Source organism: Priestia sp. Y58 (assembly GCF_029522095.1).
GTDB lineage: Bacteria > Bacillota > Bacilli > Bacillales > Bacillaceae_H > Priestia > Priestia megaterium_E.
In genome coordinates this window covers 1-56,890 of record NZ_JAKWFL010000009.1, presented here as the reverse complement: position 1 = coordinate 56,890, position 56,890 = coordinate 1, and the positions used below count along the sequence as shown (strand labels likewise).

The 56,890-nt window shown below is 38.0% G+C and carries 61 protein-coding genes, 1 rRNA gene and 2 riboswitches (1 of these 64 cut by a window edge); of the genes, 41 read left to right on the top strand and 21 right to left on the bottom strand.

Annotated features, from left to right (window positions below; translation table 11 throughout):
* On the top strand, positions 1-593 hold the 3' portion of the coding sequence (locus MMB68_RS22470; protein ID WP_277549341.1) for an amidase. It extends 304 nt beyond the left edge of the window; the window shows 593 of its 897 coding nt (coding positions 305-897); its start codon lies beyond the left edge, outside the window; its stop codon occupies positions 591-593.
* 194 nt (positions 594-787) lie between these two features.
* On the opposite strand, the gene MMB68_RS22465 is transcribed toward MMB68_RS22470, so the two are convergent.
* On the bottom strand, positions 788-2,344 hold the full coding sequence (locus tag MMB68_RS22465) for an ABC-F family ATP-binding cassette domain-containing protein (RefSeq protein ID WP_221785753.1): 1,557 nt from the start codon (positions 2,342-2,344) through the stop codon (positions 788-790).
* Positions 2,345-2,605: 261 nt separating this feature from the next.
* Here MMB68_RS22465 and MMB68_RS22460 point away from each other — a divergent pair, with 261 nt between their 5' ends.
* Together MMB68_RS22460 and MMB68_RS22455 are read left to right on the top strand one after the other, a co-directional pair.
* Positions 2,606-3,538 carry a D-2-hydroxyacid dehydrogenase gene (locus MMB68_RS22460; protein ID WP_277549340.1) on the top strand — a complete coding sequence of 311 codons (933 nt, stop codon included), beginning with the start codon at positions 2,606-2,608 and terminating at the stop codon, positions 3,536-3,538.
* 99 nt (positions 3,539-3,637) lie between these two features.
* Positions 3,638-4,723: a nitric oxide synthase oxygenase gene (locus MMB68_RS22455; protein ID WP_277549339.1), complete on the top strand. Its 1,086-nt coding sequence runs from the start codon at positions 3,638-3,640 to the stop codon at positions 4,721-4,723.
* A 48-nt stretch (positions 4,724-4,771) separates the two neighbouring features.
* On the opposite strand, the gene MMB68_RS22450 is transcribed toward MMB68_RS22455, so the two are convergent.
* Both MMB68_RS22450 and MMB68_RS22445 read right to left on the bottom strand, forming a co-directional pair.
* Positions 4,772-4,903 carry a YflJ family protein gene (locus MMB68_RS22450; protein WP_016762840.1) on the bottom strand — a complete coding sequence of 44 codons (132 nt, stop codon included), beginning with the start codon at positions 4,901-4,903 and terminating at the stop codon, positions 4,772-4,774.
* Between the two features lie 173 nt (positions 4,904-5,076).
* A complete protein-coding gene (locus MMB68_RS22445; protein ID WP_075422061.1) occupies positions 5,077-5,526 on the bottom strand; it encodes an RrF2 family transcriptional regulator in 450 nt (149 codons plus the stop codon).
* Positions 5,527-5,742: 216 nt separating this feature from the next.
* On the opposite strand from MMB68_RS22445, the gene hmpA reads away from it, so the two are divergent.
* The 4 genes from hmpA to MMB68_RS22425 all read left to right on the top strand — a co-directional run bounded on the left by hmpA (position 5,743) and on the right by MMB68_RS22425 (position 10,049).
* Positions 5,743-6,924: an NO-inducible flavohemoprotein gene (gene hmpA, locus MMB68_RS22440; RefSeq protein WP_277549337.1), complete on the top strand. Its 1,182-nt coding sequence runs from the start codon at positions 5,743-5,745 to the stop codon at positions 6,922-6,924.
* Between the two features lie 72 nt (positions 6,925-6,996).
* The gene (locus MMB68_RS22435) at positions 6,997-8,286 is read left to right on the top strand and encodes a lysine N(6)-hydroxylase/L-ornithine N(5)-oxygenase family protein (RefSeq protein WP_221785757.1); all 1,290 of its coding nucleotides are present in this window, start codon (positions 6,997-6,999) and stop codon (positions 8,284-8,286) included.
* 144 nt (positions 8,287-8,430) lie between these two features.
* Positions 8,431-8,943, top strand: a complete 513-nt coding sequence (locus MMB68_RS22430) for a type 1 glutamine amidotransferase domain-containing protein (RefSeq protein WP_264408806.1) — start codon at positions 8,431-8,433, stop codon at positions 8,941-8,943.
* A gap of 359 nt (positions 8,944-9,302) precedes the next feature.
* On the top strand, positions 9,303-10,049 hold the full coding sequence (locus MMB68_RS22425) for a CAP domain-containing protein (RefSeq protein ID WP_277549336.1): 747 nt from the start codon (positions 9,303-9,305) through the stop codon (positions 10,047-10,049).
* A 238-nt stretch (positions 10,050-10,287) separates the two neighbouring features.
* Here MMB68_RS22425 and ade read toward each other — a convergent pair whose 3' ends face one another.
* Both ade and MMB68_RS22415 read right to left on the bottom strand, forming a co-directional pair.
* Entirely contained in the window at positions 10,288-12,024 is a 1,737-nt protein-coding gene (gene ade, locus MMB68_RS22420; RefSeq protein ID WP_221781205.1) for an adenine deaminase, read from the bottom strand.
* Between the two features lie 83 nt (positions 12,025-12,107).
* A riboswitch (purine riboswitch) is annotated at positions 12,108-12,209 on the bottom strand.
* 182 nt (positions 12,210-12,391) lie between these two features.
* Positions 12,392-12,619 carry a DUF1128 domain-containing protein gene (locus MMB68_RS22415; RefSeq protein ID WP_013055127.1) on the bottom strand — a complete coding sequence of 76 codons (228 nt, stop codon included), beginning with the start codon at positions 12,617-12,619 and terminating at the stop codon, positions 12,392-12,394.
* Between the two features lie 176 nt (positions 12,620-12,795).
* On the opposite strand from MMB68_RS22415, the gene MMB68_RS22410 reads away from it, so the two are divergent.
* Genes MMB68_RS22410 through MMB68_RS22400 form a run of 3 tightly spaced genes read left to right on the top strand, consistent with a single transcriptional unit; the run spans position 12,796 to position 14,501 of the window.
* A complete protein-coding gene (locus MMB68_RS22410) occupies positions 12,796-13,269 on the top strand; it encodes a low molecular weight protein-tyrosine-phosphatase (RefSeq protein WP_013055128.1) in 474 nt (157 codons plus the stop codon).
* Positions 13,270-13,308: 39 nt separating this feature from the next.
* The gene (locus MMB68_RS22405) at positions 13,309-13,647 is read left to right on the top strand and encodes a YtxH domain-containing protein (RefSeq protein ID WP_221785760.1); all 339 of its coding nucleotides are present in this window, start codon (positions 13,309-13,311) and stop codon (positions 13,645-13,647) included.
* 14 nt (positions 13,648-13,661) lie between these two features.
* The gene (locus MMB68_RS22400) at positions 13,662-14,501 is read left to right on the top strand and encodes a YihY/virulence factor BrkB family protein (protein ID WP_013055130.1); all 840 of its coding nucleotides are present in this window, start codon (positions 13,662-13,664) and stop codon (positions 14,499-14,501) included.
* Positions 14,502-14,730: 229 nt separating this feature from the next.
* Here the strand turns inward: MMB68_RS22400 and MMB68_RS22395 are convergent, their stop codons facing one another.
* The gene (locus MMB68_RS22395; protein ID WP_221785761.1) at positions 14,731-16,650 is read right to left on the bottom strand and encodes a heavy metal translocating P-type ATPase; all 1,920 of its coding nucleotides are present in this window, start codon (positions 16,648-16,650) and stop codon (positions 14,731-14,733) included.
* Between the two features lie 224 nt (positions 16,651-16,874).
* Positions 16,875-17,024 carry a BH0509 family protein gene (locus tag MMB68_RS22390; RefSeq protein WP_013055132.1) on the bottom strand — a complete coding sequence of 50 codons (150 nt, stop codon included), beginning with the start codon at positions 17,022-17,024 and terminating at the stop codon, positions 16,875-16,877.
* Positions 17,025-17,232: 208 nt separating this feature from the next.
* Here MMB68_RS22390 and MMB68_RS22385 point away from each other — a divergent pair, with 208 nt between their 5' ends.
* Entirely contained in the window at positions 17,233-17,550 is a 318-nt protein-coding gene (locus MMB68_RS22385) for an ArsR/SmtB family transcription factor (RefSeq protein WP_221785762.1), read from the top strand.
* A gap of 15 nt (positions 17,551-17,565) precedes the next feature.
* Positions 17,566-18,492 (top strand): cation diffusion facilitator family transporter, encoded by a 927-nt coding sequence (locus tag MMB68_RS22380; protein WP_221785763.1) that lies wholly within the window; start codon positions 17,566-17,568, stop codon positions 18,490-18,492.
* A 15-nt stretch (positions 18,493-18,507) separates the two neighbouring features.
* On the opposite strand, the gene MMB68_RS22375 is transcribed toward MMB68_RS22380, so the two are convergent.
* Complete coding sequence (locus MMB68_RS22375) at positions 18,508-19,692, bottom strand: MFS transporter (RefSeq protein WP_221785764.1); 1,185 nt, start codon at positions 19,690-19,692, stop codon at positions 18,508-18,510.
* 181 nt (positions 19,693-19,873) lie between these two features.
* Between MMB68_RS22375 and MMB68_RS22370 the strand changes: the two genes are divergently transcribed.
* From MMB68_RS22370 to MMB68_RS22360, 3 genes are all read left to right on the top strand, one after another.
* A complete protein-coding gene (locus MMB68_RS22370; protein ID WP_277549335.1) occupies positions 19,874-20,329 on the top strand; it encodes a DUF3237 domain-containing protein in 456 nt (151 codons plus the stop codon).
* Positions 20,330-20,349: 20 nt separating this feature from the next.
* On the top strand, positions 20,350-20,838 hold the full coding sequence (locus MMB68_RS22365; protein WP_264408811.1) for a phenolic acid decarboxylase: 489 nt from the start codon (positions 20,350-20,352) through the stop codon (positions 20,836-20,838).
* 189 nt (positions 20,839-21,027) lie between these two features.
* Positions 21,028-21,411 carry an OsmC family protein gene (locus MMB68_RS22360; RefSeq protein WP_028410135.1) on the top strand — a complete coding sequence of 128 codons (384 nt, stop codon included), beginning with the start codon at positions 21,028-21,030 and terminating at the stop codon, positions 21,409-21,411.
* A gap of 19 nt (positions 21,412-21,430) precedes the next feature.
* Here the strand turns inward: MMB68_RS22360 and MMB68_RS22355 are convergent, their stop codons facing one another.
* Complete coding sequence (locus MMB68_RS22355; RefSeq protein WP_013055138.1) at positions 21,431-21,847, bottom strand: pyridoxamine 5'-phosphate oxidase family protein; 417 nt, start codon at positions 21,845-21,847, stop codon at positions 21,431-21,433.
* Positions 21,848-22,047: 200 nt separating this feature from the next.
* On the opposite strand from MMB68_RS22355, the gene cax reads away from it, so the two are divergent.
* Positions 22,048-23,103, top strand: a complete 1,056-nt coding sequence (gene cax, locus MMB68_RS22350; RefSeq protein ID WP_034263745.1) for a calcium/proton exchanger — start codon at positions 22,048-22,050, stop codon at positions 23,101-23,103.
* Between the two features lie 140 nt (positions 23,104-23,243).
* Positions 23,244-24,044: a YfkD famly protein gene (locus MMB68_RS22345; RefSeq protein WP_221785767.1), complete on the top strand. Its 801-nt coding sequence runs from the start codon at positions 23,244-23,246 to the stop codon at positions 24,042-24,044.
* 35 nt (positions 24,045-24,079) lie between these two features.
* On the opposite strand, the gene yfkAB is transcribed toward MMB68_RS22345, so the two are convergent.
* Complete coding sequence (gene yfkAB, locus MMB68_RS22340; RefSeq protein WP_277448530.1) at positions 24,080-25,198, bottom strand: radical SAM/CxCxxxxC motif protein YfkAB; 1,119 nt, start codon at positions 25,196-25,198, stop codon at positions 24,080-24,082.
* A 203-nt stretch (positions 25,199-25,401) separates the two neighbouring features.
* On the opposite strand from yfkAB, the gene MMB68_RS22335 reads away from it, so the two are divergent.
* From MMB68_RS22335 to MMB68_RS22310, 6 genes are all read left to right on the top strand, one after another.
* Positions 25,402-25,587, top strand: a complete 186-nt coding sequence (locus tag MMB68_RS22335) for an SE1561 family protein (protein WP_013081532.1) — start codon at positions 25,402-25,404, stop codon at positions 25,585-25,587.
* 163 nt (positions 25,588-25,750) lie between these two features.
* Positions 25,751-27,292: a fumarate hydratase gene (locus MMB68_RS22330; protein ID WP_260507850.1), complete on the top strand. Its 1,542-nt coding sequence runs from the start codon at positions 25,751-25,753 to the stop codon at positions 27,290-27,292.
* A 94-nt stretch (positions 27,293-27,386) separates the two neighbouring features.
* A complete protein-coding gene (pdaA, locus tag MMB68_RS22325) occupies positions 27,387-28,196 on the top strand; it encodes a delta-lactam-biosynthetic de-N-acetylase (protein WP_221813514.1) in 810 nt (269 codons plus the stop codon).
* A 162-nt stretch (positions 28,197-28,358) separates the two neighbouring features.
* Positions 28,359-29,744, top strand: a complete 1,386-nt coding sequence (gene rlmD / locus MMB68_RS22320; RefSeq protein WP_277549334.1) for a 23S rRNA (uracil(1939)-C(5))-methyltransferase RlmD — start codon at positions 28,359-28,361, stop codon at positions 29,742-29,744.
* 259 nt (positions 29,745-30,003) lie between these two features.
* A riboswitch (glycine riboswitch) is annotated at positions 30,004-30,084 on the top strand.
* A gap of 159 nt (positions 30,085-30,243) precedes the next feature.
* Positions 30,244-31,587, top strand: coding sequence for an amino acid permease (locus MMB68_RS22315; RefSeq protein ID WP_221813414.1), 1,344 nt, complete (start codon positions 30,244-30,246; stop codon positions 31,585-31,587).
* Positions 31,588-31,868: 281 nt separating this feature from the next.
* Positions 31,869-34,010 (top strand): PAS domain-containing sensor histidine kinase, encoded by a 2,142-nt coding sequence (locus MMB68_RS22310; protein ID WP_221813412.1) that lies wholly within the window; start codon positions 31,869-31,871, stop codon positions 34,008-34,010.
* A 424-nt stretch (positions 34,011-34,434) separates the two neighbouring features.
* Here MMB68_RS22310 and MMB68_RS22305 read toward each other — a convergent pair whose 3' ends face one another.
* The 4 genes from MMB68_RS22305 to MMB68_RS22290 form a co-directional block, all read right to left on the bottom strand.
* Positions 34,435-34,551 (bottom strand): YfhE family protein, encoded by a 117-nt coding sequence (locus tag MMB68_RS22305; RefSeq protein WP_013055148.1) that lies wholly within the window; start codon positions 34,549-34,551, stop codon positions 34,435-34,437.
* A 102-nt stretch (positions 34,552-34,653) separates the two neighbouring features.
* Positions 34,654-35,214, bottom strand: a complete 561-nt coding sequence (locus tag MMB68_RS22300) for a GNAT family N-acetyltransferase (protein ID WP_013055149.1) — start codon at positions 35,212-35,214, stop codon at positions 34,654-34,656.
* A 255-nt stretch (positions 35,215-35,469) separates the two neighbouring features.
* Complete coding sequence (locus MMB68_RS22295; RefSeq protein ID WP_221785773.1) at positions 35,470-36,597, bottom strand: amidohydrolase; 1,128 nt, start codon at positions 36,595-36,597, stop codon at positions 35,470-35,472.
* 61 nt (positions 36,598-36,658) lie between these two features.
* Complete coding sequence (locus MMB68_RS22290; protein WP_221785774.1) at positions 36,659-37,561, bottom strand: TIGR01777 family oxidoreductase; 903 nt, start codon at positions 37,559-37,561, stop codon at positions 36,659-36,661.
* A 97-nt stretch (positions 37,562-37,658) separates the two neighbouring features.
* On the opposite strand from MMB68_RS22290, the gene recX reads away from it, so the two are divergent.
* Complete coding sequence (recX, locus tag MMB68_RS22285) at positions 37,659-38,468, top strand: recombination regulator RecX (RefSeq protein WP_221785775.1); 810 nt, start codon at positions 37,659-37,661, stop codon at positions 38,466-38,468.
* A gap of 134 nt (positions 38,469-38,602) precedes the next feature.
* Positions 38,603-38,737 carry a hypothetical protein gene (locus tag MMB68_RS22280; RefSeq protein ID WP_258873763.1) on the top strand — a complete coding sequence of 45 codons (135 nt, stop codon included), beginning with the start codon at positions 38,603-38,605 and terminating at the stop codon, positions 38,735-38,737.
* A gap of 71 nt (positions 38,738-38,808) precedes the next feature.
* Here MMB68_RS22280 and MMB68_RS22275 read toward each other — a convergent pair whose 3' ends face one another.
* Positions 38,809-39,462: an SDR family NAD(P)-dependent oxidoreductase gene (locus MMB68_RS22275; protein WP_221784398.1), complete on the bottom strand. Its 654-nt coding sequence runs from the start codon at positions 39,460-39,462 to the stop codon at positions 38,809-38,811.
* 82 nt (positions 39,463-39,544) lie between these two features.
* On the opposite strand from MMB68_RS22275, the gene MMB68_RS22270 reads away from it, so the two are divergent.
* Positions 39,545-39,859: a YfhH family protein gene (locus MMB68_RS22270; RefSeq protein WP_013055154.1), complete on the top strand. Its 315-nt coding sequence runs from the start codon at positions 39,545-39,547 to the stop codon at positions 39,857-39,859.
* Positions 39,860-39,937: 78 nt separating this feature from the next.
* On the opposite strand, the gene MMB68_RS22265 is transcribed toward MMB68_RS22270, so the two are convergent.
* Positions 39,938-40,093, bottom strand: a complete 156-nt coding sequence (locus MMB68_RS22265; RefSeq protein WP_016762865.1) for a small, acid-soluble spore protein K — start codon at positions 40,091-40,093, stop codon at positions 39,938-39,940.
* Between the two features lie 135 nt (positions 40,094-40,228).
* Between MMB68_RS22265 and MMB68_RS22260 the strand changes: the two genes are divergently transcribed.
* Complete coding sequence (locus tag MMB68_RS22260; RefSeq protein ID WP_013055156.1) at positions 40,229-40,498, top strand: YfhJ family protein; 270 nt, start codon at positions 40,229-40,231, stop codon at positions 40,496-40,498.
* A gap of 63 nt (positions 40,499-40,561) precedes the next feature.
* Here the strand turns inward: MMB68_RS22260 and MMB68_RS22255 are convergent, their stop codons facing one another.
* A complete protein-coding gene (locus MMB68_RS22255; protein WP_028410120.1) occupies positions 40,562-41,542 on the bottom strand; it encodes a metal-dependent hydrolase in 981 nt (326 codons plus the stop codon).
* 232 nt (positions 41,543-41,774) lie between these two features.
* Between MMB68_RS22255 and mutY the strand changes: the two genes are divergently transcribed.
* A complete protein-coding gene (gene mutY / locus MMB68_RS22250; protein ID WP_221784399.1) occupies positions 41,775-42,869 on the top strand; it encodes an A/G-specific adenine glycosylase in 1,095 nt (364 codons plus the stop codon).
* Positions 42,870-42,903: 34 nt separating this feature from the next.
* Here mutY and MMB68_RS22245 read toward each other — a convergent pair whose 3' ends face one another.
* On the bottom strand, positions 42,904-43,128 hold the full coding sequence (locus tag MMB68_RS22245) for a hypothetical protein (protein ID WP_014461827.1): 225 nt from the start codon (positions 43,126-43,128) through the stop codon (positions 42,904-42,906).
* A gap of 116 nt (positions 43,129-43,244) precedes the next feature.
* On the opposite strand from MMB68_RS22245, the gene fabL reads away from it, so the two are divergent.
* The 5 genes from fabL to MMB68_RS22220 all read left to right on the top strand — a co-directional run bounded on the left by fabL (position 43,245) and on the right by MMB68_RS22220 (position 47,488).
* Positions 43,245-43,994: an enoyl-[acyl-carrier-protein] reductase FabL gene (gene fabL, locus MMB68_RS22240; RefSeq protein ID WP_013055160.1), complete on the top strand. Its 750-nt coding sequence runs from the start codon at positions 43,245-43,247 to the stop codon at positions 43,992-43,994.
* Between the two features lie 97 nt (positions 43,995-44,091).
* Positions 44,092-44,385: a gamma-type small acid-soluble spore protein gene (locus tag MMB68_RS22235; RefSeq protein WP_050688503.1), complete on the top strand. Its 294-nt coding sequence runs from the start codon at positions 44,092-44,094 to the stop codon at positions 44,383-44,385.
* Positions 44,386-44,574: 189 nt separating this feature from the next.
* The gene (locus MMB68_RS22230) at positions 44,575-44,835 is read left to right on the top strand and encodes a YgaB family protein (RefSeq protein WP_014461824.1); all 261 of its coding nucleotides are present in this window, start codon (positions 44,575-44,577) and stop codon (positions 44,833-44,835) included.
* 195 nt (positions 44,836-45,030) lie between these two features.
* Positions 45,031-45,567, top strand: a complete 537-nt coding sequence (gene ntdP, locus MMB68_RS22225; RefSeq protein ID WP_221784401.1) for a nucleoside tri-diphosphate phosphatase — start codon at positions 45,031-45,033, stop codon at positions 45,565-45,567.
* Between the two features lie 169 nt (positions 45,568-45,736).
* Positions 45,737-47,488 carry an ABC transporter ATP-binding protein gene (locus tag MMB68_RS22220; protein WP_016762869.1) on the top strand — a complete coding sequence of 584 codons (1,752 nt, stop codon included), beginning with the start codon at positions 45,737-45,739 and terminating at the stop codon, positions 47,486-47,488.
* Positions 47,489-47,523: 35 nt separating this feature from the next.
* On the opposite strand, the gene MMB68_RS22215 is transcribed toward MMB68_RS22220, so the two are convergent.
* Both MMB68_RS22215 and MMB68_RS22210 read right to left on the bottom strand, forming a co-directional pair.
* The gene (locus tag MMB68_RS22215; protein WP_045291961.1) at positions 47,524-48,612 is read right to left on the bottom strand and encodes an FUSC family protein; all 1,089 of its coding nucleotides are present in this window, start codon (positions 48,610-48,612) and stop codon (positions 47,524-47,526) included.
* A gap of 548 nt (positions 48,613-49,160) precedes the next feature.
* Complete coding sequence (locus tag MMB68_RS22210) at positions 49,161-50,459, bottom strand: glutamate-1-semialdehyde 2,1-aminomutase (protein WP_221784402.1); 1,299 nt, start codon at positions 50,457-50,459, stop codon at positions 49,161-49,163.
* Positions 50,460-50,661: 202 nt separating this feature from the next.
* On the opposite strand from MMB68_RS22210, the gene MMB68_RS22205 reads away from it, so the two are divergent.
* The 6 genes from MMB68_RS22205 to perR all read left to right on the top strand — a co-directional run bounded on the left by MMB68_RS22205 (position 50,662) and on the right by perR (position 54,968).
* Positions 50,662-51,675 carry an ABC transporter ATP-binding protein gene (locus tag MMB68_RS22205; RefSeq protein ID WP_221784403.1) on the top strand — a complete coding sequence of 338 codons (1,014 nt, stop codon included), beginning with the start codon at positions 50,662-50,664 and terminating at the stop codon, positions 51,673-51,675.
* Complete coding sequence (locus tag MMB68_RS22200; protein WP_221784404.1) at positions 51,668-52,459, top strand: ABC transporter permease; 792 nt, start codon at positions 51,668-51,670, stop codon at positions 52,457-52,459. The genes MMB68_RS22205 and MMB68_RS22200 overlap by 8 nt, the downstream gene beginning before the upstream one ends.
* Positions 52,460-52,468: 9 nt before the next feature.
* Positions 52,469-53,254: an ABC transporter permease gene (locus MMB68_RS22195; RefSeq protein ID WP_221784406.1), complete on the top strand. Its 786-nt coding sequence runs from the start codon at positions 52,469-52,471 to the stop codon at positions 53,252-53,254.
* A gap of 89 nt (positions 53,255-53,343) precedes the next feature.
* A complete protein-coding gene (locus MMB68_RS22190; protein ID WP_223260285.1) occupies positions 53,344-53,739 on the top strand; it encodes an ion channel in 396 nt (131 codons plus the stop codon).
* A gap of 69 nt (positions 53,740-53,808) precedes the next feature.
* Positions 53,809-54,279: a thioredoxin-dependent thiol peroxidase gene (gene bcp / locus MMB68_RS22185; RefSeq protein ID WP_013055171.1), complete on the top strand. Its 471-nt coding sequence runs from the start codon at positions 53,809-53,811 to the stop codon at positions 54,277-54,279.
* A 254-nt stretch (positions 54,280-54,533) separates the two neighbouring features.
* The gene (gene perR, locus MMB68_RS22180; protein WP_013055172.1) at positions 54,534-54,968 is read left to right on the top strand and encodes a peroxide-responsive transcriptional repressor PerR; all 435 of its coding nucleotides are present in this window, start codon (positions 54,534-54,536) and stop codon (positions 54,966-54,968) included.
* A 22-nt stretch (positions 54,969-54,990) separates the two neighbouring features.
* On the opposite strand, the gene MMB68_RS22175 is transcribed toward perR, so the two are convergent.
* A complete protein-coding gene (locus MMB68_RS22175) occupies positions 54,991-55,350 on the bottom strand; it encodes a YgzB family protein (protein WP_014461817.1) in 360 nt (119 codons plus the stop codon).
* Between the two features lie 222 nt (positions 55,351-55,572).
* Between MMB68_RS22175 and MMB68_RS22170 the strand changes: the two genes are divergently transcribed.
* Together MMB68_RS22170 and MMB68_RS22165 are read left to right on the top strand one after the other, a co-directional pair.
* Entirely contained in the window at positions 55,573-56,439 is an 867-nt protein-coding gene (locus MMB68_RS22170) for a nucleotidyltransferase-like protein (RefSeq protein WP_221784405.1), read from the top strand.
* Between the two features lie 341 nt (positions 56,440-56,780).
* A 16S ribosomal RNA gene (locus tag MMB68_RS22165) occupies positions 56,781-56,890 on the top strand; the annotation flags it as partial.

Below are 56,890 nucleotides of genomic sequence, written 5' to 3'. Positions count from 1 at the left end.
TAGGGCCTTCTGGTATAGAAGAGCAGGAAGCATTTTTTAATTGGATAACAGCTTACCAAGCAGAAGCAGACGAGCAACACCAATTTTCAGGGATTCATTTGGATGTAGAGCCTTATTTGTATAAAAGTTGGAAAAGTAATCGCGCGAAAAGTATTCTGCAATATCAATATGTTATTTCTCAAGCCGCTGTACAGTCTCATGAGTTACACTTGCCCCTTGCTGTAGATATACCGTTTTGGTTTGACGAAGTTCCATTCAAAAATAGCAACGGTTCCGGTTCACTGGGGCAGTGGGTTATTCAGTACGCTGATAAAGTTACAATTATGGCGTACCGAAACCACGCAGATAAAGAAAAGGGTATTGCTGACATAACAGAAAATGAACGCAAGTGGGGACGTGTACTATCCACTCCGATTGAAATAGGGGTAGAAACGATGGCTTCAGATGAAGGAGAATACATTTCTTTTTCTGCTAAAGGAGAAGAAAAGATGATGCAAGAGCTGGGTATGTTGCTTATGGAGTGTCAAGCTGAAAATCCTCCAAGCAGTATAGCTGTTCATTATTTTGATAGCTGGCTACAGATGAAGCCATGACAATGAAAAGACCGCTGCATCGCTGCAGCGGTCTTTTTGGGTTTAGGGAGTATAGATACAATATAGCCATTTTCTTAAAAGACTATACATAAAAAAAGTAACCATTTAAAAAATGGCTACTCACACAAAGGGGGGGAACTTAATCTTATCATTCCCACTTTTTCTAAAAGATATGCTTCTTTTAACCCATTTTTTTAAAATAATTTAGTCGTCCAAGATTCGCAGTTCCACACGTCTGTGACAACATCTTGATAAAATTCAGGTTCGTGGCAAATAATTAAGATACTTCCTTTGTATTCTTTTAAGGCTCGTTTTAATTCATCTTTCGCATCTACATCTAAGTGATTTGTAGGCTCATCCAGTACAAGAATGTTGGTTTCGTTGTTAATCAGCTTACATAGACGAACTTTTGCTTTTTCTCCACCGCTTAGAACTTCTACTTTACTTTCAATATGTTTTGTTGTTAAGCCGCATTTAGCTAGAGCTGCACGAATCTCGTATTGGGTAAAGTGAGGAAACTCATTCCATACTTCTTCAATACACGTATTGTAATTAGCCGTTTTGATTTCTTGTTCAAAATAGCCAATATGCTGGTAATCTCCTTTTTCTACAGAGCCTGAAATCGGTTTAATTTCTCCTAAAATACTTTTTAAAAGAGTTGTTTTCCCGATTCCATTTGCTCCTACAAGGGCAATCTTTTGACCTCGCTCCATTTTTAAATTCAGTGGCTTAGAAAGCGGCTCTTCGTATCCAATGACTAAATCAGATGTTTCAAAAATTAATTTGCTTGAAGTACGAGCACCCTTAAAGTTAAACTCTGGTTTTGGACGCTCCTGAGCTAGTTCAATTACTTCCATTTTATCGAGCTTTTTTTGACGGGACATGGCCATATTTCGTGTCGACACACGGGCTTTGTTTCTCGCTACGAAATCTTTTAAATCTGCCATTTCTTGCTGTTGTTTTTTATAAGCTGCTTCAAGCTGCTGTTTTTTCATCTCATATACTTTCATAAAATCGTCGTAGTCTCCTACATAGCGATTTAACTCTTGGTTTTCCATATGATAAATTAAATTGATCACGCTATTTAAAAATGGAAGATCGTGAGAAATTAAAATAAAGGCATTTTCATATTCTTGCAAATAGCGTCGCAGCCACTCAATATGCTGTTCATCCAAATAGTTTGTAGGCTCATCAAGTAAAAGAATTTCTGGTTTTTCAAGCAGCAGTTTGGCTAATAATACTTTCGTACGCTGTCCGCCGCTTAAATCCTGTACATCGCGATCTAAGCCGATATCTTCTAACCCTAATCCGCGTGCAATTTCTTCGACTTTTGCATCGATAACGTAAAAGTCATTGTTTGTTAAGAGGTCTTGAAGCGTCCCGACTTCTTCTAATAGTTTTTCTAGTTCTTCTGGTGATACATCTGCCATTTTCTCATAGAGGCCATTCATTTGAGCTTCTAAATCAAATAGATATTGAAAAGCACTTTTTAGTACATCACGAATAGAAAGGCCGCGCTCTAATACTGTGTGCTGATCTAAATAGCCAACGCGCACTTTTTTAGACCATTCTACTTTTCCAGCATCCGGTTCTAGCTTGCCTGTAATGATGTTCATAAATGTTGATTTACCTTCGCCGTTTGCTCCAATTAAGCCGACGTGTTCACCTTTTAACAATCGAAATGATACATCGTTAAAAATCGCACGGTCACCAAAACCATGGCTTAGATTTTTTACGTTTAATACACTCATGCTGACACACCTTTTCTTTTAAAATATCTATCGTACGTTTCGTTATAAACAAATTGATTCATAACGATTATAGCGAACTTATATACATAAATCCATATGAGTTTTCCAGCCTTGAAAGTCATATAAAATTCACTCGCGTCTTCCTTTCACTTCATTCATACTATATATATCAATGTAGAAAATCCTTCATGACGAAGGGACGGTTATGTCGAATCATTCAAATAGAGTATATAAAAGAATAAAAAGGCAGGGGGAAAAGAAATGAACATTTATACGATACTAGTGGCAGGAAGAATGCATAAAGAGCTGGAGGAGATAATCAAACAAAAGCAGCTGTCTCAGACGTTTCGATTTATGGAAGAACAAGACGTTACAGTTGAAGATTTAAACTGGGCTGACGCGCTTTTATCCTTCGGTCCAACGAATTGCTTTGAAGATCATAGCTTTAAATGGATTCATTCTCTCGGCGCAGGAGTCGATCGGTTCTTGGAAAGTGGGAATTGGAAAAAGAATGTGATGTTAACGCGTACGGTTTGTTCATTCGGTCAGCGAATCAGTGAATATTGTCTTAGCTATATGCTAGCTGAACTTCAGCACCACGGACAGTTTCAGCATCAGCAAAAACAAAAGCAGTGGAAAGTGGTAGAGCCTAAGCAGCTTTCTACTCAAACGGTCATAATTTACGGAACAGGTGAAATCGGCGGGCGTCTTGCAGCCGTTTTAAAATCTTTTGGTGTACGAGTAATAGGTGTATCTAAAAGTGGAAATGAAAAGCCGTCATTTGATCAAGCGGTCTCGATTTCGAAGGAAAAAGAATTGCTAAAAGAAGCCGATTGGATTATTAGTACAATGCCGCTAACACATGAAACAAAAAGCTACTTTGATCCAAAATGGATGAATGTAGTTGAAGATGCATACTTTATAAATGTTGGACGAGGAGCAACTGTAGATGAAAATGCGTTAGTAGAGGCTATTGAGCAAAAACGTATTCGAAAAGCATACATAGACGTGTTTGAGCATGAGCCGTTAACGCAAGAATCTTCTTGGTGGGATCATTCAAACATCATCATAACACCTCATATTTCAGCGGTGACTACGCCTGAAGAAGCCGTCGAGTGCTTTGTTGAAACGCTGCAAAAAGTTGAGCAAGGCGAATTGCCTTCTAACTTGGTTAATATTGAAAGAGGCTATTAAAGCATTATGATGCGCGTTTCCGCTACGAGAATGGTATACTGAAACTTGCTTTTCTTGAACGAAAAGAATGAAATCTGTTCTTCTAGGGGGGAACAAACGTTGAAGCAAGAAGAATTATTTGAACAAGCACGTGTATTTATAGAGACGTGTTACGCTGAACTTGAAAAAAGCGAAGCGGATAAAAACAAGCGGTTAAAAGAAATCCATCAGCAAATTATGTCACTCGGACATTATGATCATACATTTGAAGAGTTAGAGCACGGAGCTCGTATGGCTTGGAGAAACAGCAATAAATGTATCGGACGACTATTTTGGCAATCGCTCAATGTATTTGATAAGCGAGATGCGAACAAAGTTGAAGAGGTAAGAGACGCCCTTTTTCACCATATTGAATATGCAACAAATGACGGGAAAATCCGCCCTACTATTACGGTGTTTAAACCGAAAATGAAAGCAAAAGAGCCGGTTAGAATATGGAATCATCAGCTAATCCGCTATGCTGGGTATGAGACGGAATACGGTACGGTAGGAGATCCTGATTCTGTTGCGTTCACGGAGGTTTGCCGAAATTTGGGGTGGGAAGGTGAGAAAACGCATTTTGATATCCTTCCTCTGGTACTGCAAGTGAATGAAGAGTCGCCTCGATATTTTGAGATTCCAAAACATTTAGTGAAAGAAGTAGCGATTACGCATCCAGAACTTCCTGAATTTGAAGACTTACAGTTAAAATGGTACGCTGTCCCGATGATTTCAGATATGAAGCTAGAAATTGGAGGGATTGATTACGTCGCGGCACCGTTTAATGGATGGTACATGGGGACTGAGATTGGGGCGCGAAATTTAGCGGATACGTATCGCTATAATCAGCTTCCAAAAATAGCCTCTATGATGGGATTGAACATGGATTACAACGCGACGCTTTGGAAGGACAAAGCTCTTGTTGAATTAAACGTTGCAGTGCTTTCTTCTTTTAAACGAGAAGGCGTTAGCATTGTAGACCATCACACTGCTGCTCAGCAATTTCACTTGTTTGAAGAAAGAGAGCAAAAAAATGGCCGCGAAGTGACTGGGAACTGGACGTGGTTGATTCCACCGGTTTCGCCAGCTACCACGCATGTTTTTCATAAGCCTTATAAAAATAAAGTATTATCACCAAATTATTTTTATCAAGACGCTGCTTATTAAATGAACAAAAAAGAGAGTACACATGTGTACTCTCTTATTACACGTTAATTAATTTTTGTGTTTATCAAGCAAGTTAGCAAGTACATATGTTTTGTACTTTTCTACTTTGCGGCCTTCGTGGTTGCGAACTCCTCGTTTTTTAAGTTCCTCAACATACCAACCTTTGCTTCCTACGTGCATACTCAAACACCCTTTCGTCATTTTTTTAGGATGAACAGAATGAGGTTCATTGTCTGCTCGAATGGAGACATCTTGTCTTTCCAATACGTGCCTCATTGTAACATCTTTTATTTTATGATGAAAGGGAAAAAGGTTAAAAAAACGAGAATGATTTCAAGTGAATTCTAGTTTACTCATTCCTCGTTTTTTTGAGATAGAAGGAGGAGGTTTAATTCATCTTTATTTTGAATTAGATCTTCTAGCGTATATTGATCTAACACCTTAATGAAGGCTTGCATGGCTTCATGTAAAACACTTTTTAACTTACAGACGGGGCTAATAACGCAGAAGTTTCCTTCACGATCAAAACATTCAACGATATGAAAATCTTCTTCTGTTTGACGTACCACTTTTCCAATATTAATGTCTTTTGGAAGCTGAGCTAAACGAATACCGCCGTTTCGTCCTCGGATCGTTTCAATTAAGCCAAGTTTTCCAAGCTCGTGAATGATTTTCATAAGATGGTTTTTTGAAATATTATACGCTTCAGCAATTTCTTTTATATTGCTTAGTTTATTGTTATCGCGAACGCCTAAATATAATAAAACTCGCAGTGAGTAATCTGTATATTGTGTGAGCCTCATCTTTTTACCTCTTCTCTTATCAGCAGCTGATATATCTATAATAGCATGTCTATATCTAAGAAATACAGAAAGAATGCTCACATTTTTGACGAGGTGAATTTGTGAACATTTCTTTAAATGTGTATATAAAATATATCTTTTTAAGTAGGATATGAGTATTATAAAGATGTATTAAAAATATATCTTTTAAAAATGAATCTTTCGGAGGCGAAAGTTATGAAACAAACAACTATTTCTATTGTAAAAAGTACAGTTCCGGTTTTAGAACAGCATGGTCAAGCAATTACAACTCGTTTTTATGAGATGCTTTTTGAACAGTATCCTTCTTTAAAAAATGTATTCAACCAAACAAATCAAAAAACAGGCCGTCAGCAAATGGCGTTAGCTAATACAGTTTATGCCGCTGCGCAGTACATCGATCGGCTTGAAACGCTGCTTCCAGTTGTAAAGCAAATCGCTCATAAACACCGCAGTATCGGCGTAAAAGCAGAGCACTATCCAATTGTCGGAGAGTTCTTATTAAAAGCAATTAAGGATGTTTTAAAAGAAGCTGCGACCGATGAGATTATGGAAGCTTGGAAAGAAGCATACGGTGCCATTGCGGACGTATTCATAAGTGTGGAGCAAGAGTTATATGAAGAAGCCGAAGAAAAAGGATGGAAAGATTATAAAAAATTAATGGTTCATAAAAAAGTAAAAGAAGCAGAAGACGTGTACTCGTTTTATTTAGTATCACCTGATCAAAAAGCATTGCCTGCTTTTCTGCCAGGTCAATATGTGAGTGTACGAATTCCTGGTCAAGAATATTTATCCATTCGCCAATACAGCTTATCTGGCTATCCAAACCAACCATACTACAAAATTACGGTAAAAAAAGAAAAGCAAATGGAAGACGGGGTCGTGTCAACTTATTTACATGATCAATTGAAAGAAGGAGACTTGCTTGAAGTCAGCGTTCCAGCAGGAGATTTTGTCTTAAAAGAAAATAATAAATCAGTGTTTATTAGCGGAGGTGTAGGAATTACTCCAATGATGTCAATGCTTCATCAAGCTCTGGAAAACAATCAAGAAGTAACATTTATTCACAGTGCTAAAAATGAGCAGTTTCATGCAATGAAACGAGAGCTTCAATCGTTGTCAGAGACATATACGTTTGAACAACACGTTTTCTATAGTCAAGCGCAAACAGCTCAGCATGATGAACATATAACGTATGGTCGCTTAACTAAAAAAGAGCTAGCTAAATATGCCGGCGATAAATATGCATATTATTATGTTTGTGGATCTTCTTCATTTACGCAAATGGTGTTAGAAGGCCTAGCTGAAATGGGTATTTCCCAAGAAAATATCATGTATGAATCGTTTGGCCCGAAAATGAGTATGACTCCTTCCGCATAAATGTATGGAAAAAGGGTAAAAAGCTAACAGTAGACAATACTGTTAGCTTTTTTTATGAAAGGGAGTTTAAAGATGACAAATAAGCAGTATGACATGGTGGGAATAGGAATAGGACCTTTTAATTTAGGCTTAGCGGCTCTTGCTGAGCCTCTTGATGAAATTGATGCCGTCTTCTTTGATAAAGAAGAGAAATTTGAATGGCATCCGGGCATGTTAATTGACGGCACGGACTTGCAGATTCCGTTTCTGGCAGACTTAGTTACATTTGCGGATCCAACAAGCCCCTATTCTTTTCTAAATTATATTCACAAGCAAAAACGCTTGTATCCGTTCTTTTTCTTTAATCGTTTTGATATTCCGCGTCAAGAATACAACGAGTACGCAAAATGGGTAGCGGAGCAGCTATCTTCCTGCCACTTTTCTTCAAAAGTTGTGGACGTGATACCGAAAAATGAAGAAGAGTATTATGAAGTAAAGGTAGAAACACCTGAGGGAATTCAAACGGTAAATGCTAAACACGTTGTAATGGGAACAGGAAGCATTCCACTTGTGCCTCCGGCTTTTGAAGAAAAGCTGAATGAGCATATTTTACACAGCAGCGGCTATTTACATAAAAAAGAAGAGGTTCAAAAAGGAAAACATGTAACGATAGTTGGTTCAGGGCAAAGTGCTGCCGAGATTTTTCTGGATTTACTAGAAGAACAGACTGAACATCATTACCACCTTACATGGTTTACAAGATCCTCTAATTTTTTTCAGCTTGATCAATCCAAGCTTGCTCAAGAGTTATTTTCGCCAGACTATGTAGATTACTTTCATTCGCTGCCTTTTGAGGAACGTACAAGTACGGTAGAAGATTTAAATCCTTTACGTCACGGAATTGAATCTTCTACCTTAACGAAAATCTATGATTTACTTTATCATCGTTCACTTAAAGGAAAAGTACCCGTTACGATTCAATCTTCGACTGAAGTAAGTGATATTCATAAAAAAGGAAATGGATATGAGCTCGAGTGCAAACAATTAAAGGCTGAACGCTCTTTTCAATACGAAGCGGATCGTTTAATATTGTCCACGGGCTATAAGCCGAAGATTTCACCGTTCATCGAACGAATAAAAGAAGATATCGAATGGGAAGATGACAAGCGTTTCAAAGTCACAAAAGATTACCGGCTTGTCTTTAAACAACCCCGTAGCCACCACTTCTTTACGTTAACCAATATCGAACATTCACATGGATCTGGCGCAACAAATCTTGGTTTATCCGTTCAGCGCAATCAGCGTATTCTGAACGTGATTGCAGGAAGAGATGTGTACCCAGTTCCAGAAGAGACGACGTTTCAGACATTTAATTTGTTTTGAATTTCTGCTTTATAAAAATCTTCAATGTGGTTTTTTGGTTATTGTAGAAAAGCTTTTTACTCATAAACTATGTTTAAAAGAATAGTGTACGGGTATTTTATTTATAGAACATTAGTACACAAATCAATTAAGGAGTTGCTTAGAATGAGTAAGAAAATTGCAGTATTAGTAACAGATTTATTTGAAGATGTGGAATATACAGATCCAGCCAAAGCCTTTGAAGAAGCAGGCCATACGCTAACAAAAATCGACGTTAAAACAGGTGAAGTAACAGGTAAACAAGGCGAAACAACATTAACAATTGATAAAGCAATTGCGGATGTAAAACCAGAAGATTTTGACGCATTGTTTTTACCGGGAGGTTTCTCACCAGATATCTTGCGTGCGGACGATCAAGTCGTAGCTTTCACAAAATCATTTATGGATGAAGGCAAACCGGTTATGGCTATTTGTCACGGACCACAGCTGCTAATCAATGCTGAAACATTAAAAGGACGTGACGTAACTGGTTTCAAATCAATTGCTATTGATTTGAAAAATGCAGGTGCAAACTTCCATGACAAAGAAGTGGTGGTATGCGGTAATCAACTAGTTACAAGCCGTACACCAGACGATATGGAAGCATTCGTACGTGAATCAGTAAATGTCTTAAAATAAGTAAATAATATTAGTAAAACTTTCTGTAAAAGGCGATAACAGGGTGGTTTACCACTCTGCTGTCGCCTTTTTTATATGTAACGATTTTGACGAGGAATTTACAGTTATATTACTGCATTGGATCAAGCGGTTTCTAAAAGAATATGAAAACCCTTTACTATCAATAGATAGAAGCCACGTAACAAAATCGAAATATTTTTTACATAAATGAAAGTATAATTTTGGTAGCTTAAAAGACGTTGCGAGTTTCATAGTTTTCATGCAACAATGAGGGTGCATCACGAGATTGGCTTGCTACAAGCTTAGATGCGTTGCGGTTTTACAAAAAAACTTTATTATCACATAGGAGGATTTCAAACATGAAGAAAAGGTTTCGTATTGCCACTGTCGCAGGTGCCGTATCATTAGGATTACTAACAGCAGGACAAGCAAATGCAGCAGCTCCTGATTGCAACACTCCAAAACAAATTACTATTAAAGATGCTCAAGCAGCACAAAATATAAATGTAGACGAGCTATTAAAGAAATTTAACGCTCAAGGACAATCTGCTCAAGCAGCAGCTCCACAACAAGAAACACAAGCACCAGATCAAGCTGAAGCAGCTCCACAGGAACAAGCACAAGCACCAGAGCAAAGTGAAGAAGCAAAAGCTCCGGAGCAAACACAGCAAAACACAAAAGCTCAACAATCAGAAAATACTGATAAAGCAGAACAAACAAAAGATGCTAGTCAATTCGAACAAAAGGTCGTAGATTTAGTGAACCAAGAGCGTGAAAAACAAGGTCTGAAACCTCTAACACTTAACAAAGAATTAAGTGACGTTGCACGCACTAAATCAAAAGATATGATGGATAAAGGTTACTTTGACCACAATTCACCAACGTATGGTTCACCATTTGATATGATGAAACAATTTGGCATTGAATATACAACTGCAGGTGAAAATATTGCAAAAGGTCAGCAATCTCCTGAGGATGTAATGAATGCTTGGATGAATAGTGACGGTCACCGCAAAAACATTCTAAACCCTGATTTTACTGAAATTGGTGTTGGATACGTAAAAGGTGATACTACGTACTGGACTCAACAATTTATCGGTAAGTAATACAAAAAGAGCAGGATATACCTGCTCTTTTTTGCGTTTTTAGCTGTCCAATTTGGGTATAGTAAAGTAAGAACACGTAAAGGAGTGCCTTAAATTGGGACGTATAGTAAAAAAAATTCTAGTCGCTGTTTTTCCTATCCTGTTAAAAGAAGGATATCGTCATTATAAAAATCGTAAAACTCGAACTACCCCGTCTAAAGGATATAAATAAAAAGGACTCGAAAGAGTCCTTTTTATTTTATGCTTGAACAGGGATATGCTTAAATTCTTTTACGTTAAATAATCCTTTGTCGGTTAATTTTAGACATGGAATAACAGGTAAGCTCAAGAAAGATAAAGTCAGCAACGGATTGAATTTCTGTGAGATATCGAGATCATGAAGAGCTCCGTGAAGCTGCTTAAGTAAGCTGTTCACTTCATTGTAAGGATGAGGTGACATTAATCCTCCGATGGAAAGAGGGAGGGAGCCAATCACTTCATTGCCTTTTACAATAACAATACCTCCGCCGATTTCTTCAATTGCCGCAATTGCTTTTGCTAAATCCTCGTCATTTGTTCCTACCGCTACGATGTTATGTGAATCGTGAGCAATCGTAGTAGCAATCGCTCCGTCCTTTAACTGAAATCCTTTTACAATTCCAAGACCAATATTTCCTGTCAGATGATGACGCTCAACAACCGCCATTTTCAGCTGATCGTTTTCTATAGAAGGCTGAAATTCATTTTGTTTCACCTGAACTTCTTCTACAATATGATTTGTAAGCAAGCTGTTTGGATTAATTTCAATAATATTAGCGCGATTGTGCTGAAGTGGTATCGTAAGTTTGTTGATAGAAAACTCTTTCAAATGAACAGAATTCATTAGTTCTGTTGGAAGATCAATTTGTTCTTCATGAACAGAAAGCATCTCTCCATTTTCAGCAATGATCTCTCCGTTTTGATAGACGTGTCCTGCAGATATATCGGTTAAGTCGTCGAATAGAATAAAATCAGCTTTGTAACCAGGAGCAACGGCACCTCTATCTTTTAACCCGTAGCATTCGGCGGCATTTAATGAAGCCATTTGAATAGCAATTAATGGATCCAGCCCGAGTTCAATAGCAAAACGAACATTATAATCAATAGAACCTTCCGTTAATAAATCATCTAGGTGTTTGTCATCTGTACAGAATAAAAATCTGCGTGCGTTGCGTTCATTTACAGCGGGTAATAATTGCTTCAAATCTTTAGCGACAGAACCTTGGCGGATCAGAACATACATCCCGCGCTGAATACGTTCAATTGCTTCTTCTGCTGTTACGCATTCATGATCTGTTGAAATGTTAGCGGTACGATAAATATTAACGCCCGTAGCATCTAACCCTGAGCCGTGCCCATCAATTACGCCATTTGCATCGTTAGCTGCTTGTAATTTATCGAGCATATCGTTATCTCCATCTCGCACAGCAGGGAAATCCATCACTTCTGCTAATCCAAGCACGCGAGGGTGAGAGAAAAATGGCGCTAAGTCAGCTGCTTTTAAGACGGCTCCAGAGCTTTCAAAAGGAGTTGCTGGAACGCTTGAAGGTAAGTTCACAAATACGTCTAAAGGAATGGAATCCGAGTTTTGAAGCATAAATTCAATGCCAGATTTCCCTGAAACATTCGCAATTTCATGAGGGTCCGTTACGACAGTTGTGACGCCTCTAGGTACAAGAAGTTTTGAGAACTCTTTAGGTGTAACCATTGATGATTCAATGTGAACGTGTCCATCAATGAATGTAGGAGAAATGTATTTTCCTTTTGCATCCACGACGTTATTCCCATCGTATTGACCTATTCCAACAATCACTCCATCTGCAATCGCAATATCGGCTTCAATGATGGAAAGCGTAAAGACATCGATAATTTTCCCGTTTTTCACTACAAGATCTGCAGGTATTTTTTTATTAGCAACAGCAAGCTGTTTTTTTAAGGTTGTTTTTGTATTTGACATGAATGTGACTCCTCTCATTGTATAACTGAATAACAATGAAGGACTATGTAAGGGAGAACATAAAGAAGAATAAAAATGCAGTATGAATGATGTTCAACCCTCGTAGTCCAACTATTTACGGTAGTTCGGTAGAAACTCTTGGACCCTATTTCCAAGACTATACGAGCTTTAGGTATTTCGATACATTCTATAGACAAATAATAAAAACGTCAATTCCTAATAAAAAAGAAAGATTTTTGGGAATATTTCATCTATGTGTATGTAAACGATTTAACTCTTATTTGCTCGCTAAAAGGTGCAGCATTCATGTATAGAAAAAAATGTAGAAAAAACCGTCAATGGCTATTAGTCATTGACGGAGTTGTCATTAAGCTTGTTTACGCAGTGTACCTAATTCTTCCGCGATCGCTTGCATTTCACTTGGGCTAAAAGAATCTTTTCTCATTACCATATCGTATAAGTACTTTAAGTCTTCATACATTTCTTCGTCAAAAGCTTCAGCTTTAATTGCTCCGATATTTAGCATGCGCAATTTTTCACTAATGCTATCGACCATATGTTTAATATTCTCTGGAGATTTTACTGATAAATCCACTTTGTTCATCCTTCCAGTTGCGTTTTTTTTATTGTAACATGTTTTTATCGTGTGAACACTTTTATGTCAGGTTCTTATCCACAGAAGAGTGGAAACGATATAAATAAAAGAAAACTATTTTTTAGTTTAAAAATGATTGTATATAATGTTTGTAATAAGGGAAAGGAGTCGAGACTATGATTAACGTATTATTCGTTTGTTTGGGAAATATTTGTCGTTCACCGATGGCAGAAGCGGTTTTTAAAGATATGGTGAAGAAAAAAGGGCTAGAAGGACAAATTCACGTAGATTCTGCAGGCACAGGAGGCTGGCACAAAGGCAATCCTCCTCATGAAGGGACGCAGTCTATTTTAACGAAAAACAACATTGATTTTAAAGGGCAAACAGCAAGACAAGTGATTCAAGAGGATGTAGCTAAATTCCATTATATTATTGGAATGGATGTCGAAAATGTAGGAAATCTGAGAAGGATGGCTGGACATACTAAAACAGGTTATATTGCAAGGCTTTTGGATTTTGTGCCCGATTTACATATTGAAGATGTGCCTGATCCTTATTTCACGGGAAATTTTGACGAAGTATATGACTTAGTTCAAGAAGGATGCAAGGCTCTTTTAGACGAAATTATAGAGAAGCATTTCTCGGAATAAGCGATACTTAAAAAATAAAAAACGGAGGAGAAACGACAAATGGGTAAACGAAATAAGCTAGTAGAAGGTATTGTCATTGGAGCAATTATAGGAGGAGCTGTTTCTTTATTTGATAAAGAAACAAGAAGCTCCGTCATTCAAGGAAGTAAAAAACTGAAAGACAAAACAACAAATCTTATTCAGCACCCTGAACTTGTAACGGATACTGTCAAAGAGAAATATGAAACCATCCGTACGACCATCGAGCAAGTTTCTGAAGATGTATCATTTGTAGCAGGAAAAGTAGAAAAGTTAAAAGAAACAACGCCTCAGGTGATGGAAATTGTAAACGATACAAAAGAAGCATTTGTGGAGAAGTATGGTGATGAACAAAAATAAATAAGGAGGCACATATGGCTGGAATGTACATGAATAACATCGTAAGGTTTGGCAAAGAACTGATGGGCCGCATTCATCGAGATGAGCTCCCCAGTTTATCAGCTGAATTGGCTTATTATCTGCTGCTCTCGCTATTTCCTTTTTTAATTTTCTTAATTACGCTGATTGGATTTTTGCCATTGGAATCAACAGACCTGCTTGACTTGGTCGAAAATGTAGCGCCACAGCAAACGCTGCACATGATTGAAAGCAACGTTTCCCATATCATTGGTTCTCATAATGAAAAGCTATTGTCCTTTGGTATCATTGCGACGATGTGGTCTGCTTCAAATGGAATTAATGCGATTGTAAGAGCATTTAACCGAGCGTATCACGTACAAGAAAATCGGCCTTTTTTAGTGGCGAGAGGTATGGCAGTTCTCCTTACTTTTGCGATGATATTTGTTATTATTGTAGCGCTTTTACTTCCGGTTTTCGGTCATATGATTGGTCTTTATTTATCGTCTACGTTTGGGTTTTCAGAAACTTTTCTCGCTTTATGGTCTGCTTCCCGCTGGATTATCAGCGGTCTCATTTTGTTTACTGTTTTTACGGGGTTATATTACTTTGCTCCTAATAAAAAGCTGCTGATTCGAAATGTGGTAAAAGGAGCGGCTTTTGCTACGGTCGGATGGACAGTGGTATCGATGCTGTTTGCGTATTACGTAAATCATTTCAATAACTATACAGCTACATATGGAAGCTTGGGCGGAATTATTATCTTGCTTATTTGGCTGTACCTATCGGGGATGATTATCGTTATTGGAGGAGAAATTAACGCTATTTTCTACGACCGTCGAGTTAAATCTTCATAGTCACAAATTGGGATGAAATCATTCGCAAGATATGAGCATACTAACAAAGTGAAAGGGAGGTTTTACATCATGACAAAGCATACAAAAAAAGACGGAAGCAATACAAAGCAAAATAAAAAGAGCCAGCCAAAGCATAAAACAAGCAACAGCCAAAACGGACAAAACGGTTACCATTAAGGCATTGATTTCCATAATAAAAAGCCTAACAAATACGTTAGGCTTTTTTGCGTTAAGATTTTAGCAAGCGAAGGCCGTTTAATATAACTAAAATGGTGCTGCCTTCGTGACCTATAACACCAAATGGCATATCAAGCACTTGGAAAAAATTCGAACAAATTAATAAAAAGATGACGGCAATAGAAAAAATAACGTTTTGCTTCACAATTGAGTTCATTCGTCTGGAAAGAGCTACTGCATCCGAAATTTTTGATAAATCATTTTTCATTAAAACGATATCGGCTGTTTCAAGTGCCACATCCGTTCCTTCTCCCATGGCTACTCCCACGTTAGCAGTAGCCAGAGCAGGTGCATCGTTAATGCCATCTCCCACCATTGAAACGGTAGGGAATTTTTCTTTTAACGCTTTAATTTTATCTACTTTCGCTTCAGGCAAACATTCTGCAATGTATTCATCGACTGCACATTCTTTTGAAATGGCTTCGGCTGTTTTTTCGCTGTCTCCTGTAATCATGACGGTATGAATACCCTGTTCTTTAAGAGATTTAACAGCGTCTACAGCTTCTGTTCGTACAACGTCTTTTAGCGCAAGCAATCCTACGATACCATGCTGGTCTTTTGCGTACACAATCGTTTTTCCTTCACTGGCAAGCGTAGATGAAATCCCATTTTCAAATTCAGCTGCATCTTTTTTACCTACAAAATCTGCTTTTCCTATCTTCCACGTATCTCCTTGAAGAGACCCAATGACACCATATCCGGGAACGTCTTCAAGCGAATCTGGCTGAACGAGCGTCAATTCCTGCTTATTTTTCACAAAGTCAACAATGGATTGAGCAAGCGGATGATTGGACTGACGTTCAATTGATGCGATTTTAACAAGAAATTCCCGTTCGTTCATATCAGAACGGACAATAACATTTGTTACTTCTGGCTTTCCTTTTGTTAACGTTCCTGTTTTGTCAAAAGCGATTGCGCTTAAATGGCTTAACCTTTCCAAATGCACGCCCCCTTTAAACAAAATTCCTTTTTTTGCTCCGTTTGAAATAGCAGACAGAGAAGCAGGAGTGATAGATGCAACCAAGGCGCAAGGAGACGCTACAACTAAGAGAATCATTGCACGGTAAAATGTCTCGGTCCAGCTCCATCCAAGCACATAGTGTGGGAGAAATAGCATAACTGCTACAACCGATAGAACAATTTTTACGTATGTGCCTTCAAATCGTTCAATAAACAATTGAGAAGGCGACTTTTCACTTTGAGCCGTTTGAACAAGTTGAATGATCTTTTGAAACAGCGTCTCAGCGCTTGGCTTTGTCATTTTAATGGTAATGGCGCCCTTCACATTCACCGTGCCCGCGAATACTTCATCATCGAGCTGTTTTAGTACAGGAACAGATTCCCCTGTAATAGCAGCCTGATCAATCGTTGTTTGACCTGAGACAACAATACCATCGGATGGCACTCGTTCACCCGGCTTAACTAGCAGCAAGTCACCGATTTGTAAATCCGAAATCGATACAATTTCTTCTTGATCTCCAATCAGACGCGTTGCTTCTTGCGGCTGTAAATTCATCAAGGCACTAATTTCTCGGTTGCTTTTATTCATGGTGTACGTTTCTAATGCACCGCTTAATGCAAAAATGAAAATAAGCATAGCACCTTCTGTCCAGTAGCCAATTACAGCCGCTCCAATGGCTGCAATAATCATTAACATTTCGACATTCAATTCTTTATTTTCAATCGTTTCTTCAATGCCTTCTTTTGCTTTAGCAAATCCGCCTATCACGTAAGCTAATACAAAGAGCGTAATAGATACAGCAGTATCCTGCTGTTTTGACAGCAGCCAGCCGGCTAAAATCAGCACGCCGCTTAACAGTGCAGCAATGAGTTCACCATGTGTTTTTAATACGTTGACAGCAGAAGACGTTTGAGGCGTTTGTTCTTGTTTTTTAGGTAACGCATTTTCCATACAAATCCTCCTTGAACGATAATTGAGAAGAATAATCACAATCATTACCCCTAAAAAAACACGAAAGCTGCCATCTCAGCGATAGCAGCACATTTTTTCAGTTCTTCTCTTTTAAATTGGGATATTTAGTATAGTATAGCACGGAACAAGCAAGGAGGTAACAGCTAACGCTTAAAAAATAAAAACAGAATGCAGCTGGACGTCTGCATTCTGTAAAAAACGTACTACATATCTAAATGTTCTTCATAATATTTATAAGCGGAAGTGTAAATGTGCTCGATATCAGCATCCGTCATGTACATTAAGGTTTCACGGTCAATCCCCTTCATTGTTTCAATAAATGTAATCATGTTTTTGCGTTCTTGTCTGCTCATTTATTATTCTCCTCTCCGTCTGTTTTAATACAGTTTATTATATTTAATTGTATTATATAACAGAAAAAGTATTTTGTGTGGATTTTTTTAAAAAATAGGCAAAAAAATTTTGAAAGACGTAAATAATTGACTATATAGAAAAAGGTGTTTTATAATTTATATATGAACATATGCTCATATACTTGCATATAATGAACGGAGAGATGTTATGAAAAAAGATGAACATTCGTTTTTATCACCTCAAACAGTAGAAGAAGCATCAAGAATACTAAAAGCTATTTCAGATCCTACGAGAATGAAAATTCTTTATTTGCTATTTCAAGAAGAGTGTTCAGTCGGTCATATGGTTGAAGTGCTTGGTGTTTCACAATCAGCTATTTCACATCAGTTAACTCACTTGCGTCATTTACGTTTAGTAAAATATCGCCGTGAAGGGAATACGTATTTCTATACGTATGATGATGAACACGTGGTTGGAATACTTCATCAAGTAATTCAGCACGTAGAATGCGCACATAAGGAATAAAAGGAGGGGCTTTGCATGAGTCATGATCATCACCACCATCATCATGGTCACCATCACCATTTTGATACACAGCGTGAAGGCAACAAAAAAGGTCTGTTAATTGCACTAATTATCACAGCGGGTATTATGGTTCTTGAGTTTGTTGGAGGGCTTTTTACAAATAGTCTAGCGTTGTTATCCGATAGCGGACACATGCTGTCTGATACAAGCTCACTTGCTCTTAGCCTTGTAGCGATATGGTTTGCTAACCGAGCCGCATCGGCTAAAAAAACGTACGGTTATTATCGGTTTGAAATATTAGCGGCTCTTTTTAACGGAGTGGCACTGTTTGTAATAGCAGGATTTATCATATATGAAGCCTATCAGCGCGTATTAGAGCCGCAGTCTGTAGCAAGCGGCAGCATGATGCTGATTGCTACTGTTGGTTTAATTGCTAATTTAATCAGCGCCTGGTCACTTATGAGACAAGGGGATGTAAAAGGAAACGTAAATTTACGCAGCGCTTACTTACACGTATTGGGAGATGCTTTAGGATCTATTGGAGCTATTGTAGCGGGGCTTCTTATGATGCTCTTTGGATGGTATGTTGCTGACCCTATTATTTCTGTAGTTGTGTCTGTATTAATTTTAAAAAGCGCATGGGGCGTGCTTGCTCATAGTGTTCATATTTTGATGGAAGGCTCTCCTGAAGGAGTGGATCACAGTGAAATAAAAAACCTTCTTGAAAACATTGAAGGAGTCAAAGATGTGCATGATTTACACATTTGGACGATTACTTCAGGACTGGACTCATTGAGCTGTCATATGCGCGTAGAAGATGAAAAAGATTGTCAGCAAATTTTGCAAAAAGCCATCGATTTAGTACATGATCACTGCAGCATTGAGCATGCGACGATTCAAATTGAAAAATCAGCTCTTCAGCATCGAACCCTAAAAGTTTAAAAAACAAGCGAGAACCTATAGGTTCTCGCTTGTTTTTTGCTGCATAGGCATTTTTTGTCCGAATACAAAAAGAATAATAAAAATAAAGCCAAGCATCCCGCTAATAATATTAAAAAAGCTGATATGGTGAAAGAACTGAATAAACGTGCCCCCTATGTAAGGGCCGGCAAGGCTTCCGATACTAAAAGCAATGCCGCATAGTAAATTACCTGTAGGGAGTAGACGAGCAGGAATCAAATCCGTCATATAGCTGATTCCTAAACTAAACGTAGAGCCTACAACCATGCCCGCTATAAATAAACACGCTATTAATGGAATAGCGGTGTCTTCCAATAGACTTGCTGTAAAAAACGTCACGGCTCCAAGTGATAAAATCCATCCTAATACCGGCTTTCGTCCCAATTTATCGCTCAGTATGCCAAGAGGAAGCTGAAATACAATAGCTCCAACTGCAAAGGAAGTCAAGAGGAGTGAAATAAACTCTACTTGCAACCCGATTCGTAAGCCATATACAGGAAAGCTTCCGTTCAGTGATGATTCTAAAAATCCGTATCCAAAAGGCGGCAAAAAAGCAATCCAAGCATACTTAGCCGCCTTAGAAAATCGCTTAGCCGTTTCTTTTAATGAATTAACCTCCACTTCCTGTAGAGGAAATTCATTTTTTATCAAAAATAAAAACACCCACGTTAGAAGACATAGAGCGGATGAAATCATAAAAGGCAGCGCTTGATTAATCTCAATTAACGGCGTCATTAAAGGGCCAACCGCAAAACCAATACCGAAAAAAAGCCCGTACAATGAAATGTTTCGACCTCGTTTATCAGCAGGAGAAGATGATGTAATCCAGGTTTGAGTACCAAAGTGCAGCGCGTGATCTCCTATTCCAATAAATAAACGGAGCACAAACCAAAAAACAACAGATTTCCACAAAGGAAACAAAGCTAAAGATACAATAACTAAAAGTCCTCCTGCTGCAATAATTGGTTTATATCCGTATTTACGAAGCGGCGCTTCCATGAACGGAGAAATAAACAAGATGCCTAGGTACAATCCAGTTGCGTTTAATCCGTTTATAGTAGAGGAAAGGCCGTCTTTCTCAAAAATAATAGCAATTAAAGGCAGCAGCATACCTTGGCTGAATCCAGAAATGGCGACAAGGCTGACTAAAATCCAGAAACGTTGTTTATGAGTACCACTCATAGCATTCAACCTCTTTTTATCTATATTTTGTCAATCTAACTGTTTAATCGTACAAGGAAAACGCTTTATTGACAAGGATGTAGACGTGCTGTGCCGTTAATTTGACATCTTTGTATAAGAAGAATAGAATAAAACATGTAAATAGTTACATGTTTTTGTTTACATTAAAGAGGTGATCGCTATGATAGAACCAGTACTTAAGAAAATAGCGACATTCATAATTAATGTCGGCACACCAATTGTCATCGGTCATACAGGATTGGGAAAAAAACAGTTTATTCCCATTAAATCAGGTACTGCAGATGGAGAGATAAAAGGTTCCATTCTTCCAAGCGGAGCGGATTCTCAAATTATTCGTTGGGATGGACGCGTGGATTTATCTGCACGATATGTAATTCAAACAGAAGATGATGAGCTTATTTATATTAAAAACAACGGAATCCGTCAGGTTAGCGAAGAATTTAGAGAACAAGCTGCTGAAGGTAAAATTGTATCTCCAGAGCATTTATATTTCCGCACGCTTCCTGTCTTTGAAACAGGAAGCGCAAAGTATAAGTGGTTACAGAACAGCCTGTTTATAGGCGCTGCTGCGAGAAATCCAGACAGCGTTGTGCTAGATATATACGAAGTTTTATAAACCAAAGGAGAGGTATAGACATGGAAAAATTTATTGGAAATCATATGATTTACACATACGAAAACGGATGGGAATATGAAATTTATATCAAAAACGAAAATACAATCGATTATCGTATTCATAGCGGAATGGTGGCAGGACGATGGGTTCGCGACCAAAAAGTAGATATTGTGAAATTAACAGAAGGTGTATATAAAGTATCGTGGACTGAGCCGACTGGAACAGATGTATCTTTGAACTTTATGCCTGATGAAAAACGGATGCACGGCATTATTTTCTTCCCAAAATGGGTACATGAACATCCTGAAATTACCGTGTGCTATCAAAATGATCATCTTGATTTAATGCATGAGTCTCGTGAGAAATATGAAACATATCCAAAATACGTGGTTCCGGAATTTGCTGACATTACATTTATCAAAAATGTTGGAGTGAACAATGAGGAAGTTATCGCTCAAGCGCCTTACGAAGGAATGACAAATGATATTCGCGCCGGAAAATTAATTTAACATAGAGTCATAAAAAAGGCTGAGACAAAAGTAGTTTAGTTGAAGGAAGATCCGAACGATGAATCGAGATTCTTGATGGAGAATCAAATTCGTTCGGATTTTTTTATGGTGACGGTGTAACAAGTATCCATATTAAGAGTAGTTGGTTATATAAAAAGCGGTTTATAATGAAGTAAAGGAGTGAAGAAAATGGAATTTAACATGAAAAAAGAGGCGGGGTTTACAACAAATCTTCCTTATGGAGAGCTACATATCGCCGGAGATGAAGAGTATGGCTTTCGTCCCTATCAGCTAATGGTATCGTCCATTGCTGTTTGCAGCGGAGGCGTGTTGAGAAAGATTCTAGAGAAAAAAAGAATTGCTTTTTCCGATTTACGCATCCAAGCTGATGTGACGCGAAATGATGAAAAAGCGGGGCGAATCGAAAAAATTCATTTGCACTATATCATCACAGGAGAAGACCTGCCATTAGACAAAATTGAAAAATCGATTGAGCTAGCCCGAAAAAATTGCTCAATGCTACAGTCGGTTATTGACAGTATAGAAGTGACAGAAACCTTCGAAATAAAATAAAAGTGGACAATGTCCACTTTTATATTTCTTTTGGTTTGCTTCCGGCTTTATCAAAATAGCGCATGCGTTCAGGGGTCAGCTGAAGAAGCAAATAATTTGGGTCGTCTGGACTTTTAATCCACTCTTTTAACTTTTCATTCCAAAATTTCTTTTTTAACTCTTCGTTTGTTTCTACATTTACTTTGGCTTCTACCTCTACATACGGATCACTCCAACCTTGCCCATCATAGCCTAACAAAATATGAACGTAAGGGTTTTTTTCTAGTTCTTCGACTTTATGGGTATCTTTATTGGTGGCGGTGTAGAGCACAAGGTCTTCATGAAAAAACATCATAAAGCGTGAATAAGGTTTTCCATCTTGAATTGTAGCTAACGTTCCAATTGTATAGTCATCCAGTACGGATAAAATTTGATTTTTCACATCATTATTGCTCATTTTTTCACTCCTTATTATATCTTTTTACCCTTGGTAGTTTGGCTGATTTTTAACTATCTTAATCAAAAATCAATTAAGGGTTTATCTTTTATAAAAATAGGTTAAAAATACTAACATTGACGGTGAGTCTATACAAATTCCATTAATTTGATATGATTGATTTTGTTGTCAAAAAATGAATAAGGTAGGTGTACATATCGATGATCAATCGGATTTTTCTTATAGCGGTTATTCTTGGGGTGCCGCTATCTGTTATTGGGCACATGATGCACTGGTCAGATGTTCTTATGTTTATTATTTACTGTTTAACAATCATTGCCCTCGCAGCTTTTATGGGAAGAGCAACAGAGAGCTTAGCTGTTGTAGCTGGTCCTCGAATAGGCGGTCTATTAAATGCTACGTTTGGTAACGCTGTAGAATTAATTATTTCTATTTTTGCTCTAAAAGAAGGCCTTACAGCTGTGGTGCTTGCATCGTTAACCGGTTCTGTATTAGGAAATCTCCTTCTTGTAGGCGGTCTTTCATTCTTCATCGGGGGATTAAAATTTAAGCGCCAAGAATTTAATGTCTATGATGCAAGACATAATTCTGGATTGTTAATTTTTGCTGTTATCGTTGCGTTTGTTATTCCTGAAGTTTTTGCTAGCGAAATGGACGAAGCGAAGACCATGTCCCTGAGTGTCGGAATATCCATTATTCTCATCATCTTGTACTTAGCGGCGTTATTTTTTAAGCTGGTAACGCACCGAGGCGTGTATCAGCATAAAAGTGAAGAAGTGGAAGAACATGAGGAGCCAGAATGGTCAATGTGGAAAGCGATTGCGGTTCTCTTTTTGTCTACGTTAGCTGTAGCTTACGTATCCGAAAGCTTGGTTAGCACAATCGAAATTGTATCGGAAAGCTTTGGCTGGAGTGAGCTGTTCATCGGGGTCATCATTGTAGCGATTGTTGGAAACGCAGCAGAACACGCTTCGGCTATTATTATGGCCGTTAAAAACCGCATGGGTGTAGCGGTTGAAATTGCTGTTGGATCAACTTTACAAGTAGCGATGTTTGTAGCACCGATATTAGTACTTGTTTCGCTAATGTTCGAAAGCCAAATGTCTCTTGTTTTTACTTGGCCTGAGTTGATTGCGATGGTAACAGCTGTATTTTTAACGATTGCGATTTCTAATGACGGAGATACAAACTGGTTTGAAGGCGCAACTCTTTTAGGTGCTTATATTATTATGGGAATTGGTTTTTATCTTATTTAAAAAAGAAACGTTCACTTTATGTGGACGTTTCTTTTTTGTGAGTGAATAGAAGAATTTCCCTTTTGGTATTCAGGATAAAACAGGGGATGTTTGAAAAAACTATGGTTGCATTCATTAACGATGTTGAAAGGAGTTTCTAGATGTTACGTAAATTGCTTTTATTTGTGTTTACCATCATTATTTCATTTTCATGTTCAACGAAGATCGCCATTGCGAAAACAGCTCAGCCTACCATCAACGTGCCTTCTTCAGCTTTAAATATTTCAAAAGAAAATACGTATCCAAATGCTAGTCAAGACACGCCATATTTGCAGCCGAGTGAGTTTACAAAAGAGCTCATTGAAACATCAAATGTAAAAATTGACAACCCTGATTTAATTCGTATATTAAATGAATCAAACATTTCTAAAACTCCATGGGCAATTGGATTCAGAGCAACCATCTTTTTAGGACAGTGGCCGTTAAATTACGAATCAACAGAAACAAACGTTAACTGGCAGCACCAGCGAATCAATACAAATCATTATGATAACAGAGCAGGAAAAACTCAGTACAAAATGATGTACAGCCAGGAAAATCAAAGCCATGTAAAAGGCGGATTAACAGCAAAAGTGCCTCAGCCTGATCATGTTAAACAAATGATGCTAATTGAAGCAGCTAAAAAAACAAAGCTCACTTTATCATTTCAAACGTTTGTAGGTGCCGGAACGAAAAAAGACCAGGTCTATAACGTAGCTCCTAAAAAAGTAGGTTATCTGTATGCGTATACGCCTGCTGTAAGTGAAAAAGGAAAAGTAACATATGGAGAAGTGTATGTAACGGTAAAAGGAAGCAAGCGTTCAATTGTGGTGAGAAATGTAACGTCTCAAGGAATTGGAGCATGGATTCCAGTACAAGATTATGTTTCCTTAAGCTTTGGGGCTTACGATCAGCCGAGATAACAAAAAAGAGATTCCAGTGGTGGAATCTCTTTTTGTTATTTTGTAATGCTCGCTTGGAGTTTGCTAAAATCGGTATCTTGATAATAGCTGTTTTTCACCAAAATATTAGGTCCTAAACAAGACACTGCTGAACAATGACAGCTAAGTTCTTTAGAAATTGTGCTTTGCTGCCACGTATTAAAAGCGTCTGTAAGCTTTGTATCTTGAATGTTCCCAAGAGGAGGCGTATCACCAAAATCAGTTACGATAATATCTCCGTCAAAAATATTGACATTTAGGCGAGAGCGCCCGTCTGGATCGTTTCGAACGGTTACATTTTTACTGCTATATAAGCGCTGTAAAAGGGTTAAGTCTTCCTCATTATTGCTGCATGCATAAAACGGCAGCGTGCCGAATAGCATCCACACATTTTCATCTCGGATATCAAGAAGGTGATGAATAGCTTGACGCATTTCAGGAAGAGATAATGTTTCTAGAGTGCTGGCAAAGTCACTTGGATACATAGGGTGTACTTCGTGACGCTGACAAAGCATTTCATCAACAATTTGACGATGAATCTTTTCCATATGAGGAAGCGTACGTTTATTTAACATCGTTTCAGCTGATACGGTTACACCTGCTTTTACAAGCGCGCGGCTGTTTTCAATCATACGGTCGAAATATTTGGCGCGCTGCTCATAAGTAGGCTTTCGCTCCATCATTGCAAAGCCAGCTTCCACAAAGTCGTCCACCGTTCCCCAGTTGTGAGAAATATGTAAAACATCTAAATAAGGAATGATTTGTTCGTAACGAGCAAGATCTAATGTTAAATTTGAATTAATCTGTGTACGGACACCTCGTTCATGTGCATACTTTAATAAAGGCACCACATAATTTTTCACAGAAGATAGAGACATCATCGGCTCTCCACCCGTAATGCTTAACGCTCGAAGAGTTGGAATTTCATCGAGACGTTTTAAAATTAAATCAAGCGGCAGTGCGTTTGGGTCTTTTGGCTGCAGCGTATATCCAACTGCGCAGTGCTCACATCGCATATTACAAAGCGTCGTTGTTGTAAATTCAACGTTTGTGAGCGTCGGTTTGCCGTATTGTTTCATATCTAAATACGCTTCCCACGGATCGAACTCCGGGGTAATTCGTTGTAAAGTGGCCATAAAAAAACTCCTTTTATTTTTCCGTAAAGTGAAATGATTATGAAAACATCTCACGGTCCGTCCTGCTAGACTAAATTATACGTCTCATTCAAAACGGACACCAGTGACTATTATGGATTTTATTGCTTTTAGTTGTCAAATATGAAAGTATTCGTTAGGATATAAAGAAATACGAATGAAAAGCTATATCAGGAGGGTTTAAAATGGGAAACGCCGTTCGAGATAAAGATTCACAAGTACGTTATTTAAAAGATCGTTTAAATATGTTTGTACACGTATTAGACTCCATGGAGCCTGAAAACACAGACCTAGAAGACATTGACCGTTTGATTACAATGATTGATGACCTCGAAGCAAAATGTGAGCAGTTTAAAAAAGATAAAGAATGAACAAAGGAAAAAGCGCTAGAAAAACTAGCGCTTTTTTGCTTGAAGTGGAAATCCTCCTATAAAGGTCTTTCGAAACAATTTTTGAAGGAGTATAATAAATTTTGAAAGTTGTACGACAGATAGATAAATACATACATTAGCGGGATATGGGAGGAATTAAGTGATGATTGAAGCTTTAAAACAAAGCATGTACGATTTAATTGTTGAAACATCTACAAAATTGCCAAAAGACGTTCGACGTGCTATCGCAAAGGCAAAAGCGCGTGAAAATGCAGGAACGCGTGCAGCAATGTCTTTAGCGACCATTACCAATAATATTAAAATGGCGGATGATAATTTATCGCCAATTTGTCAAGATACAGGTATGCCAACATTTAAAATTAAAACCCCTGTAGGAGTGAATCAGCTTCAAATTAAAGAAGCGATTTATTGGGCAATTGAAGAAGCAACAAAGCACGGAAAGCTTCGCCCTAACTCTGTAGATTCGTTAACGGGAGAAAACAGCGGTAATAATTTAGGCGGAGGCACGCCGGTTATTAAGTTTGAACAGTGGGAAAATGACTATATTGATGCGCGTCTCATTTTAAAAGGCGGCGGCTGTGAAAACAAAAACATTCAGTATAGCCTGCCTTGTGAAGTAGAAGGATTAGGTCGAGCTGGCCGTGATTTAGACGGCATTCGTAAATGTGTGATGCACTCAGTATACCAAGCGCAAGGCCAAGGCTGTAGCGCCGGCGTCATTGGTGTTGGAATCGGTGGCGACCGTACAACAGGCTATGAATTAGCAAAAGAGCAGCTGTTCCGAAACTTAGATGACGAAAATCCAAACGCTCAGCTTAAAGAATTAGAAGAGTATGTAATGGAAAATGCCAATAAGTTAGGAATCGGTACAATGGGCTTTGGCGGAGAAACGACATTACTTGGCTGTAAAGTCGGCGTAATCAATCGTATTCCTGCTAGCTTCTATGTGTCAGTTGCGTATAACTGCTGGGCTTACCGTCGCTTAGGTATTAAAATCAATGCTGATACAGGAAGCGTTCAAGAGTGGCTGTATCAAGAAGGCGAAGAAGTAGATTTTAATAACAATGCAGGTGCAGAAGAGAAGCAAAATGCGGATGAAACAAAAGAAGTTATATTACAAGCACCTATTACAGAAGAGCAAATTCGTGAATTAAAAGTTGGCGACGTGGTGCGCATCAACGGTATGATGTACACAGGGCGCGATGCCATTCACAAACATTTAACAGATCACGATGCGCCAATTGATTTAAATGGACAAATCATTTATCACTGTGGTCCGGTTATGTTAAAAGATGAAGATGAAAAATGGCACGTAACCGCTGCAGGACCAACAACAAGTATCCGTGAAGAACCTTACCAAGGAGATATTATGAAGAAATTTGGTATCCGCGCGGTTATCGGTAAAGGCGGTATGGGTCCTAAAACGCTTGCTGCTCTTCAAGAGCACGGCGGCGTATACTTAAATGCGATCGGCGGAGCTGCACAGTACTATGCTGACTGCATCAAGAGCGTAGAAGGCGTTGATTTGATGCAGTTCGGTATTCCTGAAGCAATGTGGCATTTAAAAGTAGAAGGCTTTACAGCTGTAGTGACGATGGATTCACACGGAAACAGCTTGCATGCAGATGTCGACAAGTCTTCATTTGAAAAGCTTGAGCAATTTAAAGAACCTGTATTTAAATAAGCATACGTCCGGAGCGTATGGTAAAAAGTAACGTTCATGAACGAGAAAATTGAGTGGATACTAAGCGTAAAATGACTTCCGAAAGGAGCTTCTTATGCGCCGGTTCACCTTTTTTCTCGTTTTTTTATTCGTGATGTCAACAGGCATAGCATCTGTTGAAGCACAAATGTATCCAAACACTCCGATCAGCTGGGGATTTCAAAAAAGCAAAAATCACAAGCCCGCATCCGCTGGTACAGCTTATGAACAAATTCTTGCTAAGTATGATGCTTTTTACCTCGGAGATACAAATAAAAAAAATATTTATTTAACATTTGATAACGGTTACGAAAATGGCTATACACCGCAGGTATTAGACGTGCTCAAAAAAAGAAAGGTTCCTGCGACGTTTTTTGTAACAGGACATTATTTAAAAGAAGAGCCTAAGCTTATTAAGCGAATGGTAAAAGAAGGGCATATTGTTGGGAATCATTCATGGCATCACCCTGACTTAACTCAAGTGGATGATGCGCGTTTTAAAGAGGAACTGCAAAAAGTAAAAGATGAATACAAGAATATTACGGGTCGTGATGAAATGAAGTATCTTCGCTCACCTAGAGGTGTATTTAGCGAGCGAACGCTAGCTCTTTCAAAGCAAGAAGGCTATACGAATGTATTTTGGTCACTTGCATTTGTTGACTGGAAAGTGAATGAACAAAAAGGCTGGCGCTACTCATACGACAATATGATGGCTCAAATACATCCGGGTGCGATCATGCTTTTGCATACCGTTTCAAAGGATAACGCAGATGCGTTAGATCAAGCGATTGTAGATTTAAAAAAGCAGGGCTATACGTTTAAAAGTATTGATGATTTAATGAACGAACGCAAACAAATGAAGAAAAGTTTTTCTAAAACGAAATAACGATAAAAACCGATGGGAATGTTTCTCCTGTCGGTTTTTTGCTGTTGAAGTGTTATAATATGCGTTGATGTCTTTTTTAAAGCGATACGGTCTACTAGGTTTTAAGCAGCTAAGGACCGTTAATAACTATATAAAGAATTTAAACTAATCGGAGTTGGTCTCATGAATAAACCAAAAACTGAAATGAAAGTTCAAAAAGGACAAACATTTCCGTTGACGATAAAAAGACTTGGTATTAATGGAGAAGGCGTAGGATATTTTAAGCGCCAAGTCGTCTTTGTGCCGGGAGCATTACCAAATGAAGAAGTGGTTGTAGAAGCAACAAATGTCCAGCATAAGTTTGCCGAAGGGAAAATCAAGCGAATTCGCAAAAAATCTCCTCATCGCGTAGAAGCGCCCTGTCCTATTTACGACCAGTGCGGAGGCTGCCAGCTTCAGCATTTATCCTATGAAGGTCAGTTAGAATCCAAGCGCGATATTGTTCTGCAAGCGTTCGAACGTCACAGTTCATTAAAAAAAGTAGAGGAAAAAACCCGCCAAACGATTGGTATGGAAGATCCTTGGCGCTATCGTAATAAATCTCAGTTTCAAGTCGGCGTAGATAAACAAAAAGTCATCGCTGGTTTGTACGGACTGAATTCTCACCGCTTGATTGATATTGAAAACTGTCCCATTCAGCATAAAGCTACGAATCACGTGACAAAAGAAATAAAACGAATTTTACAAGATCTTCAAATTCCTATCTACAATGAACGCAAACGCCGTGGTATTGTACGTACCATCGTATCTCGAGTAGGATTTGAAACGGGTGAAGTGCAAATTGTCTTGATCACGGCTAAAAAAGAAATTCCGAAAAAAGAGCTGCTGATTAAAGAAATTCAGCGCCGCCTACCGGAAGTGAAATCGCTCGTACAAAACGTAAACGGCCAAAAAACATCGCTTATTTTTGGAGATGAAACGTTTACGCTCGCTGGAAAATCGGTGATTCAAGAAACGTTAGGTGATATCTCATTCGAACTTTCAGCGCGTGCATTTTTCCAGCTGAATCCTCTTCAAACGGTGAAGCTATATGACGAAGTAAAAAAAGCAGCTGCGCTAACAGGCAGTGAAAAAATTGTAGATGCTTACTGCGGAGTAGGGACAATTGGCTTATGGCTTGCTAAAGACGCCAAAGAAATTCGCGGAATGGATACGATTGAAGAATCGATTGTAGACGCAAGAAAAAATGCCCAAGATCATGGGTTTGAGCATGCTACGTACGTAGCGGGTCCGGCTGAGAAATGGATGCCGCAGTGGGTGAAAGAAGGCTGGAAGCCAGACGTTATCGTTGTTGACCCGCCGCGAACAGGCTGTGATGACAAGCTTCTAAAAACAATTTTACAAGTAAAGCCAAAGAAAATGGTTTACGTATCTTGTAATCCATCCACATTAGCGAAAGATGTGCAGCAGCTGTCGAAGGCTTATCATGTGGATTATATTCAACCTGTTGATATGTTCCCTCATACGGCACATGTAGAGAATGTGGTGAGCTTGACGTTAAAGAAATGAATAGAAAAAGAGTAAAGGGCAGATCGGCTTCTGCTCTTTTTTGTTTGTAATTTTGTAATAAGGAGGTCTTTATCACAAGTAAAGGAACAAGGTTTTTATGTAGTATCATATTTCAAATAAGAAAAATAAATGAAACTAATTTTTCCTATTGACAAAGCATCCAACTGGTATTAGAATAAACAACTATTCGACAGTCATTCTATTGACTGAAAAATTTAATACGTAGAAAGCTATGATTGCTATGGATCACACTATAGCAGGAGCAGCTTCTGGAGAGATCGCGATAGTTTCGCGACGCCGAAGGGTTCACAATCTCAGGCAAAAGGACAGAAGAGTACCGGATATTTATTTGGCATGTTACTAATTGTTAGTATGTACCATAATATTTGTTATTCTTATGACCATGAGATTGGAGCGCATCCAATCTCTTTTTTTATTGGACTTTATTTTGTAGTCCGCACGATTGTATCAAAGGTTTTATTGTTAGGAGGAGTTAGAGTTGGAACAACGAGAATTAAAGAGGGATTTATCCAATCGTCATGTTCAGCTAATCGCGATTGGAGGAACCATTGGGACGGGATTATTTTTAGGTTCTGGTAAAGCAATACAGCTTGCAGGTCCCTCTATCATCTTTGCTTATTTAATTGTTGGTATTGCGCTTTTCTTTGTGATGAGAGCGCTAGGAGAACTACTGCTGTCTAAAGCAGGTTATCAATCGTTAACGGATATTGCTGAGGAATATCTTGGACCGTGGGCTTCATTCGTAACGGGATGGACCTACTGGTTTTGCTGGATCATGACAGCTATGGCTGACGTGATTGCCGTTGGCGTATATGTGAAATATTGGTTCGATATCCCTCAGTGGGTTCCTGCACTTATTTGTGTGATTATTTTATTAGGGCTTAACTTATTAACCGTAAAATTATTTGGAGAATTAGAGTTTTGGTTTGCTTTAATAAAGGTTATTACGATTCTTGCGTTAATTGTTATTGGCGTTATTTTATTGGTAATCGGATTTAAAACGGATGCAGGATCGGTTACGGTTCAAAACCTTTGGAATCATGGAGGACTGTTTCCAAACGGGGTTTCAGGTTTCTTACTTTCATTCCAAATGGTTATTTTTGCATACGTGGGGGTTGAATTGGTAGGGGTATCGGCAGCGGAAACATCAAATCCCCAAAAAAATATTCCATCGGCCATTAATAAAATTCCGCTGCGAATCTTATTTTTCTATGTTGGAGCGCTTATCGTCCTTTTATTTATTAACCCGTGGATGGAATTAAATGCAGCAGAAAGTCCATTTGTTAAAACCTTTAGTTTAGTCGGAATTCCGCTTGCTGCTGGAATTATTAATTTTGTTGTATTAACTTCAGCCGCTTCTGCTTGTAATAGCGGAATGTTTTCAACAAGCCGTATCTTATATAATTTAAGTAAAAATGACCAAGGGCCATCTACGTTTGCAAAACTGAACAAAAACCACGTACCAAGCAACGGATTGTTTGTATCTACGCTGGTTATCTCGGCGGGAGCTTTGTTAAGCAAACTGATACCAGATCAAGCTTTTGGCATCGTAACAACTATTAGCGCTATTTGTTTTATTTGGGTGTGGAGTATCATTTTGATTTGCCATCTAAGATATAAAAAAACGCGTCCGCAGCTGCATGCAGCATCAACATTCAAAGCACCGTTAACACCATTTATAAACTATGTTGTGCTAGCGTTGTTTGCTGTGATTCTTATTATTATGCTGTTTTCTGATGCGACGCGCCCAGCCTTATTGTTGACACCCGTTTGGTTTATTCTCTTATTTGGTTTTTACGGGGCTAGAAGAAAAAAGAAATAGTAAATTGGTGACCTCATCATTTCGTGATGGGGTCTTTTTATTGGAGGATAAATAATTGATTTCTACTGCATGAAGAAAATGCAGGAAGCAAAGTTTATATAAGAACCCTAAAAAAATGTTTTAACAGAAAATACAGTGAAAAAGCTCATAGTTTTCTGATAGTAATGTAGAACCAAGTGATTTTCTTCTATGTCTAAAGATGGAATTCTATCATTTACATGGAAAAGTCTTCATTTTGGAGTACAATGAAGGTAGACTTCATTAGATTAAGGTGAACAAACATGAAATGGTTTAAATCTCATACGTTTTGGAAAATCTTCACGATTAATGTGCTTCTTATTTGTACCGTATTAACGCTAATGTTTATTGTTTCAAGAGTGATGCTGCCTAATATTTCTCAAGATCAATATCGACAGGTAACTGATAAAACCGTCAAGAGAATGAAAGAGCAAATTAACGTTGTCATTAAAGATATTTGGAGCCTGGGCGACGAGGTACAGCAAGATCCTATTTTTTTATCGGATGATGAACAAGAAATAGACAAAGAATTGCAGAAAATAGTTAATATTTCACCGTATATCGATAGCGGAACCATTTTTAATGTGAAAGGGTATGTTGAGCATTATTATCCGAATGATTTAAAGAATATGAAACAGGTGAACTTAAGTAAAAGAAAATATTTTCAAGAAGCGCTGCGAACCAAAAAAATATATTTAAGCGATGTCGTTTCAGCAGATACAAAGCACTACATTGTGGTGATGGCGATTCCTATTTTGGATGGGCAGCAAAATGTAAAAAAGGTCGTAAATCTAGCGCTGCGAATTGAAGAAAATGAAAGTTTTCAATCCATCTTCCAAACGTTCGATATAGGAGAGAACGGCTATACATTTATTGTAGACCGCAATGGTAGAATTATCTCCCACCCAGAGAAACAGAGAATCGGTGAAAATGCTAAGAAAAACGAAATCGTTCAGAAAACGATGAATCATAAATCAGGATATCAGCGCGTTGTGAACACCGAAGGAAACTATTTCTTTGCATCATTTGAATATATTCCTGTTCTTAATTGGGGGATAGTTGCTCAGTTACCCGTTGAAGAAATTTACAAGCCTTATGAAATGTTTGAAAAAACGCTTTGGATCGTTTCAGGTGTTACGATTTTACTGCTTTCGTTTTTTACTGCGTTATATGCAAGGCAAATTGTGAATCCTATTCATAAACTATATGAATTGGCGGGACAAGTAGCGCGCGGGAATTTTAATCAAAAAATTCCGGAACGAGAAATTGAGCGGGGCGAAATCGGTATTTTATCTAAACAGTTTAATGAAATGATTAGCTATATACGCCATTCTAAAGCGAATTTACAGCAAAAAGAAAATCAGCTGCAGGAACAAAAAACGTTTTTAAGACAAGTTATTGATATTAATCCAAGCTATATTTATGCGATTAATCAAAAAAGGGAATTCATTCTCGTTAATGAATCTTTTGCGATGCTCTTAGGTGAAAAACCTGATGACTTAATTGGACAATCAATTGATAAATATCAGTTCAACCTTCAATCAGATCTTTTATATAAAGGGGCGTTTTCAAACTGTACGCAAAAAGGGATGGTATTAGAAGAACAGTTTAAAGATTCGAAAGGAAACCGGCGCTGGGTCGAAACAGCAAAACTTCCTATTATGAATGAAAAACAGGAAGTGATTCAAATGCTGTGCGTATCGACAGATATTACGGAGCGTAAAAAAGCAGAAGAGAAGCTTAGAACTTCTGAGAAGCTGGCCGTTGTAGGAGAACTTGCAGCTGGAGTGGCTCATGAAATCAAAAATCCTTTAACTTCTTTAAAAGGTTTTGTTCACTTATTAAAAGAACAACATCCTAAAGATGCTTTGTATATAGATATCATGGAAACTGAATTAGAACGAATGAATGGAATCGTAGAAGAATTTTTGATGTTAGGAAAACCTCAGGTAATGAAGGTTGAATCTTTGAATATGCAAGCGCTTGTTCAAGAAGTGTGCTCACTTCTTGAACCTGAAGCAGTAGAAAAGGAAGTAGCTTTCATATTTGAAAGGGACGACCAGTTACCAAAGGTGTATGGAGATAAAAATCAGTTAAAACAAGTATTTATTAATATTATTAAAAACTCTATCGAAGCAATGCCTGAAGGAGGGAGTATTCATATTACTATCAAAGCAAAAGAAAACCACCTTTGGCTGCAGATTGCTGATGAAGGACAGGGTATTCCTCCTGAACGGTTAGCGAAGATAGGTGAGCCTTTTTATAGTACAAAAGAAAAAGGTACAGGTTTAGGGCTGATGGTCAGCTATCGGATTATTAAAGCTCACCACGCGCAGATGACGTTTTCTAGTCAGTTAGATAAAGGAACAAGTGTGGATATATTGTTTCCAATAATAAAAAAGTAGGGGAAGTTTCCCCTACTTTTTATTATTATACTTATAATATATCGAAAGCCTTGATGGTACTAAAATCAATGAAAGTACTAAAGAAGATATCCACAGGTTAACAAGAAGTTAACTGCTGAATTGTATAGGATATTCACAACTTTATCCACATTATTCACATTTTTTCAGAAAATTTACATAAAAATTACCCACTGTCATTTCAAGTTATGAAAGCGGTAATATGCATATCCAATAAAGTTATGCACATTATCCACATAATTGTGGGTAAACTTTGTGGATATAATAGAGTATTAAAAAAACGTAAATCATACGCTTGAAATCTTCGTGTTATTATTTTTACATAATATAAAACGTCCTTCCGATACACAGTGTACAGAAAGGACGTTGGGATGATCAAGCGTTGGATAGAGATGTTTTGCCTCACTTATTTTTTCGTGTAGCCGCCTGCACGGTCTGCTTTTTTAAACTCGCGGCCGTAATAGATTTCTTGAGCGCTACTTAACGTATTTTTTGCGTTTTCTTTTCGTTTTTTTTCAGACATAAAAAAACCTCCAATTAACGTTTTTCGATCATGTTACTTATTTTTTCCAGAATCTCTCGTTTTTAATCATAAAAAAAAGCTCTCCGTTACACGGAGAGACTCTTACGCTTCTTTAAGCTGGTGATCTTCTTGAACGTCTTGTTCGTGACGCAAGTAGTATAATGTATACAAGTCTTTTGGAATTTCGTATAAATCGTATACGTCTTCATGTTGATTAATTTCATCGTATAAAGCTTTGTGTGTTTCATTCGCAAGTACTGCATAAGGCAGTTTTTCTGCAGCCTTAATAGACCTAATATTAATTTTACGAATTCGCATAAAAATTCGCTCTATATTTAACTCAAAGAACAGTTCATTAAAGAACGCTTCTTTTGCAATTTGATTATATCCTTTTCCATGAAACGGTTTGCCAAGCCAAGTGCCTAAAAAACCAGCTTGGTCCTGTACATCAAATAAATTAATGGTGCCGATAGGGTTACCCCATTCGTCTAAAATCGTGCGAGAAATAATTTCTCCATGATCTTCTGCTTCCATCGTTTGTTTAGTCACAAATAAAAATTCTTCATAGGAATGGGCTTTATGACGAACAAAAGGGAAGACATCAGGATGTACCATGAGTTCGTATAGAGATTGACAGTCATTTAGGTCACGTTTTTTTAACATAACTTTTCCCTCCTGATCGAGGGTATATACAGACTCCAATCAAGTCCCCACCCTCGAAATTTTTTAATAATTAAAAAAATTTCGGGGTGGGAATCGAACCCACTAGAACCAGTTACCTGGTGGCGCACCATTTGCCTTCCCATTACAAGTCAACAAACATAAAAAGTCAACGTGTGATGTTTATGCTTTTGTGAAATTCACATGCTTCTAAACGTATCATACTAAAAAAAATTAAAAAAGAAAATAGGTAAAATGTTAATTTTTTTTAAATAATATTTTACCATTTATCATGGTAAAAATAGGCTTTGCTAAGTAGTGAAAGGGATGATGGCTCCATAGTACTAAATCAGCGTCTTTTCCTGCTTCGATACTGCCGATTCGCTGATCAATACGGAGATTTCGAGCAGCAGCAATCGTGATGCCTTCTAATGCTTTTTGTTCTTCAAGTCCTTCACGTACGGCAATGGATGCACAAATATTTAGGTACTGAATGGGCGTATAAGGGTGGTCTGTTGTAATGGAAACTTCTACTCCTTCATTGCAGAGAGCTTGATAGGTTTTCCATGTTTTATTTTTCAATTCAATCTTTGAGCGGCGTGTTAAAGTTGGTCCCACGCTTACTTTTAAATTTCTTCCACCTAGCTCTTTAGCAATTAAGTGACCTTCTGTACAGTGTTCAATACGAACGTCTAAATGAAATTCATCTGCTAAGCGCAGAGCTGATAGAATATCATCGGCTCGGTGAGCATGAATTCGAACGGGAATCTCTCTATTCAGCGCTTGAATGAGTGGTTTAATTCGCAAATCATCTTTATTGTCACTGCTTTTTGCATGATAAAAGGCTTCTCTCAGCATCCCCATAATACCCATTCGTGTAATGGATTCTTTATTGCCATGGCTGTGGATTCGTTTTGGATTTTCTCCTAGCGCAATCTTAAGTCCAGCTGTCTCTTGAATCAACATTTGAGAAATACTTGTTCCGGCTGTTTTAATAACAGACGTTGTACCTCCGATCACATTTGCACTTCCAGGCATAATGTGTACAGACGTAATACCCGCTTCAATGGCATCTTTAAACCCAGGATCTAAAGGATGTACGCTGTCAAAAGCTCGGATATGGGGAGTCATAGGCTCGATTGTTTCGTTAGCATCATTTCCGGCCCAGCCGGTTCCTTCATCATATAGTCCTAGATGTGTATGAACATCAATAAATCCAGGGAATAAATAGCGCTGTTTGCAGTCAATAACTTCTACTTGAAGAGGAGGCTGCAAGTTTGGCCCAATTAAAACAATTTTTCCATCTTGAATGAGCACATCATTATTATAAATAGGTTTTGAAGTAATGGGATAGAGCGTTGCATTTCTCAAGAGAATGGTTTTCATAAAGGATGCTCCTATCTATCGGCAGCTTAGTCACCTGTTTTAGGTAAATATCAGAAAATAACTAGAGTAAATCTCGCAATGCATCTTCTAATACAGTATATGTAAAAATGTAATTCTGTTGAATCAATTTTTCAGGTAAAACACGCTGTCCTTTCAAAATAATCATACTCATTTCTCCCATCAGCAGTTGAAGGCCAAAGCTAGGTACGGGCATCCAGTGAGGGCGATTTAAGACTTTGCCAATCGTCTTTCCAAACTCTTTCATTTGAACGGGATTCGGGGCAGTTACATTAACAGGTCCCTCTATTTGTTTGGTATGGATACAATAATCAATGATCTTCACGACGTCTTGAAGATGTACCCAAGACATCCACTGTTCTCCGGAACCGACTGTTCCTCCTGCAAATAATTTATAAGGAAGGGCCGTAGAAGGAAGTGCTCCGCCATCTTTCCCTAATATAACGCCGAATCTTGTTAAGACAGTACGAATATTGAGTTCCATCGCTTTTAGGGCCTCGTTTTCCCACTTTTTTACCGTTTCAGCTAAAAAGTCTGTGCCGATGGATGGAGAAGCTTCTGTGAACGTTTCTTTCGTTGATGTCCCGTAATAACCAACGGCGCTTGCATTTACGTAAAGTGACGGTTTTTCGGGCAAGGCAGCCATAATACGAAGGATTTCTTGAGTAGAAGAAAGGCGACTTTCCACAATGGCTTTTTTGCGCTCGTCCGTCCAGCGGCCGCTGTTAAGTGAAACGCCAGCTAAATTGATAAAAACGTCTGCTCCTTCTACATGCTCTTCAGGTTGGCTGTTTTCTTGCATCCACTCTACATATTTAAGTTTCGGATCTCTTGCAGCTTTATCTGCATTGCGTGTTAAAATATATACATAATGTTTTTGTGTTAAAAAATGTTTTGTTAAAGCTTTCCCTACGAATCCAGTTCCTCCAGCAATAACAATTTTCATACGAACTTCCTCCTTTATTGAGATAAATAAAAATGTGTATGATACGTTTGGCGGTTCTTCAGCCATCAATTTAATAAGAAATATGAGGTGAAGGTTAATGCCTGTTGTCACAAAGATCACAACGCAAAAGAATAGCGGTGAACGTTATAATGTGTATTTAGATTACGGTAAAGGTGAAGAGTTTGGCTTTGGTGTTGACGAAAATGTCCTCATCAAATATGACTTAAAAAAAGGTCGTGAGCTTGATGAATTTGAATTAACGGAAATTCAGTACGCAGATGATGAGAAAAAAGCTTATAATTTAGCGATCACTTACTTATCTTATCGAATGCGCTCTGAAAAAGAGGTACATGATTATTTAAAGAAAAAAGAAATTAACTCTACTATTATTCAACAAGTTATTCAGAAACTAGTCAGCCACCGTTATTTAAATGATGAAGAGTTTGCAAAAGCATTTGTGTTAACTCAGATGAACACGACATCAAAAGGACCAAATGTGATTCAAAGAGAATTAAAAGAAAAGGGGATTTCTGATTCCATTATTACCCTTAGTTTATGTGAATACCCTGAAGAACAGCAAATTCAAACTGCTGTAAAATTAATTGAAAAGTTAAAAGGGAAATACAAGAAATTATCTCAAGTGATGATGAAACAAAAAATGGAACAAGCATTGGCAGTGAAGGGCTATTCGTTTTCTGTTATTCAAGAAGCATTTCAGCGAACGGATACAGAAAAAGAAAGTGATGAGGTTTGGGAAGCTCTGCAATATCAAGGAATGAAAGCTCATCGTCGTTTTTCAAAGTATGAAGGCTGGGAATATCAGCAAAAAATGAAGCAGGCTCTTTATAGAAAAGGATTTTCCATTGAACAAATTCAATCATTTCTAGATTCTATTGAAGAGGAATAGAGCGGGGAAAAAGTATGTTAGTTGAAGGAAGATCCGAACGATGAATCGAGATTCTTGATGGAGAATCCAACTCGTTCGGATTTTTTTATTGTGATGCTTAACATAAGCTTCAAGTATTTAGTTGCTACTAGCGGTTGATTGGAGGGCAAGACAGAGACTCCTGCGGGAAAAGCGGAACAGGTGAGACCCCGCAGGAGCGTAAGCAACGAGGAGGCTCACCGGCCGCCCGCGGAAAGCGAAGTCTTGCACGGAAATCAACCGCCGTGTAACAAGAGATTCTTATAAGATCATCTATACAATTTGTTTATCTTTAGATGGATGTAGTTATGTTTCAATCTTTTTAAAACAAAATATCTTCTGAGTCATTCTGCTGTTTATAAATAATCTCAGCGATTTCTGAAGCTGAGCGCAAGCGGCTTTTATCTTTAATATGGTTGTTGTGATCCCAGAAAGGAGTATTCATGCCTCCCATATAAGCTGCAATCACATGAAGGTTGGTATCTTGGTACTCCACTTTTAAACTTTCTGTAAATCCCCTTACGCCAAATTTACTTGCCACATAGACGCTTTCATTGGCTTTCCCGCGAAGTCCTGCAGTTGAAATGATATTCATAACTTTAGGTTCAGTTCTCGTCAAGAGATGAGGCATAAGCGCTTGCGTTAAAAAAATAGTTCCTTTTACATTTGTATCGATGACTTCATCGATTGCTTGTTTTGTATAATCCGTCAAAGGACCAAAATGTCCAATGCCTGCATTATTGATAAGGATATCTACTGAATGCTGCATCAGCAGTTTTTCTACAGATTTTCCTACTTCTTCATACTGTGTAATATCTACAGACATCGTAGATACGTTGTCTCCTAGCTCATGCTGCGCCTCATTTAATTTATGGTGATTGCGTCCAGCTAGAATGACGTTGTAGTCTTTTGCGTAAAGTTTTGCGAGTTCTTTTCCAAGACCCGTCGCACCGCCTGTGATTAGCACTGTTTTCATTCCCAAAACTCCCTTTTCATAGTCTCCCTTTAGTTATACCTTTTGTTATAATAAAATGAAAGCAAACAAGGGGGAAAACAGCATGTCTGAAAAACGTTACAGCGATATGACGACGTATGAACTTCAACAAGAAATTGGGTCTCTTCAAGAAAAAGCACGAAAAGCTGAACAGCTTGGCATGGTCAATGAGTATGCAGTATTAGAAAGAAAAGTAACGATGGCTAGGTCATATTTATTGGATCCCGAAACGTTTAAAGCAGGGGAAGTATATGAAATTCAAGGAGATCCGGGTTCATATTTTAAAATTGATTATATGAACGGAGTTTTTGCGTGGGGATTTAGGCTTGGCTCACCGCAAAACGAAGAGGCACTTCCTATTTCCATGTTGAAAAAATAAAGGGATGAACAAGCAGCACGAAGTGTGCTGCTTGTTTGATTTCTATATTCACTCTATTTTTAAACGTAAAGCAAGGGGTTATTCTTCGCGCTCATTAGAAGCATGCATACGTTCTTGAGGATGCGTATTGATCGTTCCATTTGCACGTTTTGAAGCGTACTCAGCTTTTGCTCGAGGTTCGCCTTCAAGCTTAGTATGATGTTGGTTTGTAAAATCTTTTGCTTTATTGCGCATCGATACCTCTCCTTTTACAACAGAAAGCGTTGCGGTTATGATATAGTACATGAGGGAGTGAATAACTCCGCATTTATAGTGTAAGTTAAAAGTGCAAACATACTCATAAAGAATTTTGGTAATCGAGGTGTTCTTATGAACGATATATTTGAAAGATTAACGAATCAGCTCTTAAATAAAAATAGTTCGCTTTCATATGCTCAAGCACGTACGTGGGTCGAGCTTTTCTGGGAAGATTTTGAGTCATCTTACGCAAAAGCCGGATATGATTATAAAGGGAAAGAAGCAACGGAAAAGGTTGTTACGATGTATATTAACAGCTACGGTGATAAGCTTCATGAAATCGCGGTTAAAAACCCTAAATATCAGCATTTATTAAATAACGATGACTATTTAAAACATTAAATAAAAACGAACCGTCTTGAGCAGACGGTTCGTTTTTGGGTTTCATATTTGTTCTTGTTATGATTAGTGCGGGAGATAATCAAGCTTTTTACGCAATTTTTTCTCACTGAAAATCCAACCTGTGTACGAACAAATGATATTTAAATCGTAATCAAGCTGGACTACGGCTACAAATGGATAGTAGTCCTTGCTGCGGTAGCGCAAATCGATAAAGCGCACTTCAATGTGGTCGTTATATTCATCCAGTTCCCATCTATAAATAGGTGAAAATGAAAGAAAAGCAGATAAATTTTCATCTTTTTTCGCTACTTCAATTACGGCTGATTCGGGTATTGGAACTTTATCAAACGTATCATAAATAAAAATTTCTTCTCCGATTGCTCTTCCTACATGAAAATACTTTTCGGTCGTCACAGCTAAGTGCCAGTGAGTGAAACGCATTGTAGGAGAGATATTGAGCTTGATAACATCGGGAAACTGTTTTCGAAGCTTCTTGGCAATTTGGTGGCGCATATAAAAGCGCAATCCATAGTAAAACGCCAATAACACATACAGCGTAATAAATGTTGGTCCTGGCTCTGCGCCGATAAACCAGATTAAAATCGCAAGTACGTGAGCTGAGAAAATCACGTAATCAAACGTGTTGATTACGCCAAGCGCAATCCATTTATTTGTGAAAGGCCGTAAAGCTTGCGTGCCATAAGCGTTAAAGATATCAACAAAAACGTGAATAATGACGCCTGCAAAGGTCCACATCCAGAGATGCAGCAAGTTAGCTCCTGGCAGCAGAAGCGAAAGAATGAGCACGATAAGCAAAGGCCATAAAATAACAGCCGGGATAGAATGTGTAATTCCACGGTGATTGCGGATATACTGTGCATTGTTTCGCAACTTTAAAACAGTGTCTAAATCAGGTGCTAATGACCCGGCCATTACGCCAATCATTACAGCATCCATTGTGGCTGTATTCGCAGATACAGTGGGGTCTAATGTTGCAAGGCCGCCTAAAGCGATTCCCATTGCAATGTGTGTACCAGTATCCAGAGCGAACTCCTCCTTTGTAAGATGACAAGCTTAAATTAGTCTAATTAAGCATGAAAGCTTGATAAAAAATCTCGCTTTATTACTAACGCAGCAAATTAGCTGTTTTTATTCATTATTTGAACAATTCATTTTACTATTCATATTTGTAGTTGTTATAAGGTTATCATAAAGTTACTAAGATTCAAAAAGCAACACATTGTATATGTATAGTTAATACCTCGGAGGCTATGACGTGAAACAAAGTAAAGATATTGTACAAAATTTTGATATTCGAGCATTTCAAAATGACTTAATCTCTTGGTTTGAGCAGGAACAGCGCATTTTACCTTGGCGTCAAGATCAGGACCCTTATAAGGTGTGGGTATCTGAAATTATGCTTCAACAAACGAGAGTAGATACGGTCATTCCTTATTTTAATAATTTTATTAGCAAATTTCCCACTATCAAAGACTTAGCTTATGCAAATGAAGATGATGTGTTAAAAGCGTGGGAAGGGTTAGGTTATTATTCCCGTGCCCGTAATTTGCAAACCGCCGTTCGAGAAGTTCACGAACAATACGGGGGAGAAGTTCCAAATACGCCAGCAGAAATATCTAAACTAAAAGGAGTAGGCCCTTATACAACAGGAGCCATTTTAAGTATTGCATACGGAGTGCCGCAGCCTGCTGTAGATGGAAATGTCATGCGTGTGCTATCGCGCATTTTATCCGTCTGGGATGATATTGCAAAACCGAAAACAAGAAAGCTGTTTGAAGATATCGTGCATGAAATTATTTCAAAAGATAACCCTTCTTATTTCAATCAGGGCATGATGGAACTTGGTGCCATTGTCTGTACACCAACTTCTCCTTCCTGTTTGTTATGTCCAGTTCGCGAACACTGCCGCGCGTTTGAAGAAGGAGTGCAGAATGAGCTTCCTGTCAAATCAAAGAAAAAAGCGCCGCGTGCTCTTCAGCTTGCTGCAGCGGTGATTAGAGACGAGGAAGGAAATTATCTGATTCATAAACGTCCAAGCAAAGGACTTTTAGCTAACCTATGGGAATTTCCAAATATAGAAGTAGACCTTAGTATAGCCCCAGATCATCAGCAGCTTCAGGCATTTATTCAAAATGAGTACGGAGCCGATATTAAAATTCATGCGCCGTTTACCACAATTCAGCACGTGTTTTCTCATATCGTCTGGAACATCACAGTATATGAAGCAGAGCTTGTAAGTGATATCAGTGCATTAAAAAATTTGAAAGTGGTTTCTGAAAAAGATTTAGAACAATATGCATTTCCTGTTTCCCATCAAAAAATCTTAAAAGAATATGTACTTGTTAAATAAAAGAAGCGTGGATAAACTCCACGCTTCTTTTTATTTAATCATATGATACATGCGTGCCGTGTGTGTAATCTGCTTCGTGGCGCTGTAACCCGCCCCGTGCTTCAATTTCTTTAATAATTTGCTGATGAATACTTTGTCCTTCAGCATTTAAATACGGCGTCATTTGCTGTAAAGAGTGATGGAAAAACGCAAGCTCACTGTCTTTCCACTCGCTTTTAGAAATCATTGAAAGAGCCGTCATGTCTCTACCTACATACATTCTATTCACCTCGTTCATTTCATCAAGTTTTATCTATTTTCCCTATATTACTTGTTTCTTATGCGATAAAATCAGTACAATGTAAAGATAATACGATACATAAGGGAGATGACATCATGTCACAAAAGGTAGCACTAGTTACGGGAAGCAGCAGAGGTATTGGTAAAGAAATTGCCTTACGTCTGGCTAAAGAAGGATACGATATTGTATTAAACTATGCACGAAGCAAAAGTGCAGCGCAGGAAGTAGCAGAAGAAATCAAAGCACTAGGCAGAGAAGCATTAGTTGTTAAAGCAAACGTAGGAAAAGTAGAAAAAATTAAAGAAATGTTTGAGCAAATTGATGAAGTATTCGGTCGCTTAGACGTATTTGTAAGTAATGCAGCGTCAGGAGTTTTACGTCCTATTATGGAATTGGAAGAAACTCACTGGAACTGGACAATGGATATTAACAGCAAAGGATATTTATTCTGTGCACAAGAAGCGGCTAAACGTATGGAAAAAGTAGGCGGAGGAAAGATTGTTACCATCAGTTCGCTTGGGTCTATTCGCTACTTAGAAAATTATACAACAGTAGGCGTGTCAAAAGCTGCTGTAGAAGCGTTGACCCGCTATTTAGCAGTGGAGCTGGCTCCAAAGAATATTGTGGTAAATGCTGTATCTGGAGGGGCTGTGGATACAGAGGCACTAAAACATTTCCCAAATCGCGATGAGCTTCTAGATGATGCACGCAAGCATACTCCAGCTGGTCGTATGGTGGAGCCAAAAGACATGGTAGATGCAGTTATGTTCTTAGTGTCCGATCAAGCAAATATGATTTGCGGTCAAACGCTTATTATTGACGGAGGGCGTTCACTTTTAATGTAAGGTAAATGTGTTTTTTGCTTGCGCCTTAAAATACTGAAAAAAGTTTGCATACCCTATTTACCTCCCGGGCATATTAATTTTCGTGGAGGTGATTACAATGGCAAAACAAACAAACAAAACAGCATCTGGTACAAGCACACAACACGTGAAACAACAAAATGCTCAAGCTTCTAAAAACAACTTCGGTACTGAATTTGGTAGCGAAACAAATGTACAAGAAGTGAAACAACAAAATGCTCAAGCAGCGGCAAACAAAAGCCAAAATGCTCAAGCATCTAAAAACAACTTCGGTACTGAATTTGCTAGCGAAACGAGTGCTCAAGAAGTGAGACAACAAAACGCACAAGCTGAAGCAAAGAAAAACCAAAACTCTAGTAAATACCAAGGTTAATACCAAAAGCGAACTTAACGTCTTTCATACGGCGATGTTAAGTTCGCTTTTTCTTATATAAAAAGCAACAAAGTATGACAAAACTTCTTGAAACTTTACACAACTCGTCAAAGGAATCTGTCTCACCTAAACAGAATGTTAACAGAAGTGCCGCGTGTATGGTTAAAGCAAATAGGGAGGAGCTATCGTATGAAAAAATTTGATCAGCTAGTGACTCAACAATTGGAGACCATGGATCAACTTCTGTTTTTGCAGTCTGAGATTGAGCGCTGTCAGGAAATCGAAGGTGAACTAGTAAAACTTCATGAAGAAGCAAAACTTCATTCTGTGCAAGATGAAATTAGTGAAATGAAACTAAAATTAAAAGAGATTCAATTGACGTTTGAAGCACAAACCGAAGACATTATTCGTACATATAAAAGTGAAGGGGCTTGCTCTACACTTGCTTAATGAACATTGATGTGTCACTTCCTCTCTTTTTTAAGGCTGCCAAGCAAAGGAAAAGTAGGGGGAGTGACTTTTTTGAACTCAAGAAGGTTAGCACATTTGTGTTAAAATGAGAGAGAAACCGTTATAATAAACATAAGACAAATGGAGACGTTATATGAATTTTTTTAAGTGCTAAAATGAAAGTAGGTATTGGAGATGGGAATTCCGGTGGAAGGAGAAACAATTCAAATACACAGCTACAAGCATAATGGACATATTCATCGCGTGTGGGATCGGACAACCGTATTAAAAGCAACCAATAACTTAGTGATTGGAGGAAATGATCGTACGGTCGTTACAGAATCAGATGGACGAACATGGGTCACAAGAGAGCCTGCAATTTGTTATTTTCATGCTCAGCATTGGTTTAACGTCATTGGGATGATCCGTGAAGATGGAATTTATTATTACTGCAATATCAGTTCGCCGTTCATTTATGATGACAATGAAGCGCTCAAATATATTGATTATGATTTAGATATCAAAGTCTATCCAGATATGACATATACCCTTCTTGATGAAGATGAATATGAGAAGCATCGAAAAGAAATGAATTATCCAGAAGTGATTGACCGTATTTTACATAATCACGTCGAGGAGTTAAAAGGTTGGATTCGACAGCGAAAAGGCCCGTTTGCTCCAGATTTCATTGACATTTGGTATGAGCGTTTTTTAACATATCGGCATTCTTGATGAATGATCTAGAGAACATTATGTTAGGCCGTCTAAAGCTGACTGTTTGATATAATGTTCTTTTTGGCGTTATGCTCACCATCTTTTAGAAGAGATAAAAGCACTAAAAAATCGACGTGTGTACATATACTAAGAAAGCTTGCCCTCATAGATAGAAAGGGGAGATTTTATGGGAAGTATAAGACGCTACATGAAGTTTGTACAGCCATACAAATGGCAAATTGTCGGCACTGTCTTAATTGGTATTATTAAATTTGCTATTCCTTTATTAATTCCGCTGCTTTTGAAATATGTGTTGGACGATATCGTAAATGGACATGGCATGTCTTCCTCTGAAAAAGTTCATAAAATGGTGACGATTATGGGGATTTCGTTTGTTGTATTTTTAGTGTTAAGACCTCCCATTGAATATTACAGGCAGTATTATGCTCAATGGGTATCGAGCAAAGTACTATATGATATACGTGATCAGCTATTTAGCCATATTCAAAAGCTTAGCTTACGTTATTATGCAAATACGCGAGCAGGTGAAGTAATTTCACGAGTCATTAACGATGTAGAGCAAACAAAAAACTTTGTTATCACAGGCTTAATGAACGTATGGCTTGATATGATGACGATTGTAATAGCCATTGTGATTATGTTTACGATGAATGTACCTTTAACACTGGTATCGATTATTTTGCTGCCGGTTTATGCGTTCTCTGTAAAATATTTTTACAGTCGTCTTCGCCATTTAACAAGAGTCCGTTCGCAGGCTTTAGCGGAAGTGCAGGGGCACTTACATGAAAGGGTTCAAGGGATCTCTGTTATTCGCAGCTTTGCTATTGAGCCTCATGAGCAGAAGCAATTTGATAAGCAAAATTCAAATTTTCTACAAAAAGCAATCAATCATACGAATTGGAATGCAAAAACATTTGCAGTAGTAAATACCATTACCGATTTGGCGCCTTTAATCGTGATTACATTTGCTGGATATCAAGTCATCACAGAAAGTCTTAGCGTAGGAACGATGGTAGCATTTGTTGCCTACATTGACCGCTTATATAATCCGCTTCGCCGCTTGGTCAATTCATCGACTACGCTCACGCAGTCTGTTGCATCTATGGACCGGGTGTTTGAGTTCATTGATGAAGAATACGATATTACAGACAAGAAAGATGCAAAAGAATGCACTGAGCTTCATGGAAAGGTTCAGTTTGAGCACGTTTCATTTGCTTATGAAGAAGAAGAAAAACCCGTGATTCATGATATTAATTTAGATGTAGAAAAAGGAAAATCCGTTGCGTTTGTTGGAATGAGCGGAGGAGGGAAATCCACGCTTATCAGCTTAATTCCGCGCTTTTACGATGTGACAGAGGGAAAAATTCTCATTGATGACATTGATATCAAAACCTATAAAGTACGCAGCCTGCGAGATAAGATTGGAATCGTCCTGCAGGATACGGTGTTGTTTAGCGACACGGTTAAAAACAATATACTGCTTGGAAAGCCAGGAGCGACAGATGAAGAAGTAATTGCTGCGGCAAAAGCCGCAAATGCCCACGATTTTATTATGAATTTGCCCGAAGGATATGATACAAAAGTGGGAGAGCGGGGAATGAAGCTATCAGGGGGACAGAAGCAGCGTATTTCCATTTCGCGCGTATTTTTAAAAAATCCAGCTATTCTTATTTTTGATGAAGCCACTTCAGCTCTAGATTTGGAAAGTGAGCACTATATTCAAGAAGCATTAGCTGAACTAGCAAAAGACCGTACCACCTTCATTGTAGCCCATCGTTTATCTACAATTACTCATGTTGATGAAATTGTACTTTTAGAAAATGGAAGAGTAGTCGAACGAGGTTCTCATGAGGAGTTAATTAAGAAAAAAGGTCATTACTATCAGCTCTTTAACGTTCAGCAGCTTGATACAATTTAAAAACACCACCTATTGTCTAACAATAGGTGGTGTTTTTAATCTTCTTGTCGCTGATGATTAATATCAAATGAGTTATCATCTTTGTGATAGTTTTGAAACGTGTCAATCAGCTTATCAAGATGCTCTAACTCTTCACTATACTCAATGATGACGGAAATTAAAGGGAAGATATGATAAATAACCTTATTCTCTTCATCATTATCGTATATTTTGTACTGCATAAATTTATCGATTAAAGCTCGTTTTCCAACGCAGGCTTCGTTTGGTACAGTAGTGGTTGGCTGTACGCGTAATTTCCCAATGAATTTTAATAATACTTGCTCATGATACATTAACAGGCACTCAACTTCAGATTTGATTAAATCTTGAAATTGCTGCGGCATGACTTGAAGATCATTTTCTACTCGGTGAAGTAGTTTCAAGGTTGTAAGAGCTTGTGTTGTTACGGTAATCATTTGACGAAATAAAACGAGCTTGCGTGACTTAACAAAACGTTTTTTGGTTGAATAAGTGCGTTCTTCTTTGTAAAAATCAAAGATTTGATTCATTTTAGCCACATTGTCTTTCATTTTTTCAATGTCTTCTTTTAACAATGTGTGCTCAGATGCGTGATAAAGATTCATGCGAATCCATTTAATAATTTCTTCCGTTGTGCTTACAATTTTATAATACAATCTTGTTTCATACTTTGGCGGAATAAAAATAAGATTGACAATAAATGCTGAGAATACCCCAAGTAACACTGTACCAAAGCGTATAAGTGCATATTCAACGAAATTATCTCCTGGATTTTCCATGATTGCAATTACTGTCACAAGCGCAAGCCCAATTGTATTATTAATACGTAATTTTAAGTTGACTGCGATGACAACAACAGCGGTAAAACCAATAATGATGGGATGGGTACCAAAAATAAGTCCAAAACAAACTGCAGAAGCAGCTCCAATCACATTCGCCTGTATTTGCTCCAATATTGTTAAATAAGATCTGTAAATAGACGGTTGAATTGCAAAAACTGCCGCAATTGCCGCAAATATTGGAGATGGTAAACTTAGAAATTCACCTAATAACAATGAAAGTGTAATGGCAATTCCCGTTTTTAAGATGCGGGCACCAAGTTTCATGTGCGTTCGTAGTTCCTTTCTGTAAAAAAGTTTTTTCGTTATGAAGAATGTTCCCCAAAACAAATGATAAATTGCAAAAATCAATCCTTCTTTATTACATAACCTGTTGGAAATAATATAAACAATAACATACTATACAAGGTTTAAGAATGGATATCAAGAGAAAACAAGCAGAAAAATAAGGGTATTTCTCGGGATTTTTCGACAGGCTGACAAAAAGGAGATGACGCGTAAGAAATGGTTATGAAAGGTGGGAAAGTTCTATAAGGAAACCCAAAGGTAAGACGAAAAAGAGGTTGAGACATAACGAAATAAATCCAATCTAAAGACGAATAAAGGGGATACATGAGCTGAATCGCTCGTGACACAGCAGCTGATTTCCGCAGGAGTCTTCGACTTGCCCTCCAATCAGCTGCTAGAAAGACCTGCATACATGAAACCTACGTTTACCCTAACAAAAAAACGAACCGCTAATCAAACATCTTGATCAATGGTTCGTTTTTTACTTCGTCTAAAATCCTTTTATCTCAGCCTCTTTAGAATAAGAATTAGCGTTCTTCACTTAATTGTTTAAATGCTTTTTCTACTGCTTCTAATGTGTCGGTAATATCTTGTTCTGTATGAGCTGTAGTAAGGAACCATGCTTCATACTTCGAAGGTGCTAAGTTGACACCTTGGTGGAGCATTAGTTTAAAGAAGCGTGCAAATAATTCGCCGTCTGTATTTTCTGCTTGTTCATAGTTTTTGACCGTTTCTGTTGTAAAGTAGACAGTAAGAGCGCCTTTTAATCGATTGATGGTAATAGGCATGTTATATGTACGAGCATGTTTTAAAATACCTTCTTCGAGCATCGCCCCTAGCTTATCCAGTTGTTCATAAACACCTTCTTGCTTTAGTACTTCTAGGCAAGCAATCCCAGAAAGAATAGAAGCTGGGTTTCCTGCCATTGTACCTGCTTGATAAGCTGGTCCAAGCGGCGCCACTTTTTCCATGATTTCTTTTTTACCGCCGTAAGCTCCGATTGGAAGGCCGCCGCCGATGATTTTTCCAAAGGCAGTGAGATCAGGTTTTACACCAAGTAAATCTTGAGCTCCACCGTACATAAAGCGAAACGCTGTAATAACTTCGTCGTAAATAACAAGTGCTCCAGCTTCGTGAGTTAATTCATTAACTTGTTCTAAAAAGTCTGGTTCTGGCTCAACAATTCCGAAGTTTCCAACGATTGGTTCTACTAAAACAGCTGCAATTTGATCGCCCCATTTTTCTAATGCTTCCTTGTAAGGCTCGATGTCGTTAAAAGGAACTGTGATGACTTCGTTAGCGATACTTTTTGGTACACCAGCAGAGTCAGGAGTGCCGAGTGTAGAAGGACCAGATCCAGCTGCCACCAATACAAGGTCAGAATGGCCGTGGTAGCAACCTGCAAATTTAATAATTTTATCACGTCCAGTATAAGCGCGTGCTACACGGATCGTTGTCATAACGGCTTCTGTTCCAGAGTTGACGAAGCGCACTTTATCTAATGCGGGCATCGCTTCTTTGAGCATTTTAGCAAATGTGACTTCATGAGCAGTTGGCGTACCGTAAAGAACACCCGTTTCAGCTGCTTTTGTAATAGCTTTCGTGATATGAGGATGAGCGTGTCCCGTAATAATAGGACCATAAGCTGCTAAATAGTCAATATATTTATTTCCATCAACGTCCCAGAAATAAGCTCCGCTTGCCTTCTCCATTGCAATAGGCGCTCCGCCTCCTACGGCTTTATATGAACGTGAAGGGCTGTTAACGCCGCCTACAATATGTTCGAGCGCTTCAGCGTGTAATTGTTCTGATTTTGTAAATTGCATGTTATGCCTCCTAATGAAAAGTTCAACTTCTTTATTCTATCAAACTTATTTGTTTCTTGAAAAACATTCGAGAACGTGTATGATAGAAATTTGTGAGCTAACTGCTAGAAAATAGTTCCTCGTCTCTTGGAGGAGTTGCTAGCAAGGGCGCCGGAAACAATAAAAGAAACCACTAATACGTCGACGTAACGGAGGGAATACAATGAAAAATGCTATTGAGGTGAATCAACTTCGGAAAGAATTTAAAGCCTATTCTAGCCGCTCTGGCCTTAAAGGGGCATTCCGGGATTTATTTACCCGTAATTATAGAGTCATGAAAGCTGTGAACGATATTTCGTTTACCGTAAAACAAGGGGAAATGGTAGGGTATATAGGAGAAAACGGAGCGGGGAAATCAACCACAATCAAAATGCTAACAGGGATCTTAACTCCAACTGCAGGCGACATTACCGTAAATGGAATGAACCCTCATAAAGAAAGAGAAAAGTTTGCCCAAACGATTGGGGTAGTTTTTGGTCAACGCTCTCAGCTGTGGTGGGATATCGCCGTACAAGAATCTTTTCGCCTGTTAAAAAAAGTATACAAAGTGTCAGATGAAGATTATAACGCTCACATGGAGCACGTTATTCAAACGTTAGATATCGGGCCGCTGCTAGATAAGCCGGTGCGAAAGCTTTCTTTAGGTCAAAGAATGCGCTGTGAGCTGGCTGCTGCTCTTATTCATAATCCGCCGCTTCTATTTTTAGATGAACCGACGATCGGTTTAGATGTACTAGTTAAATTAAAAATCCGCCAATTTTTAAAAGAAATTAATGAAAAATACAACACGACGATTTTGCTTACAACACATGATTTAGCAGATATTGAAGCTTTATGTGAACGCGTTATAATGCTGGATGAAGGCAGTATTATTTATGATGGATCGCTGCAAAAGCTGCGTTCGAACTGGGGCGACCTTAAGCAGATTACGTTTGAATTCGGAGCTGCGCCAAATAAAGAGCAGTTGAAGCTATTGACGCAAGGAATGCCTGTTAACTGGATTGAAGGTGATCAAAAATATTTGTGGACAGCGCAGCTTCAAAATAAAGGAGACTTAATGTCGCAGCTGATTGCTAAAGTGGTGGCAAAGCATGAAATCAGCGATATTAACATTGAAGAAATTTCGACGGAAGAAATCATCCGCAACATTTATGAAGAAGGTGTTGTGAATGGATAAATATATAGAGATGATACGCATTCGTTTTTTAATGATGCTAGCGTATCGGACGAATTATTACAGCGGAATATTGATTTATGCAATTAATATTGGTGCTTACTATTTTTTATGGTCCGCTATTTATGGAGGAAAAGAGAATATTCAAGGTTTATCCATTACTCAAATGACAACGTATGTAGCCGTTTCATGGATGGCAAGAGCCTTTTACTTTAATAACATTGACCGTGAAATGGCAACGGAAATTAAAGATGGCAAAGTGGCTGTAGAGTTAATTAAACCATACAGCTACCTTGGTATGAAAACGATGCAAGGACTGGGAGAAGGGATTTTTCGACTGCTGTTTTTCTCAGTGCCCGGCATGATTATTGTCGCGTTTTTATTTCCAGTACAATTTTCAGCAAATGCAGCAACATGGCTTTATTTTGGACTGTCTTTAATTTTTAGTTTCATTATCAATACACAAATTAATTTATTAACGGGTATTACGACTTTCTTTCTTTTTAACAATGATGGACTCATTCGAGCGAAGCGCGTTGTTATTGATTTGTTTTCAGGACTTCTTCTGCCCATCAGTTTCTACCCTTTCTGGGCGCAACATGTTATGAGCTATTTCCCTTTTCAAGCCATTAGTTATATTCCGAGCATGATTTTCACAAATGGATTTAAGGGGCAGGAAGTAATAAATGCTCTTATCACACAAGCAGTTTGGTCAGGACTTTTGTTTATCCCTATTGCATGCTTGTGGAACATAGCGAAGAAAAAAATGGTTATTCAAGGAGGGTAGTCTATGAAAATGTTTTATTTTTCGATTTTCTTTCAGTACATTGGTCAATATATGAAAACAAGGCTTCAGTATCGTACCGACATGGTAGTTGAAATCATATCGGACTTATTGTTTCAAGCGGTTAACTTAATTTTTATTTTAGTTGTATTTGGTCATACTCAGTCGCTGCACGGATGGTCACGAGAGGAAATTATCTTTATTTATGGTTTCTTTTTAGTTCCTTTTGCTATTTTTTCGTCTTTCTTTAACATTTGGGATTTCAACGAGCGCTACATTGTTAAAGGAGAAATGGACCGAATTTTAACGCGGCCGATTCACAGTTTGTTTCAAGTTATTTTAGAGCGGATGGAACTAGAATCATTGTTTGGTGGTATCACAGGGATTGCCGTAATGGCTTACGCTGCGTCTTCTTTACATCTTCATTTCCAGTGGTATGATGTTTTTATTTTTCTATTATTTATTTTAGGAGGAGCGCTTGTATACGCAGGAATTTTCATCGCCTTAGCAAGTATAGGTTTTTGGTCGGATGCCAGAACCTCCATTATGCCTACTATTTATAATATTGGAAACTACGGAAGGTATCCCGTAGATATTTACAATAATGTCATCCGCTATGTTTTAACGTGGATTCTTCCTTTTGCATTTGTAGGCGTATATCCAGCTGCTTATTTTTTAGGAAGGTCAGAATGGTACGGATATGCATTTTTAACCCCAGTAATGGGAATCATTTTTTTTACAATCTCTATCTTCTTATGGAATACAGGTGTCAAAAAATACAGAGGAGCAGGCAATTAAATGCCTGCTCTTTTTCGTGGCTTCGGAGTAGTAATGAATGGACAAGAACGCGCGTATAGTGGTAATAGAGTATAAATTAAAGGAGTAGAATGATGGTTATTTTTCTAATCCTCGTTATCATTGTTTTTGTAATCGGTAGTATGAAGTTTCTCTTTGAAAAAGAACTTGGAGAATTTCATTTTTTCTCAATCGGCCATTTCTTTGTCTTGTTTTATTCATATATTACAGTTTTATTGGGATTTAGCCTTATTTATACAGTGTGTGAGATGGGGAGTATTCCAGTGTTAAGCGGAGGGTTTGAACATGAAGGTCATTATTTTTATACGCTGTTTAACAGCATGTATTTCAGCGCAGCAACTTTATTTTCAGTAGGATACGGAGATATGTATCCAGTTGGAATTGGGAAATTATTTGCAACTTTTGAAGCGTTTATCGGCTATATTATGCCTGCAATCTTTGTGATGCGAACTGTTACCCGCACTTAAACTTGTCATCTTATCTAATATTGGGTACGCTATTCAAAGAAAATGAAAAGCGTAAAGGAGAAGATAAATATGACAGCTGTAGTTGGAGAAAAAGCACCCGATTTTGTATTGATGTCTACAAATGGAGAGCAAGTATCACTAGCGTCGATGAAAGGAAAAAACGTTGTGCTGTATTTTTATCCGAAAGATATGACGCCAGGCTGTACAACAGAAGCCTGTGATTTCAGAGATCAGCATGAAAATTTTGAAGAGCTAGATGCGGTGATTCTAGGAGTGAGCCCGGATCCAATCGACAAACACCATAAGTTTATTGATAAGCACGGCCTTCCATTCTTACTTTTAGCTGATGAAGATCACAGCGTAGCTGAAGAGTATGGAGTATGGACACTGAAAAAAAACTTTGGAAAAGAATATATGGGCATTGAACGCTCCACTTTTATCATTAATAAAGAAGGAATGCTCGTAAAAGAGTATCGCAAGGTACGGGTAAAAGGGCATGTGGAAGAAGCATTATCGTTTATTAAAGAAAAAATGGCATAAAAACAGGCAGATAACTAGAGCAGTTTTAGTCTTTGAACATACAATATCAGTGTAGGGCATACCTCCTCAGATGTTAATATATTTAAAAGTGTGGATTGATTTCCACACTTCTTTTTTTGCATAAAATATATGAATAATTTCTACTTATTACATAAAATAGGAATAGGCATCAAGTTGACAAAACGTGGGTAAAACATGTAGACTAATTATAAGAATTATAAAGTAATAATACTTACAGAAGAGGGGTGCATGACGTGTCAAATCATTTACAAGAAGCCCTTGAAACGTTAAAAGGTACTGGCGTTCGTATTACACCACAACGTCATGCTATTTTAGAGTATTTAATCAATTCAATGACACATCCAACAGCAGATGATATTTATAAAGCGCTGGAAGGTAAGTTTCCAAATATGAGTGTAGCAACCGTTTACAATAATTTAAGAGTATTTCGCGAAGTAGGTATTGTAAAGGAACTAACGTATGGTGATGCATCAAGCCGGTTTGATTATGTTACAACAGAGCATTATCATGTGATTTGCGAAAGCTGCGGAAAAATTGTGGATTTTCATTATCCTGGTTTAGACGAAGTAGAAAAGCTGGCTGCTCATATTACTGACTTTGATATTAGTCACCACCGAATGGAAATTTACGGAACGTGTCCTGATTGTACGGCTAAAAAAGCGCATTAATAAGCTGATAGTAGTGATACTATCAGCTTTCTTTTTGTTTTTTCCTATTATACTTTTCATCGAATTGTTTTCCTTCAAGAGACCGGTCAAGCGTAAGCGGCTCGTTGCAATACATGCACATATCTACACGCCCTAGCATTTTTGTCTGCTTTTGACATGTAGGGCAGGTTACTTGAACCGCTTTTGTAGAAAGCATGCCAATCCAGAAATAAACGCCCGTACTGGCTACGATGCACAGCAACCCCAGAAGCATAAAAATAGTCATTAGCCAGACTGAAGACCGAAAGAAAATTCCCCCATACATAACAATGAAACCAACAAAGATCAGGCTGAGTGCAAACGTGCGAATCTTGTTAATTTTATTTGAATACTTTATCCCCATCAGTATCCCCCCTGTTACCAATATATCATAGAGTGAGACAGTGAATGATAATAAAAATTGAATCTTCGGAAAATTATCGTTGGTTTTTGAGCTTTCTGAATGATTTCCATAATTCTGAGTGGGATATCCGTTATACATCGTATATAATAAAAAAAGAAATCTTAGTTCATAGCCTTTAAAATTTTGAAAAATATTTGTTTATTACAGTTAGGAGAGCTCAAAATGGAAGATGTTTTACGGCCAATATATCAAGAAAGAGCTAGCAATAAAGATACACTAGGTATTTTACTGATTGAAAAAAAGAAATCAGAATCTCCAGTGACAGATAATTTGGATGCTATCTTATTTATTGTGACCAAAACTACAGAAACTTCTCTTTTTATTAAACAATACGAATATGAAAATGAGCGTGCGGCACTTTATATGGCTTCTGAACAGCAAATGAGTGAATGGATTATGAATGGGACGAATCGCCGTATCATTGATTGGATCTTAAATGGTAAAGTGCTATTTGATCGAAATGAATATATGGAAAACTTAAAGAACCGCTTAATTGATTTCCCTAGAGAAGATCGAACAAAGAGAATAGGTGTGGAGTTTGCTAAGTTGATTCGCCGATTTAAAGAAGGAAAAGACTTTTATACGTCTAATCATTATTTAGATGCATTCAATCATGTCATTCATGCTCTTCATCATTTAGCCCGACTGTCTGTGTTAGAAAATGGATTTCATCCAGAAGTGACAGTATGGAATCAAGTGAAAAAAATAGAACCTGAAATTCATCGTCTTTACGAAGAACTAATTATTAGCCAAGAAGAGGTTAGCAAGCGTTTAGAGCTACTTTTCTTAGCGAGTGAATTTCTAGTAAATAAAAAAACTGAATTGGGTGCTAAGCATCTTGTTCATATTATGAAAAATGAAAAGCAGGAATGGACGTTTAATGAACTGGTTCATCATCCCGAAATACGCCCTTATGCTATTGATTTAGGAATACTTCTTGAGTTTTTAATTGAAAAAGATATCGTTATGGTGAAAAAAGTAGAAACCAAAGGAAAGAGTTTGTACCATAGACACTATGTGGCGAAATGATAGAGAGATAAAGGGTATCTGATAGGTGCGGTTATGACGTATAGATACCCTGACATATGACTTTATAGCCTGGATAAAAGGTTTTTCTAAAAAAACACGATTTATTTTAAAAAATCTATTGACGCTTTAAAATATCCGTGGTAAATTTATATACGTCGCCAATGAGCGATACTAAATTTATCAAAAACTTGAAAAAACTTCTTAAAAAAGTTGTTGACAAGAAAGAGGTAAACTGGTAAGATTAAAAAGTCGCTTAAGAGCGGCGGTTGAACTTTGAAAACTGAACAAAGCGACAAACGTCAACGTTAAATTTTATTTTTTAATTGAGCAAGTCAAACATTTCTTCGGAGAGTTTGATCCTGGCTCAGGATGAACGCTGGCGGCGTGCCTAATACATGCAAGTCGAGCGAACTGATTAGAAGCTTGCTTCTATGACGTTAGCGGCGGACGG

Bases quoted from the DNA above. Each gene is read 5' to 3' on its own strand.
- MMB68_RS22465 (WP_221785753.1), bottom strand. From the start codon at position 2,344: ATGAGTGTATTAAACGTAAAAAATCTAAGCCATGGTTTTGGTGACCGT.
- MMB68_RS22460 (WP_277549340.1), top strand. From the start codon at position 2,606: ATGAACATTTATACGATACTAGTGGCAGGAAGAATGCATAAAGAGCTG.
- MMB68_RS22450 (WP_016762840.1), bottom strand. From the start codon at position 4,903: ATGCACGTAGGAAGCAAAGGTTGGTATGTTGAGGAACTTAAAAAACGA.
- MMB68_RS22445 (WP_075422061.1), bottom strand. From the start codon at position 5,526: ATGAGGCTCACACAATATACAGATTACTCACTGCGAGTTTTATTATAT.
- hmpA (WP_277549337.1), top strand. From the start codon at position 5,743: ATGAAACAAACAACTATTTCTATTGTAAAAAGTACAGTTCCGGTTTTA.
- MMB68_RS22435 (WP_221785757.1), top strand. From the start codon at position 6,997: ATGACAAATAAGCAGTATGACATGGTGGGAATAGGAATAGGACCTTTT.
- MMB68_RS22430 (WP_264408806.1), top strand. From the start codon at position 8,431: ATGAGTAAGAAAATTGCAGTATTAGTAACAGATTTATTTGAAGATGTG.
- MMB68_RS22425 (WP_277549336.1), top strand. From the start codon at position 9,303: ATGAAGAAAAGGTTTCGTATTGCCACTGTCGCAGGTGCCGTATCATTA.
- ade (WP_221781205.1), bottom strand. From the start codon at position 12,024: ATGTCAAATACAAAAACAACCTTAAAAAAACAGCTTGCTGTTGCTAAT.
- MMB68_RS22410 (WP_013055128.1), top strand. From the start codon at position 12,796: ATGATTAACGTATTATTCGTTTGTTTGGGAAATATTTGTCGTTCACCG.
- MMB68_RS22405 (WP_221785760.1), top strand. From the start codon at position 13,309: ATGGGTAAACGAAATAAGCTAGTAGAAGGTATTGTCATTGGAGCAATT.
- MMB68_RS22400 (WP_013055130.1), top strand. From the start codon at position 13,662: ATGGCTGGAATGTACATGAATAACATCGTAAGGTTTGGCAAAGAACTG.
- MMB68_RS22395 (WP_221785761.1), bottom strand. From the start codon at position 16,650: ATGGAAAATGCGTTACCTAAAAAACAAGAACAAACGCCTCAAACGTCT.
- MMB68_RS22390 (WP_013055132.1), bottom strand. From the start codon at position 17,024: ATGAGCAGACAAGAACGCAAAAACATGATTACATTTATTGAAACAATG.
- MMB68_RS22385 (WP_221785762.1), top strand. From the start codon at position 17,233: ATGAAAAAAGATGAACATTCGTTTTTATCACCTCAAACAGTAGAAGAA.
- MMB68_RS22380 (WP_221785763.1), top strand. From the start codon at position 17,566: ATGAGTCATGATCATCACCACCATCATCATGGTCACCATCACCATTTT.
- MMB68_RS22375 (WP_221785764.1), bottom strand. From the start codon at position 19,692: ATGAGTGGTACTCATAAACAACGTTTCTGGATTTTAGTCAGCCTTGTC.
- MMB68_RS22370 (WP_277549335.1), top strand. From the start codon at position 19,874: ATGATAGAACCAGTACTTAAGAAAATAGCGACATTCATAATTAATGTC.
- MMB68_RS22365 (WP_264408811.1), top strand. From the start codon at position 20,350: ATGGAAAAATTTATTGGAAATCATATGATTTACACATACGAAAACGGA.
- MMB68_RS22360 (WP_028410135.1), top strand. From the start codon at position 21,028: ATGGAATTTAACATGAAAAAAGAGGCGGGGTTTACAACAAATCTTCCT.
- MMB68_RS22355 (WP_013055138.1), bottom strand. From the start codon at position 21,847: ATGAGCAATAATGATGTGAAAAATCAAATTTTATCCGTACTGGATGAC.
- cax (WP_034263745.1), top strand. From the start codon at position 22,048: ATGATCAATCGGATTTTTCTTATAGCGGTTATTCTTGGGGTGCCGCTA.
- MMB68_RS22345 (WP_221785767.1), top strand. From the start codon at position 23,244: ATGTTACGTAAATTGCTTTTATTTGTGTTTACCATCATTATTTCATTT.
- yfkAB (WP_277448530.1), bottom strand. From the start codon at position 25,198: ATGGCCACTTTACAACGAATTACCCCGGAGTTCGATCCGTGGGAAGCG.
- MMB68_RS22335 (WP_013081532.1), top strand. From the start codon at position 25,402: ATGGGAAACGCCGTTCGAGATAAAGATTCACAAGTACGTTATTTAAAA.
- MMB68_RS22330 (WP_260507850.1), top strand. From the start codon at position 25,751: ATGATTGAAGCTTTAAAACAAAGCATGTACGATTTAATTGTTGAAACA.
- pdaA (WP_221813514.1), top strand. From the start codon at position 27,387: ATGCGCCGGTTCACCTTTTTTCTCGTTTTTTTATTCGTGATGTCAACA.
- rlmD (WP_277549334.1), top strand. From the start codon at position 28,359: ATGAATAAACCAAAAACTGAAATGAAAGTTCAAAAAGGACAAACATTT.
- MMB68_RS22310 (WP_221813412.1), top strand. From the start codon at position 31,869: ATGAAATGGTTTAAATCTCATACGTTTTGGAAAATCTTCACGATTAAT.
- MMB68_RS22305 (WP_013055148.1), bottom strand. From the start codon at position 34,551: ATGTCTGAAAAAAAACGAAAAGAAAACGCAAAAAATACGTTAAGTAGC.
- MMB68_RS22300 (WP_013055149.1), bottom strand. From the start codon at position 35,214: ATGTTAAAAAAACGTGACCTAAATGACTGTCAATCTCTATACGAACTC.
- MMB68_RS22295 (WP_221785773.1), bottom strand. From the start codon at position 36,597: ATGAAAACCATTCTCTTGAGAAATGCAACGCTCTATCCCATTACTTCA.
- MMB68_RS22290 (WP_221785774.1), bottom strand. From the start codon at position 37,561: ATGAAAATTGTTATTGCTGGAGGAACTGGATTCGTAGGGAAAGCTTTA.
- recX (WP_221785775.1), top strand. From the start codon at position 37,659: ATGCCTGTTGTCACAAAGATCACAACGCAAAAGAATAGCGGTGAACGT.
- MMB68_RS22275 (WP_221784398.1), bottom strand. From the start codon at position 39,462: ATGAAAACAGTGCTAATCACAGGCGGTGCGACGGGTCTTGGAAAAGAA.
- MMB68_RS22270 (WP_013055154.1), top strand. From the start codon at position 39,545: ATGTCTGAAAAACGTTACAGCGATATGACGACGTATGAACTTCAACAA.
- MMB68_RS22265 (WP_016762865.1), bottom strand. From the start codon at position 40,093: ATGCGCAATAAAGCAAAAGATTTTACAAACCAACATCATACTAAGCTT.
- MMB68_RS22260 (WP_013055156.1), top strand. From the start codon at position 40,229: ATGAACGATATATTTGAAAGATTAACGAATCAGCTCTTAAATAAAAAT.
- MMB68_RS22245 (WP_014461827.1), bottom strand. From the start codon at position 43,128: ATGTATGTAGGTAGAGACATGACGGCTCTTTCAATGATTTCTAAAAGC.
- fabL (WP_013055160.1), top strand. From the start codon at position 43,245: ATGTCACAAAAGGTAGCACTAGTTACGGGAAGCAGCAGAGGTATTGGT.
- MMB68_RS22235 (WP_050688503.1), top strand. From the start codon at position 44,092: ATGGCAAAACAAACAAACAAAACAGCATCTGGTACAAGCACACAACAC.
- MMB68_RS22230 (WP_014461824.1), top strand. From the start codon at position 44,575: ATGAAAAAATTTGATCAGCTAGTGACTCAACAATTGGAGACCATGGAT.
- ntdP (WP_221784401.1), top strand. From the start codon at position 45,031: ATGGGAATTCCGGTGGAAGGAGAAACAATTCAAATACACAGCTACAAG.
- MMB68_RS22220 (WP_016762869.1), top strand. From the start codon at position 45,737: ATGGGAAGTATAAGACGCTACATGAAGTTTGTACAGCCATACAAATGG.
- MMB68_RS22215 (WP_045291961.1), bottom strand. From the start codon at position 48,612: ATGAAACTTGGTGCCCGCATCTTAAAAACGGGAATTGCCATTACACTT.
- MMB68_RS22210 (WP_221784402.1), bottom strand. From the start codon at position 50,459: ATGCAATTTACAAAATCAGAACAATTACACGCTGAAGCGCTCGAACAT.
- MMB68_RS22205 (WP_221784403.1), top strand. From the start codon at position 50,662: ATGAAAAATGCTATTGAGGTGAATCAACTTCGGAAAGAATTTAAAGCC.
- MMB68_RS22200 (WP_221784404.1), top strand. From the start codon at position 51,668: ATGGATAAATATATAGAGATGATACGCATTCGTTTTTTAATGATGCTA.
- MMB68_RS22195 (WP_221784406.1), top strand. From the start codon at position 52,469: ATGTTTTATTTTTCGATTTTCTTTCAGTACATTGGTCAATATATGAAA.
- MMB68_RS22190 (WP_223260285.1), top strand. From the start codon at position 53,344: ATGATGGTTATTTTTCTAATCCTCGTTATCATTGTTTTTGTAATCGGT.
- bcp (WP_013055171.1), top strand. From the start codon at position 53,809: ATGACAGCTGTAGTTGGAGAAAAAGCACCCGATTTTGTATTGATGTCT.
- MMB68_RS22175 (WP_014461817.1), bottom strand. From the start codon at position 55,350: ATGGGGATAAAGTATTCAAATAAAATTAACAAGATTCGCACGTTTGCA.
- MMB68_RS22170 (WP_221784405.1), top strand. From the start codon at position 55,573: ATGGAAGATGTTTTACGGCCAATATATCAAGAAAGAGCTAGCAATAAA.